Below are 55,057 nucleotides of genomic sequence, written 5' to 3'. Positions count from 1 at the left end.
GGGGGACTGTTCGGCCTTCCTCTGCTCCCTGCCCGGTCGACTGGGCGTCACGCTCGACAACCTGCCGCCGCCGGCGCCGCTTCGTGGGACTGCCGCCGCATCGCGGGGAGGCGTCGGGGTCGTCGTCCAGGGGCGACCGAGCCAGGCCAACGATCGCAACCGCTCAATGACCCCGGCCGCCGCGGCCCGATTGCGCGCGCTGGGCCGCGACCTGTCGCCCGAGGCCACCGGCGCGCGCGACTTCCAGGAGACGGCGGACATCATCGCCGGCCTGGACCTGGTGATCTCCGTCGACACGGCCATCGCCCACCTCGCCGCCAGCCTCGGCAAACCCACCTGGATCCTGCTGGCCCAGGTCGGCACCGACTGGCGCTATGAGCGCGGCCGCGACGGATGCCGCTGGTATCCGTCCGCCCGGCTGTTCCGGCAGCCGATGGCGGAAGACTGGGACAGCGTGCTGAGCGCGGTCGAAGCGGCGCTCGCGGCTCGCTAGAACTCCAGGACGATCTTCCCGAAGTGCTCGCCCGCGGCCATTGCCGAGAAGGCGGCCTTGGCGTCGGTCCAAGCGAACACCTTGTCGACCACGGGCCGGATCTGGTGCAGCTCGATCGCCCGGCACATGGCCTCGAACATGTCGCGGGAGCCGACAAACACGCCCTGCAGCTTGGCCGCGTTGCCGATCAGGCCGGCCGGGTTGAAGGGTTCGCCGGCGCCGGCGACCACACCGATGATCGAGATGTGCCCGCCGATCCGGATGGCCTTCATGCTCTCCTGGATCGTGCCGCCGCCGCCAACCTCCATGATGAAGTCAGCGCCCTTGCCTCCCGTGGCCGCCTTGACCGGCTTCGACCAGGCCGGCGTCGCCTTGTAGTTGACGACGTGATCGGCCCCGAGCGCCTTGGCCCGCTCGAGCTTCTCGTCCGAGGACGAGGTGATGAGGGTGCGGTACCCGGCGGCATGGGCGAACTGCAGGCCGAAGATCGACACCCCGCCGGTGCCCTGCAGCACGACGGTGTCGCCCGGCTGGAGGCTCGCGTCCTCGAACAGCGCGCGCCAGGCCGTCAGCGCGGCGCACGGCAGCGTGGCCACCTCCTGATCCGTCAGGAAGTCGGGGACCTTGGAGAGGCCCTCCTGGCTGAACGTCTGGAGTTCCGCGCCCGCGCCGGGAATCGGAAAGCCCAGCGACGTGACGGCCTTCTCCACGGTCGGCGGCCCGGAGATCCACCCCTGGAAGAACAGCGTCGCGACCCGGTCGCCCGGCTTGAAGCGGGTGACGCCCTCGCCGATCGCCTCCACCACGCCGCAGCCGTCGGAAAAGGGCGTGATCACGTCGGTGGTGGTGGCCGAGCTGCGGCCGTACATGCCGTTGACCATCAGCCAGTCGCGATAGTTCAGCGACGCGGCCTTCATCCGCACCAGCACCTCGCCCGGGCCGGGCTTGGGGTCGGGCAGTTCGACAATCTTGATGGCGTCCAGGCCCCACGGGGCGGCGACGTTCAGTGCGCGCATGATGATCCTCCCGCCGGGGATTTGGGGGCGGGGTCAGGTCGCCCGCAAGTCTGTCCCCACGTCAGGGTCGGACGCTGGGCAGCAGCGCCTTGTCGCCCCACTGGCCCGGATCGTGGCCATAGATCACCACCGTGTCGCGATCGCGACGCGCCAGCAGCGCGTCCAGGGCCTGGTTCATGGCGGCCTGGTCGGCGAAGGCCGGGAACGTGCGGTTCATAGCGGCTTCGGCGGTGTAACAGGCGTCGCCCACGAGGATGTGGTCGCCCTGGGCGCTTCGCACCCGCAGCGACTGATGCCCCGGCGTGTGGCCGTGACTCGGGAGACAGGTGACCGACCCGTCGCCGAACAGGTCGTGCTCGCCATCGACCAGCCGTACCTCATGGCCCAGGTCGAAGAATCGTTTCGGCAGGAAATAGCGCCGCGCCGTCTCGTCGTCCGCTCCGGCCGCCCACTCCCGCGACTGGACGACCAACGTGGCGTTCGGCAGCCGGTTGAGCCCGCCCGCGTGATCGAAGTGCAGGTGCGAAAGCACCACGTAGCGCACCTTCTCCGCGTCAATCTCCAGCCGCTCGAGGTGATGCGCCACGGTTTCCTCGGCCGTCAGCGACACGTCCATGCCCTGACGCCGGAGCTGTTGCCGATAGGGGTCCTCGGCGGCCTGCATGTCGTCGTGCAGGCCCGCGTCGAACAGCGCCACGCCATCCGGATGCTCGATGACGTAGAACGGGATCGGCACGGTGACCCGCTCGGCGGCGAGGCCCATGCCGGCTCCGGGACTGTGAAACTGGCCGCACACGCAGCCGAACAGGCGGGTCATCGGAGTTCCTCAGGCTGGATCCAGTCGGCGCACTCCATAGAGTCGAAGGGCCCCGATCAAGCCTGCAAGGCACATGGCCGACATGAGCAGATAGCCCTGGGCGCCGAACCTGTCGAACAGCGGCCCCGACGCCATCGTCGCCACCCCCATCAGGACCCCGCCGGAAAGCGCCGAGTTGATCGCCTGGGCCGCCGAGGCGTTCCGCGGGGTGGAGAGCCGCTCCACGAGCTGCAGCGAGGCCAGGAACGTCGCCGCGAAGCTCAGCACATGCAGTGGCTGCAGCAGCAGGATCAGCCAGAGCGGCGGGGCGAACGCCAGGGCGGTCCAGCGGACGATGGCGGCCACGGCCCCCAGCGCGAGCAGGTTGCGCGGCCCCACGCGCCTCCGCCATGGCTCCATGAACCACAGGAACATTACCTCGACGGCCACGGCGATGCCCCACAGGACGCCGGTCAGGCTTTCCGGGATGCCCTGCTGTTTCCAGGCCAAGGTCGAGAAGCTGTAGTAGAAGGCATGGCCCGACTGGATCAGGCCGGCGGATACGGCCGCGAGCATGAAGCCAGGGTCGCGCAGCAGGTCGCCGAGGCCCGCAAACCGGTCGGACGCCGTGGCGACGTGCCCCTCCTCATGTACCGGATCGGGCGGCAGCAGCACCCGCGCCGCTAGCGCCGTCAGCGCCACCGCCGCAACCATCCAGACGAGCACGAGGTCGGGCGAGCCCCAGGTGAGGATCGCGCCCATGGTGATGTTGGCGATGATGAAGGCCACCGAGCCGATGCCGCGCGGCCAGCCGTAGTTGAATCCGTCCCGCCGGGCCCTGTTCAGCACGATGACGTCGGTGAGCGGCGAGAGGGTCGAAAAGGTCGACGAGGCCACGAACCACACGACGGTCCAGCCGGCGAAACCCAGCGGCAGCGCCATCGCCGTATAGGCGGCGGTGACGGCGAGGCTCATGACGATCAGGGCCGTGCGCCGCAGTCTGAAGCTGTCGGCCCACACCGCGATCAGCGGCGCCGTGAACGCCCGGGCCAGCATCGGCAGCGACAGGATGAGGCCGATCTGGGCGCCGTTCAGCCCGTGATGGGCGAACCATACCGGCAGGTAGGGCGAGCTGACTCCGGCGCCGACGAAGATCGCCGAATAGAACAGGCCAAGGCGCACCGGCAGCGACATGCTCGGCGTTTACATGGAGTCGGCGCCGGCAGATGCAGTCCGGCGTATCAGCCGAAGTGCAGGTGCTCGCCGCTCGCGTCGTAGGCCGCGAACCGGCCCACCGCCCCCAGGCGCACCGCATCCACCATCGCCTGCAGCGCGGTCTCGATCTCGGCCTTGGAGGGTGGTCGGTCATCCACCCCCGAGAGGCTGGCCGCGAACACCATCTGCCAGGGCGGACCGGCCCGCCGGGACTCCGCAACCAGGGCCTCGAAGTCGGCGATCTCGTCCGGCGCCTTGTCCACGCACATCAGGGGCGCCACGGCGCCGCCGCGGCCCGCCAGGAACCGCTCCCGCTGCTGGACGGTGGCGTCGTCGGGCAGTTCGACCGTGGCGAACGTGAACAGCAGACGTTGAGGCTGCGGCTGAGCGGCGGCTGCGCTCAGCAACTGTTGGAAGTGAGAAGTCTCGACCATGATTTCCTATGCCCCGCCCCGGTGGTCACGGCCTTGAGACCCGTCAAACATCCGGCTGTGCAGGCGCGGGTTCGGCGATCTAAGCTCATGAACAACGATAAGGGAGGCGCGGGATGACGCAATCGAACAGCCGGGACCGCGAGCTGCGGGAGCGAGCGGCGGCCGTGATCCCGGGCGGGATGTACGGGCATCAGTCCGTGGGCCTTCTGCCTGACGACTACCCCCAGTTCTTCGAGCGTGGCGAAGGCGCCCACATCTGGGACGCGGACGGCAACCGCTACCTCGACTTCATGTGCGCCTACGGTCCGAACCTGTTCGGCTACGCCCACCCGGAAATCGACGCGGCCTTCGTGCGCCAACTCGGGCAGGGCGACACCCTGACCGGCCCCACCGGCCTGATGGTGGAGTTGGCCGAGACGCTGGTCCGCATGGTCAGCCACGCCGACTGGGCGATCTTCTGCAAGAACGGGACGGACGCCACGACCATGGCCCTGACGACGGCGCGCGCCCACACGAAGCGCCGCATCGTCGTCCGCGCCAAGGGCGCCTATCACGGCGCCCTGCCCTGGTGCACGCCAAGGCCGGCCGGTGTGATCGACAGCGACCGGGCCCACCAGATCTTCTGCGACTACAACGACGTCGCCAGCCTGGAGGCCGCCGTCGCGGAGGCCGGCGACGATCTGGCCGCCATATTCGCCGCCCCCTTCCGGCACGACGCCTTCATCGATCAGGCCGAGCCCGACGCGGCCTACGCCCGCAAGGCGCGCGAGCTCTGCGACCGCACCGGAGCGCTGCTGGTGGTCGATGAGGTGCGCGCCGGTTTCCGCCTGTCTCGCGACTGTTCCTGGAGCCGGCTGGGCGTCTCGCCCGACCTCTCCACCTGGGGCAAGTGCCTCGCCAACGGCCATCCGCTGTCGGTCATGCTGGGCAATGAGAAGGCACGCCGGGCGGCGGCCTCGGTCTATGTGACCGGCTCGTTCTGGTTCCAGGCGGCGACGATGGCCGCCGCGCTGGAGACCCTGCGGCTGGTGCGCGAGACCGACTACCTGGAACGGATCACCGCCCTCGGCGATCGCCTCCGGGCCGGCCTCGACGCCCGCGCCCGCGCCGCCGGCTTCGGCTTCCGGCAGACCGGGCCGGCGACCATGCCGCTCTTCCTGTTCGACGACGACCCGGACCTCAGGAAAGGCTTCTGCTTCTCGTCCGAGATGCTGAGCCGGGGCGTCTACGTCCACCCCTGGCACAACATGTTCCTGTGCGCCGCCATGACCGAGGCCGACATCGACCAGACGCTGGATGCGGCCGAGGCGGCCTTCGCCGTCCTCAAGCGCCAGGCGCCGGCGCTGGGTCCGGTCGAGAAGCTCGCCTTCCTGTCCGGAGCCCACTGATGGACGACTACGCCGAACACGACGGCCTCGGCCTCGCCGACCTGGTGCGCCGAGGACAGGTGAGCCCGGTCGAACTGGTGGATGCCGCGATCGCCCGGATCGAGCGCCACAACCCGACCCTCAACGCCGTGGTTTTCAGCGCCTTCGACGAGGCGCGGCGCCGGGCGGCGGGTGACCTGCCCGATGGGCCGTTCAAGGGCGTGCCTTTCCTGATCAAGGACCTGGGAATGCCGGTCGCGGGCTGGCCCAACAGCCATGGCAGCCGCTTTGCCCGCGAGGTGGTGGACGAGGCCGACGGCGGACTCACGACCCGATATCGCGCCGCAGGCGTGATCCCGCTCGGCAAGACCAACACGCCCGAATACGGCATCACCGGCACGACGGAGAGCGCCCATCTGGGGCCCTGCCGCAACCCCTGGAACCCCGGCCACATCGCCGGCGGATCGTCCGGGGGATCGGCCGCGGCGGTCGCCTCCGGCATGGTTCCGCTCGCGCACGCCTCGGACGGCCTGGGTTCGATCCGCATCCCGGCCGCGTGCTGTGGCCTCGTCGGCCTGAAGGTGACCCGCGACCGCAATCCGAACTTGCCCGACGGTTTCGACTACGCCCTGGGCAACGTCGTCGACCATGTGGTCAGCCGCACGGTCCGCGATTCCGCCGCCATGCTGGACGCCACCGGCTTTCCCGATCCGGCGGCGCCCTACCCGCCACCGCCCAAGTCCGGCCCCTATCTGGACGAGGTCGGCCGCAGCCCTGGTCGACTGCGAATCGCCTGGTCGTCCGAGACACCGTCCGGCCGCCCCATCGATCCAGAGATCCAGGCCGCGCTGGAGCGCGTCGCCGCCCTGCTGAAGGGCCTGGGCCACGAAGTGATCGAACGCGGGCTCGGCATCGACTACCGCGCCCTCTACGCCTCGCGCGGCGCGGCGGCCGCCTCCAACTTCGCCGCCGGCATGGCCCGCCTCATCGAGCGCGTCGGCCGCGAGCCGGAGGAGCATGAGCTTGAGCCTCTCACCTGGGCCACCCTGAAGGCCGGTCGCCGCCAGACCGGCGCCGACGCCCTCCGGTCGCTGCAGGAGACGCGCATGCTCAACAGGCAGACCCTCGCCTTCTTCGAGGACGTGGACGTCTACCTGACCCCCGTGCTGGGCACGCCGGTCCCCGAGATCGGCTTCATCGACCCGGTAAACCTGGAGCCGAAGGAAGTGAACCGCCGGCAGGGCCGCATTTTCCCGTTCACCCCGCCCTTCAACTTCTCGGGCCAGCCCTCGCTCAGCCTGCCGCTCGAAATGGATGCCAGCGGCCTGCCCATCGGCATGATGTTCACCGCCCGCTACGCCGACGAGGCGACGCTGTTCCGATTGGCCGGCCAGCTCGAGAAGGAAGCGCCATGGAAGGAGCGCAGGCCGCAGGTTTGGGGGTGACGCGAGGCTTTCCGCAGGCCCCAGACGACCCGTGCCCTGCGCGCGGCGGCTGCGAGGTTGAAACTGCGATAACCCTTCCTTACGAACCTCCTCCTTATCCGGAGTAACGGGTCGTCGCGGGTGCTCAGCCTGACGACGTGTGCGTGTGGGCGGCAGCCTTGAGGAGGTGCGATGAGCGGCGCGGATCGGATCAATGTCGCTGTGGTCGGCCTCGGCAAGATGGGCGTCTCCCACCTGGCCATCGCGAACGCGACGCAGGGGCTGAAGGTCACTGCGGTCTGCGACAGCTTCGCCATGCTCGGCAACATGGTCGAGAAGCACTGCGGCCTCACCTACGTGCCGGACTACGCCGAGGCGATCGCGCAGCCCGGCCTGCAGGCCGTGATCATCGCCACCCCCACGCGCTTCCACGACAGCATGATCCGCGAGGCGCTGGCCCGCGGGCTGCACGTGTTCTGCGAGAAGCCGCTGACACTTTCGGCGGCGGTCAGCGACGAGCTCGCCGGCGAAGGCGTTCGGCGCGGCCTCGTCTGCCAGGCGGGCTATCATAACCGGTTCGTCGGCACGTTCGCCGAAGCCAAACGGCTGCTGGCCTCGGGCGCCATCGGCAAGATCCGCCACGTCCATGCCGAGTCCTACGGACCGGTGGTGCTGAAGCCGGTCGGCAAGACCTGGCGCAGCCAATCGAGCGAAGGCGGCGGCTGCCTCTATGACTACGCCGCCCACCCGATCAACCTGATGAACTGGTACGTCGGCCGGCCCGTGGAATGCATCGGCGCCGACCTGACCAAGCAGTATTCGGCCGATGTCGAGGACGCGGTGTACGCCAATCTGCGCTTCCACGACGGCGTGACCGGCCAAGTGTCGGTCAACTGGTCCGACGAGACCATGCGCAAGATGACCACCCGGATCACGGTCTGGGGCGACGAAGGCAAGATCTCTGCCGACCGCCAGGAATTGCAGGTCTACCTCAAGGGTGACCCGCCCCCGGGCTACAACAAGGGTTGGACGGTCCGCTACATCACCGACCTGACGCCGCCGATCGGCTACTACCTGCGCGGCGAGGAGTACTCGGCGCAGATGGAGGGCTTTGCGGCCGCGGCGGCCGCCTCGAGCAGCGACTACGTCAACGACTTCCGCAGCGCGGCCGAGACGGATTACACGCTGGAACTGATCCGGGCCCGCGCGTTCGCCGAGCCGCCGGCCGCGGCGGCCATGGGCGCGCCCGCCCCGGCGCCGCGTCAACGCGGACTGCTGGCTCGCGTGCTGGGTCGCTGACCGGATGAGCCCACGCAAGCCCCGGCTCCTGGCGCTCGCGTCCGGCGGCGGACACTGGGTGCAGCTGCAGCGGCTGCGCCCGGCGTTCGAGTCGTTCGACACCGCCTATGTCTCGATGTTCGACAGCTACGCCGAACAGGTGGCCGGCAGCCGCTACTACGTGATTCCCGATGCGTCCCGGTTCGACCTGAAGTCGTTCCTGCCCGTGGCTTTCAAGGCCGTAGCGATCCTGCTGAAGGAGCGGCCCCGCGCGATCGTCACGACCGGTTCGGCGCCGATGCTGGCGTTCATCCTGCTGGGCCGCCTGATGGGCGCCCGGACACTGTGGGTGGACAGCATCGCCAACTCCGAACGCATGTCGACGTCGGGTCGCCTGGCGCGGAAGCTGGCGCATCGCGTCGTCTCCCAGTGGCCCGAAGTGGCCGCGCGGGAAGGCGTCGAGTGCTGGGGGGCGGTCGTATGATCTTCGCGTCCGTCGGCTCGATGCTGCCGTTCGACCGGTTCGTCCAGGCCGTGGACGAGTGGGCCGCCCAGAACCCGCAGGAAGAGGTCTTCATCCAGATTGGCGAAGGCGCCTACGAGCCGCGCCATGCGCCGTTCGTGCGGATGATGCCGCACCAGGAATATCGGCGCCGTCTGGAAGAGTGCACGCTCTTCGTCGCGCACGTCGGCATGGGATCGATCCTGCAGGGCCTCGAGATCCGCAAGCAGATGCTGCTGATGCCGCGTCGGGCGGAGCTCAAGGAACACACGACCGATCACCAGTTGCACACGGCCGACCGCTTCCGCCACACCCCGGGCCTGATGATCGTCGACGACGTACCGGCGCTGCACGCCGCCATGACGCGCCTGCTCGCTGAGCCGCTCGCGCCGTCCGAGGGCATCTCGCCCCACGCCCAACCCGCTCTCATCGCCAAGGTCGCGGACTTCCTCCGCACCGGCCGCACGATCAGGAACTAGAGACCGATGGATCGCATCTTCTTCGGCGACAATCAGTTCTTCGGCGTGAACCATATGTCCGAGGAAAAGGCGCGACAGCAGCTCATGCGCTTCCAGGACATCGATGCGATCATGCAGGTCCTGCACTACGCCCACAGCGCCGGGGTGCACGGCTTCATGTGCACCACCCATGAGCGGATGATCGAGGTCACCGAGATCGTGAAGCGCGAACCCGAGAAGTGGGCCGGCTTCAGCTTCTATCCGGGGATGCCGTACGCCCACAAATACGCCAACGCCATGACCGAGCTTGGCCCGTTCGAAGCGCTGAAGCAGTTCCTGCCCAGCGGCGGCCTGATCGACGCCATGATGCGCGGCAGCAAGGCGCTGTTCACCCAGGACGTGGAGAGCGTGGCCACTCTGCTCGTCGACGCCGAGATGAAGGCGTTCGAGGGCCTGAACACCCCGATCATCTTCCTGCAGAACGTCGTCACGGACCTGATCCTCGGCCTTGGCTACTATGACGCGTTCCGGATTTTCGCCGACCACGTGAAGAAGAAGTACGGCGCCGAGCCAGGCTTTTTCACGATGAACCTGCCTATGCTGCTGCCGGCGCTCGACAAGGTCGGGGTCAAGAACCCCATCGTCTGCGCCAACGTGAACAAGATCGCCTTCCGCATGTCGGGTGGCATCGACGCCTACCGCCGCGCCACCGACGAGTGGCCGGCCCGCGTGATCGCCATGTCGGTGCTGGCGTCCGGCGCGATCCCGGCCCGCGAGGCCATCGAGTGGGTCGTCAACGAGCCCTATGTCGAGTCGATCCTGTTCGGCGCTTCGAGCCGCGGCAACATCGAGAGCACCGTCTCGCTGATCCGCGAAGCCGACGCCAAACGGGCTGCGGTCGCCGCCTAGCCTCGAACCCAATCCCATGACGTTCTGGACCCGCCGCAACTGGATGACCCTGGCCGCGGTCGGCGGGTTCGTCGCCGTGGCCGTCGGCGCCTTCGCCGCCCATGGAGTGACCGACCCGAAGGCGCAGGAATGGCTGCGGACCGGTTCGACCTATGGCTTCATGCACACCATGGCCACGTTCGCCTCGGCGACCTTCATGAACATCGGCGCGCGGCGGGCGCGGCTGGCGCCGGCGTTCTTCCTGTCTGGCGTGGTGGTCTTCTCGGGCAGCCTCTATGCCATGGCGCTGGGGGCGCCGCGCTGGCTGGGGGCGATCACGCCGATCGGCGGCGTGCTGTTCCTGATCGGCTGGGGTGTGCTGGCCTGGGCCGCGCGAGGGGTCGATCCCCAGGACTAGCCACGCCTGGGCAGCGCCAGGGTGCGAAGGGCCAGGGCCGAGCCGGCCAGGGCGACCAGCATCGTGAACGCCATGGGCCGCGCGCTTGCATCCTGGAAGGCGCCCGAGACCGCCGCCGCCAACGCCCCCGCGGCGAAGGAGGCCGCGCCGAGGAGCGCTGAGGTCGAGCCGGCGCGATTGGGATCGACGCTGAGCGCTCCAGCCATGGTGTTGCCCTGCATGAAGCCGTAGCTGGAAAGCAGCAGGAACAGCAGCGGCAGCACCGTCCAGCGCTCGCCGATTCCGGTGGCGGCCGCGAGGGCCAGCAGGGTTGCGAAAGCCAGGGCCGCGAGGCTGGCGCGTTCAAGCACCTGATCTGGCGTCAGGCGACGAAGGACGAGCCGGTTGACCTGGCCCGCTCCGATGACCCCCAGGGCGTTGAACCCGAACAACCAGGGGAACACCTGCGTGGAGATTCCATACGTCCCCATCAGCAGGCCCGGCGAGCTCGAGATGTAGGTGAAGAGCGTCGCGCCGTTCAGGGCCCCCGCCAGAGCATAGCCGAGCAGGCGACGCTGACGCAGCAGCGCGAAATAGGCCTGAAACGGATTCTCCCGCGAGGCCTGCCGCGCCGTCGCCTCCGAGCGGGATTCCTTCAGGCGCAGGACAGCCGCCAAGCCCACCGCGACGCCGAACGCGGCCATGAACCAGAAGTTCAGCTCCCACCCGCCGAACGCAAGGAGCACCCCGCCGAGCAACGGCGCCAGGATCGGCGCGAGCCCCATGATCAGCATCATCAGGCTGAGCATGCGCGCCGTCTCGGTGTGGTCGAACTGATCCCGCACCACGGCTCGGGACACGACCGCACCGGCGCAGGCGCCCAACGCCTGGACGAACCGCGAGGCCAGCAGCCACTCCACCGACGGCGCCAAAGCGCAGGCGACAGAGGCGACGATGAAGATGGCCACGCCCACCAGCACGGGTCCGCGACGGCCCAGGCGATCGGAGGCCGGCCCGTAGAAGACCTGCCCGATCGCCATTCCGGCGAGGAACGCGGCCACGGTGGACTGCGTCGCGGCGCTGCTGGCCCTGAGGTCCGCCCCGATGGCGGGCAGGCTCGGCAGGTACATGTCGATCGCCAATGGCCCCATGGCCGTAAGCGAGCCCAGGAGGACGACCATGCCCCAGGGCGTCGACGGCGGTGTGGCGGGAGACTCTTTGGCGGACGTCACGGCGCCTATGCCCTACTGGTGGCGCCGGTGTGGGGGAACCCCAAAACGCGAGCCACCGGGCGACCGTAGCGAGGAGGGATGAATGTCGGCGCTGGAGACCATGATGCCGCCGGTCCGGCGGGCGAACGTGAACGGGATCGAGCTGGCCTGGTACGAGGCGGGTCCGCGCGAAGGCGTGCCGATCGTGCTGTGCCACGGCTTTCCCGAACTCGCGTTCTCCTGGCGTCATCAGATCAAGGCGCTTGGCGACGCCGGCCGATGGGTTATCGCGCCCGACCAGCGGGGCTATGGCCTGTCGTCCAAGCCCTCGAACGTCACCGACTACGACATCGACCATCTGACCGGCGATCTTGCCGCGCTGCTCGATCAACTCGGCGTCCACAAGGCGATCTTCGTCGGCCACGACTGGGGCGGCATCGTCGCCTGGCAGATGCCCCTGATACATCCGTCGCGCGTCGCCGGCGTCATCGGCCTCAACACGCCCTTCATCCCCCGCGCGCCCGCCGATCCCATAGCGATCATGCGCAATCGGTTTGGCCCCGACATGTACATCGTCTGGTTCCAGAACCCGGACGAGCCAGAGGCCGTGCTGGGCGAAGACACCGCCAAGACCATGCGCTTCTTCATGCGCCGACCGGCCGCCCCAGCGGCGACGGCGGGCGGCGGGCTGTCGGGCGAAGGCGGCGGCTCCACATTCGCCTTCCGCGACATGCTGCGGCTGTGGGACGGCAAGACGGGCGCCGAGCAACTGCTGGCGCCTGACGAGCTGGCGGTCTTCGCCGACGCCTTCCGAGAGGGCGGCTTCTTCGGACCGGTGAGCTGGTACCGCAATTTCACCCGCAACTGGCAGCGGGCCGAGACGCTCCCGACACGCATCGACAACCTGCCCTGCCTGATGATCACCGCCGAACTGGACGCCGTGCTCTCGCCCGAGATGGCCGAGCCGATGGTCCACTTCATCGGCGACCTGGAGACGCACATGGTCCGAGGGTCCGGCCACTGGACGCAGCAGGAAAAGCCGGATGACGTGAACCGCCTCATGCTGGACTGGCTGGACAGGCGCTTCCCGAAGTAGAAGGGCGCATGGAAAGAAACACCCCGCCGCCCGGCGTTTCCGGCTCCTCCCATCGGCGTGGCCTGTTCCCCGACAACGAGCCGTTCGCCAGCGGCTATCTGTCGACGGGGGGCCCGCATGAGATTTTCTACGAGGAATGCGGCAATCCGAACGGCAAGCCGTGCGTCATCCTGCACGGCGGCCCTGGCGGGGCGATCAACCCGACGATGCGTCGCTTCTTCGACCCGGCGAAGTGGCGAATGGCCCTGTTCGACCAGCGCGGATGCGGCAAGAGCCGCCCGAACGCCAGCCTGGACGACAACACCACCTGGTCGCTGATCGAGGACATCGAGCGCCTCCGCGAACACCTGGGCGTCGAGAAGTGGTGCGTGTTCGGCGGCTCCTGGGGCTCAACCCTCGCCCTCGCCTACGCCATCAAGCATCCCGAGCGGGTCGAGAGCCTCGTCCTGCGTGGCATCTTCCTGCTGACCGAGCGCGAGCTGCGATGGTTCTACCAGGACGGCGCGTCGATGCTGTTCCCGGACGCGTGGCAGCGCTTCTGCGCCCCGATCCCCGCGGAAGAGCGCGGTGACATGATGGCCGCCTACCACAAGCGGCTGGTCCATCCCGACCGGCGCGTCCAGGCCGAGGCGGCCGCCGCCTGGAGCCAGTGGGAGGGCGACACCATCTCCATCCGCGGCCCGGAGGCCCGACCGTCGAAGTTCAACGAGATCGACTTCGCCATCGCTTTCGCCCGGATCGAGTGCCACTTCTTCGTCAACGGCGGCTTCTTCCCGGAGCACGACTGGATCATCAAGAACGCCCACCGCCTGGCGAACATCCCGGGCTGGATCGTCCAGGGCCGGTTCGACGTGGTGACGCCCATGGAGAGCGCCTGGCGGCTCAAGTCGGCATGGCCTCAGGCACGCTTCGAGGTGGTCTGGGACGCAGGCCACGCCTCCACCGAGCCCGGCATCGTCGACGCACTGGTGCGGGCGACGGACCAGGCGCTGCGGATCTGATCCACGCCGCTCAACTTCGACAACAATCTCTTTCCGACTACCCGCTTGACGGGCATCGCGAACGCTCTAGCTCTCATTGCTAAGCTTTCGGGGAGTCTCATATGTACCGCCCATTCGTCATCGCACTCGCCGGCGCCGCGATCGCGGCGCCGGCCCATGGCGCGCCCCCAAAGGTCCAGGCGCTAAAGGATATCTACGCGGCCGGCTTCCAGGACTGCGCGGACGCCATGGGGGAGATCGTGAAGTTCGTTCACGAGGAGGAGGACTACGCCTACCTCGGCCTCTGGTCGGCGGCGAAACCGAACACCGAGATGGCCACCGCCATGACGTCCCAATCCTTCACAGACGGCCATGGCATCGCCACCGTCTCCGCCGTGAAGACGGTTGGCGGCGGCTTCAATGTCACCCTTACCCATGTCTTCATCGTCCCGAACCAGACCTGCGCGCAGCTTCGGGACACAACCTTCAAGGCCTGGAAATTCTATTCTGACTTTGGCGGGGCGAGTCTCTACGAAGATCCGACAACGGCTAACAGCAACGCGGCCCTCACCCCGATCGGCAAGACAGGCTGCCTGATCGTCAAGAATCTGCTGCGCCTGGAAGACTGAGACTCCTCAGACGAAGCTGCCCTTGCCGCTTGTCACCTCCGCGTAGCGGTGCACGCGGACGGACTGCACCAGGCCGAAGCCGATCATCACGGTGAGCATCACTGTGCCGCCGTAGCTCAGCATGGGCATGGGCACGCCGACGACCGGCGCGAGGCCCATCACCATGGCGCCGTTGATCAGCACGTAGAGCGTGAAGGTTGCGGTCGTCCCCGCGGCGGCCAGGCGGCCGAAGTGGCTGTGGCTGAGGTAGGCCGTGCGCAGGGCCATGAAGATCACCGCCGCGTAGAGGATCAGGACCGAGACGCAGCCCACGAAGCCGAACTCCTCGGCCAGGGTCGCGAAGATGAAGTCGGTCTGCTTTTCGGGCAGGAAGTTGAGCTGGCTCTGCGAGCCGAGCCCATAGCCCTTGCCGAGAAGCCCGCCCGAACCCAGGGCGATCATCGATTGCAGGATGTGGTAGCCCGAGCCGGAAGGATCGCTTTCGGGATCCAGGAAGGTGAGCACGCGCTGGCGCTGGTAGTCGTGCATCACGAACATCACGAACGGCGGCACGATCGCCAGGAACGCCGCCACGGCGGCGCCGATGATCTTCCAAGACAGTCCGGCGAGCACGACGATCGCCGCCCCGGTCATCAGGATCAGCATGGCCGTGCCGAGGTCCGGCTGGTGGGCCACGAGCAGCACCGGCAGGAAGATCATCAAGGCCGGAACCAGCAGCCACCATGAGAGCCGCGCCTTCTCGGCCGAGACGCCATGGTAGAGTCGCGCCAAAGCCAGCACGATCCCCAGTTTCATGATCTCGGAAGGCTGGAAGCTGAATCCGCCGATGGAGAGCCATCGCTGCGCGCCAAGCCGCGTATCGCCGACCAACTCGACCGCCACGAGCAGCAGCAGGCCAACGCCGTAGATCGGATAGGCCAGGGCGAACCAGACCCGCACGTCGATCATCGCGAGCCCGATCAGCATCAGGAGGCAGATCAGGAACCGGCTGACGTGATTGATCGCCCAGGGCGTCCACGACGACCCGGCGATGGAAAACAGCATCAGCCCGCCGGCGCCCGCGATCAGGCAGAGGGCCAGGATGAATACCCAGTCCAGTTCGGCCAGCTTGACGATCAGGCGATCGCGCTCACCGGGCCGCGTAAGGGCGGAGACGGTCAAGTCGGACCTCCATCGCGTCGGGGCGGCGCCGGGCCGGCCGTCGGCGTCGGCGTATTCTGCGGCGCCATCACGGGCGTGTCGGGCACGGTGTCCAACTCCAGGTCCGGCTCGATCTCCGGCATCGGCAGCGGCTTCTGGATCCGGGAGACGAGCTCCGGATCCTTGAGCAACGCCGTGCGCATGATCTCCCGCGCGCGGGGCGCGGCGGCTGTCGAACCGCCCATGCCGTGCTGGACGATCACCGCCAGCGCATAGCGTGGCGCGTCGAGCGGGGCGAAGGCCACGAACAGGCCATGGTCGCGCAGGGACCAGGTTCCCCCCTTACCCCGCGAGCCACCCTTGTCGTAGTTCCGCACCTGGGCTGTGCCGGTCTTGCCGGCCATCAGGATGTCACCCAAGCCGAGCTGGCTGGTGCGCCAGGCGGTGCCGCCCTGGGACTGGTCGGTCACCGCGGCCATGCCGGCGCGAACGCGGTCGACGTGCTCCCGCGGGAAAGGCAGGTCGGGCACATCGGAGCCACGCGGCCATTCCTTTCCGCCCACGGACTTGATCAACCGCGGGTTCAGGGCCTTGTAGTCAGCGTTCGCCAGCCGCGCGGTCATCACCGCGAGCTGCAGGCAGTTCACCTGCAGATAGCCCTGGCCGATGGCGTAGGAGAGGTTCTCGCCTGGCCACCACGGCTGCATCGCCTTGTTCTTGCTGAAGTAGCGCTTCTTCCAGGCCTGGTCCGGGACAGTCCCCTTCTTCTGGCCGGGAATGCCGATGTCGAAGGTCTGGCCGAGCCCGAAGGCGCGCGCCGCCTGCGCGATCCGGTCGGGACCGACGCGCAGCGACATGGCGTAGAAATAGGTGTCGCACGAGTTCTTGATCGCCTCGTGCAGGTTCTGCGATCCGTGTCCGCCGCGCTTATGACAGTGAAAGAAGCGGCCGCCGAACTGCATGCCGCCGCCGCAGCCGACCCGTTCCTCCGGGCTGATGCCAGCCGCCAGGATCGCCAGCGCGGTCATGGTCTTGAAGGTGGAGCCGGGCGGGTAGAGGCCCGAAAGACACTTGTCGAGCAGCGGCTTGCGCTCATAGCCGGCCAACGCCCGATACTCCGCGCCGGTCAGGCCGCGGACGAAGCGGTTGGCGTCGAACGACGGCGCAGAGGTCATGCACAGGATGTCGCCGGTCCGGCAGTCCATCATGACCGCCCCGCCGCTCTCCTCCCCAAACACCTCGAGGGCCCGGTTCTGGATGTCGACGTCGAGGGTGAGTTGCACCTCCTCGCCGGGAACGGGCGGAATGTCGCCGGCCTCGTCGTGACGCACTTCGCGCCCGTTGGCGTCGACCTCGACCTTCTTGGCTCCAGGGCGCCCGCGCAATTGAAGATCGAGCGCCTTCTCGACCCCCTGCTTGCCGATCCTGAAACCGGGATGGAGCATGATGGGCTCGGGATTGGGCGTCTTGTCGATGTCTTCCTTGTTGACCTTGGCCACGTACCCAATGACGTGCGCGAAGGCTCCGCCATGGGGGTAGACCCGGACCTCGCCCATGTCGGCGGTCACCCCCGGCAGTTCCGGCGAACGGACACTGATGGCCGAGAACTGTTCCCAGCTCATGTCCTCCATGACGGAGACCGGCGCGCGCTTCGGCGCGCTGTTGATGTCGCGCAGCAGCCGGCGCTGGCGCGCGTCGTCCAGCGGTACGTAGTTGGCCAGCGTCTTGAGGGTCGCCTCGGGATCGACGTCCTTGTCGCGCGCCACCATGAGACGGAAGTTCGGCCGGTTGGCGGCCAGGATCGCCCCGTTGCGATCGACGATCACGCCTCGCGGCGCCGGGGCCAGCTTGAAGTTGAACTGGTTGGACGTGGCGAGCTTCTCGTAGCGCTGGGTCTCCAGGAGCTGGAGATAGGCCAGGCGCGCGCCCAGCGCCCCGATACCCAACCCCGCAAAGGCTCCGAGCAGGATCGCCCGGCGGTGGAATACCCCCTGCCGTTCGTTGACCTCCTCGAAGAAGATGGCGGGTTGCGTCATGGGCGGCTCAGCGGAACCTCACGTCGGCGTCCTCGAACAGTTCGATCAGCCTGTCGGCGACAGGATACAGGACGACCGTCGCCAGAAACTGCCAGCCGATCGGAAACGGGCTCGGCGCGCCCTGCGTGTGGAGCATCGTGAAGAGGTAGCCTGCGCCCATGCTGAGTCCCGTGGCCGCGCCATACCAGAGCCACATCATCAGCCGGCTCTGCCCTGCCAGCATCGCGCGTCCGCCCAGGACCACGCCATAGGGCAAAAGGAGGCAGACGGCCCAGAGGCCGAAGGGCGTTCCCCAGAGGAGATCCAGGTAGAGTCCCAGGATCATCACGCAGATCGGCGCCAGCATGGACGGTCGGATCACCGCCCACGCGAACACGACCGGCATCGCGAACAGTGGTTCGGGCAGGCCCAGGCCCCAGAAGCGCAGGGGAATAGCGAACAGGAAGCTCGCCCCCATGACCAGCATCATCGGCGCGCCGAGCCAGCGCCAGGGCGAGAGTCCGCGCATGCCGCCTGCGGTCACGGCGCCGGCTCCGAGGGCCGCGGCGGGGCGGCCTTGGCGGGCGGCGTCGCCCGGGGAACCGCCGCCTTGGGCGCAGGCGTAGCCGCCGGCGGTCCCGGAACGGCGGCCGCCGCCTTCGGTCGGGGCGTGGCCGCGGCGGGGGGCTGAACCACCGGTTCGGGAACCGGCGGCGGCAAGGTCGAAGCGCCCGGCGTCGGCGATGGCGGGTTCATCTGGTCGAGCGCCGCGCGATTGGCGACCTGGGTGAAATCCTCGAACAGCAGGATCCGGACATAGTCCACGGGCGCCTTGTCGGCGGCGAGGACTACACGCCATCGACCGTCGAGCCCCTTCACAACCACGCCGACCGGCAGTCCGCGGGGGAAGACGCCACCGTCGCCGGACGTCAGCACCTTGTCCCCCGCCCGCACGGCGTTCTGGCCGCGCAGATAGTCCAGTCGAGGGTTCGGGCCGCCGTCGCCGGTCAGGATCGCGCGGGCATTGGTCCGGTCGATCATGACCGGGGTGCGCGAGGCGACGTCGGTCAGGACCAGCACCCGGCTGACGCCCTCGGTGACGCCGACGACGCGGCCGACCAGCCCGTTCTCGCTCATCACCGGATTCCCCGGCTTCACGCCGGCCTCGCGGCCTACGTTGGCGAGGCGGGAATGTGCGAAGGGCCCGCGGCTGTCGACGACGATCCGGGCCGCAGCCATCGGGATCGGGGGATCGGTCTTTAGGCCCAGGATGGCGCGGTAGCGTTCGTTGGTGTCGCGGAGGGCGACCGCCACGTCCCGCCACTGGCGCATGTTCTCCAGCTCGGCCTTGAGACGACGGTTCTCCGAGACGGCGAAGAAGTAGCCGCGAATACCCTCGACGCCCTCGCCCGTCAGCCGGCCCGGCGTCGAGAGCGCGTCGCCAACCGGCGCCATCACCCGATCCGATAGGGTGCGCGGATTGCCGTATTCGTCCGTATCGAACGCCTCGCGACGGTCGCCAAGCAGGATGCCAACCGAAACGATCAGCACGACCAGGAACACGATCCCCGCCGTCCAGGTCAGCGGGACCTTCAGTTCACCGAGCGGGTTGTCCCTCAAGGACATCGACGCGTTCCCGCCCCTTCCGGGCGCTCCTTAGGCCAGGGTGGATTCCAGGACGCCCTTCATCCACTTGGGATGCTCGAGCACCTTGCCGCATCCCAGGGCCACGCACGACAGCGGGTCGTCCGCCACGGTCACCGGCAGGCCCGTGTGGTCGCGGATCTCGGCGTCCAGGCCGCGCAGCAGCGCGCCGCCGCCGGTTAGCATGATGCCCTTGTCGGCGATGTCGGAGGCGAGTTCCGGCGGCGTGGCTTCCAGCGCCATCTTCACCGCGTCGACGATCTGGCCGACCGGCTCCGACAGGGCGTCCGACGCCTGCTTCTCACTGATCCGCACTTCCCGCGGCACGCCCTGCATCAGGTCGCGGCCCTTCACCTCGATGGAAAGGCCTTCGCCGTCGGCCGGCGCGCGGGCGGTGCCGATCTCCTTCTTGATGCGCTCGGCGGTGGTCTCGCCGATCAGGAGGTTATGGTTGCGGCGCATGTAGCTGATGATCGCCTCGTCCATCTTGTCGCCGCCGACGCGGACCGAGCGCGAATAGACGATGCCAGAGAGCGAAAGCACGGCCACCTCGGTGGTGCCGCCGCCGATATCGACCACCATCGAGCCGGTGGGCTCGTGGATCGGCAGGCCAGCCCCTATGGCGGCTGCCATCGGCTCGTCGATCAGGCCCACCCGGCGGCCGCCGGCGTTGAGGCAGGAATCGTTGATGGCGCGGCGTTCCACGGCGGTGGCGCCGGACGGCACGCACACGATCACCTTCGGGTTCACGAAGCCCTTCCGGTTGTGAACCTTGCGGATGAAGTACTTGATCATCTCCTCGGCGACTTCGAAGTCGGCGATGACCCCGTCCCGCATCGGGCGGATGGCTTCCATGTGGCCCGGCGTCCGGCCCAGCATCTGTTTGGCCTCTATGCCGACGGCGTGGACCACCTTGCGGCCGCCGACGTTGCGCAGGGCGACCACCGAGGGCTCATTCAGGACGATGCCCTTGCCCTTCATGTAGATCAGCGTGTTGGCGGTGCCGAGGTCGATGGCGATATCGTTCGAGATGGCGCCGAAGAGGGAAGAGATCATGCAGGGCCCTGAGGGGATTGGGGCTGAAGACGCGTACCGCAGAGTCCAAAACGGCTCGGCTGACGCGAGAGCATGCGTCGAGTCGCTACGCTTTGTCCGGGCGGCCTTGACCGTCCCTCTGCCCTGACGAATTTGTCATTTCAAGGCTTAAAGAGCGGTGTGCGCTTTCGCGTCGCGCGCGAGCCGCAAGGAGGCGGATCGCCGCGGAATCGCCAGATTCTTCGCGCAGCGCGGGAAAACCGCCTTTCAGCCGTCGTCCCCGAGGAGCAGGCGGCGCATATCCGCGTCGGCCAGCAGCTCGTCCGCACGGGCGTGCCGGACGATGCAGCCGCGATCCAGCACCGCCACCTCATCAGCCAGGCGCACGACCTCCTCGATGTCGTGGCTGACCAGCACCACCGGGATGTCGAGCGACTGGCGCAACTCCGCAAGTTGCCGGTGCAGCGAGGCCCTGGTCCGCCTATCCACGGCCGAGAAGGGCTCGTCGAGCAGCAGCACGGCCGGGTCTCGCGCTAGCGCACGCGCGATCGCCACGCGCTGACGCTGGCCGCCGGACAGTGCGGAAGGGCGACGCTGTTCGAGACCCGCCAGGTGCACCCGCGCGAGAAGCCGCGCGGCTTCTTCCCGCCGGGCGCGGGCCGGAAGACGCTTCAGGGCCAGAGCCACATTGTCCAGCGCGGTCAGGTGGGGAAACAGGGCATGCTCCTGGAAGACCAGCCCGACGGCGCGCCGGTGTGGCGGTCTCCAGACACCGGACACGCTGTCGAACCAGGTCTCTCCGGCCACCCGGATGGATCCCTCGTCCGCCCGACCCAGGCCGGCGATGAACCGCAGCAGGGTCGTCTTCCCCGCGCCGGACGGCCCCACCACCCCCAGCACCCGACCCGAAGCGCACGCGAGCTCCAAGTCGAGGTCGACCGGCCGGCGTTGCCGCAGGCGCACCACGAGGCCGTCAGTCATCGACGGGATTCCGGCGCCCGGAGAAGCCGTACACCACGGCGATCGCGGCGATCGAGACGAGAAGCAGCACTGCGCTCATCGTCCCTGCGGCGTCGAAGTCAAACGCATGCACGCGGTCGTAGATGGCCAGCGACAGGGTCCGCGTCTCGCCGGGAATAGCGCCGCCGACCATCAGCACGACGCCGAACTCCCCGACGGTGTGGGCGAAGGTCAGCGCCAGCGCCGAGGCGATGCCGGGCCAGGCAAGCGGCAGTTCGACCCGCCAGAACGTCTCCCACGGATCCAGGCCGCTGACCCACGCCGCCTCGCGGACATCCGGCGGCAACGCTTCGAACGCCCGCTGCATGGGCTGCACGGCGAATGGGAGGTTGAAGATGAGCGAGGCGATCAGCAGCCCCTCGAAGCTGAACGCCAGCGGATGGCCGAACAGCCCCGACCAGAGGCCGCCCAGCACCGAGTTCGCCCCCAGGAGATTGAGCAGGTAGAAGCCCAGGACCGTGGGCGGCAGAACCAGCGGTGCGGCGATCAGGGCCTCGATCCAGGGCTTGCCACGCAAGGAGCTGAAAGCCAGCACCCGCGCGAGCCACAGGCCCGCGGGCAGCAGCAGGACCGACGTCCAGGCCGCCAGGCGAACCGATACCCCGAGCGCCTGCCAATCCATCATGGGGCCGGAAGCCTGAAACCGTGGCGCGCCAGGATTCGGCGGGCTTCCGCCCCCTGCAGGAAGTCGAAAAAGCCGCGCGCCCCAGCGCCTGCGCCCCGCAGCACAACGGCCCGCTGGCGCAGCGGGCTGTGCCAGCCCTCAGGCACAAGCGCGAACCGCCCAGCCTGGGCTACCGTCGGCGCAGCGGCCAGCGACAGCGGGATGATTCCGGCCTGAGCCGAGCCGGACACGGCGAACTGGGTCGCCTGCGAGGCATTGTCGCCCAGCACCAGCTTGGGCTGGACGGCCGCCCAGAGCCCGCGCCGGGTCAGCGCCACGCGCGCGGCCCGGCCGTAGGGCGCATGCGCCGGGTTGGCGATGGCCAGCTTGCGGAGCCGGCCGTCCCTCAGCGCCGCGGCGAGGTCATCCATTCGTTCGTCCGCACGCACGGGGGAACGGCGCGGCGTGAAGATGCCGATGCGGCCCACGGCATAGAGCCGGCCATCGTCCGCGGTGTGGCCTGCGGCACGAAGGTTGTCGACATAGGCCTCATCGGCCGAAAGGAAGACCTCGAAGGGGGCGCCGCTCCGGATCTGCTGCACGAAGCTGCCCGACGAGCCGAATACGAGCCGGACCTCGGTCCCCGTCCGACGTCGGAACGCCGAGGCGACTTCCGGCAGGGCGAACTGGAGGTCCGAGGCGGCCGCCACGAGGGGCGGGACAGACGACGCCCAGGCGGCCGGGGCCAGCGCGGTCGCCGCCGCTCCCAGCACGACAGCCCGCCGTCCGCCGTCGCATGTCCGATCCATTGTTCCTCCGCCGGGGTTTCGTTATGTAGCGCGACTGCATAACGGAGCAAAGCATGCTGAGCGCCACCGTCATGCTGGAGCGGCCGGGGTTGCCTCGGGTGGCGCTGGCTCGCATGGCCTTGCTCGAAGCCATCGACGAACTGGGTTCGATCAGCGCGGCCGCGCGCCGCGTGGATCTCTCGTACAAGGGAGCCTGGGATGCAGTGCAGGCGCTCAACAACCTCTTCGACAGTCCGCTGGTCGAGGCCGCGCCCGGCGGCCGCGCGGGAGGCGCCGCCCGGCTGACGAGCCGGGGCCGGGCCGCCGTGGCCGCCTTTCGCCGCGTGCAGGCGGAGATGGACGCCGCCCTCTCCAAACTGGACCAGGGGCTGGGGTCGGACGTCTTCTGGAGTCTCGGGATGAAGACCAGCGCGCGCAACGCGCTTCGCGGCCGGATCATCCGCGTCGCGACAGGCTCGGTGAACACCGAGGTGACGCTGCGCCTCGCCGACGGACTCGACATCGTGGCCGTGGTCACCGCCCGGAGTGTGGAAGACCTGGGGCTTGCGGAGGGCGCGGCGGCGATCGCCCTCATCAAGTCCAGCTTCGTCGTCCTGGCCAAGGGAGAGGGCCTGCGCACCTCGGCGCGCAACCAGATCGAGGGCGTCGTTCAGAGCCGTGAGGACGGCGCCGTGATGAGCGAGGTCCGTCTGGACATCGGCGGCGGCAAGACTCTCGCCGCCTCCATCACGCTCGAGAGCGCCGAGACTCTGGAGCTCGCGCCGGGCGACCGCGTCACGGCGCTCGTGAAGGCGCCGCACGTCATCCTGGCCGTGGAATAACCTTGGCCGCGCGGGTTTCGGGGCTTATGGCAGCCGCCAAACTTGCCTCGGAGAGCAATATGAGCGGCGACGAATTCGTCTTTGACGAGGCCAGCGGCGAATGGATCAGCGCGGCCGAGGCCGCGGAGCGCGCCGCGGCCGCGGGTCAGGTCGAGGTGCGCGACTCCGTCGGCAACCTGCTGGCCGACGGCGACGCGGTGGTGCTCGTGAAGGACCTGAAGGTGAAGGGCGCCGGCCAGACCCTCAAGCGCGGCACGATGATCCGCTCGATCCGCCTCACCGGCGATCCGCAGGAGATCGACTGCCGCCACGAGAGCATCAAGGGCCTCGTCCTGCGCGCCGAGTTCGTGAAGAAGGCCTGAGGCACGGCGGCGCGTGACACAGCTTTAACGTGCGCGGCGCCGAGTTTCGCCGCAACGTGCGGGCTGGAGGATCCCATGCTCACGATACTGGCCGCGATCGCCGCGATCGCGGCGGCTCCCCCGCCCACCCAGCCGACCGAAGTGCCCCCGCCGAAGCCGCCTGGCGCTGAACAGGGGGCCAAGTCCAGGCCCGATGGCAAGCCCGCGTCGGTCTGCACGGTCAAGAAGGTCGGGAAGATTCTCGGCCACGAGGTCACGCACAAGAAATGCGTCGACCCCAAGCCGGCGCAGCCGTCCTCAACCTAGCGCGGTCAGCACCACGCCGGCGGCGGTCAACAGGCCACCGATCCACTGGCGCGATGTCACCCGCTCCCGGAACAGCCGCCGACCCACGGCCGCGGCGATCGGCGTCTCGATGACCCCGACCGCACGCACGGGACCTGCCGGAGCCAGCGCCAGGGCGCCGAACCAGCAGGCCGAGGCCGCCGCGCCGCAGAAGCCCGCGCCCAGTGAGGCGCGCCAGGAAGCCGCGACCGCCCTCAACGCCTGCGGCCGGGTCAGGGCCAGCGCGCCGCCCAGCAGGACCGTCTGGAAGGCCTGGGCGGTGACCACGCCGGCCAGGGCCGCGTAGATCGGATGCTCGGGCTCGAGCGCGAGCCCCGATTGCCGGTAGCCGTTGAGCGCCACGGCGAACGCCGCGCCCGACGCCAGGCCGAGGAGCGCGCCGGCGCCCGCGCCCTTCACGTCTTCCGCCCTCGGCCAGGACAGCACCGCAAGGCCTGCCGTCGCGACGGCGATCCCCAGCCAGGCTGCGCCGGAGAGCACGTCTCCCAGCGCCGCCCAACCCAGCAGCGCGCCCAGCGGCAGAGAAGACTGCTGCATCATGGTCGCCACCGCGAAGCCCGAGCGTCGCATCGCGAGCAGCAGCGCGCCGGTCGCCGCAACCTGCGCCGTCGCGCCCGAGAGCACGCCGATCCAGAAGCGGAGCGTCGGCGTCGGGTGGGCGTCCGGCGTCAGGACCGCGACCACCGCGAACATGGCGATGGAGAACGGCAGGCCGAACAGGAAGCGCACCAGGGTCGCGCCCCACGGACCCGCGTCGCCAACCAGCCCGCGCTGCAGCGCATTGCGCGCCACCTGCAGCGGCGCCGCCGCTGCGGTGAGGATGATCCAGAGCATGCCGTATACTTCCGCTCATCCCCGCGCAGGCGGGGATCCAGGCCCGAGGCCGCCGAGATTCCGCTCGGGTCCCCGTCTTCGCGGGGATGAGCGGCGTCTGGTCAGAACCCGCTGGCGACCTTGGCCGACGGCGCGCTCTTCTCCTTGCGGGCGAAGAGGTTGTTGAGGGCGTTCACATAGGCCTTGGCGGACGCCGTCAGGGTGTCGGTGTCGGCGGCCGAGCCGGTGGCGATCCGGCCATCTTCCTCCAGCCGCACCGAGACCTGGGCCTGGGCGTCGGTGCCCTCGGTGACCGCGTGCACCTGGAACAGGCGCAGGATCGCCTCGTGCGGCACCACGGCGTGGATGGCGTTGAACACCGCGTCGACCGGACCGTCGCCAGTGGCGTTGGCGCTCTTCTCCTCGCCGTCGATGGTGACGGTCAGGAAGGCCTCCTGCGGCCCCTCGGTGCCGGCGATGACGCGCAGGTGCTTGACCTGGACCTTGTCGGCCGAGCTGGCCAGGGCGTCGTCGACCAGGGCGATGATGTCATCGTCGAAGACGTGCTTCTTCTTGTCGGCCAGGTCCTTGAAGCGCTGGAACGCCTCGTTCAGGGCGTTCTGGCCCAGCTCGTAGCCCAGGTCCTTCAGCTTCTCGCGGAAGGCGTGGCGGCCCGAGTGCTTGCCCATGACCAGGTTGGACTCGATCTGGCCCACGTCCTCGGGCTTCATGATCTCGTAGGTCTCGGCGTTCTTCAGCATCCCGTCCTGGTGGATGCCGCTCTCGTGCGCGAAGGCGTTCTTGCCGACGATCGCCTTGTTGAACTGGACCGGGAAGCCCGTGATCGCCGAGACGTAGCGGCTGGCGCGGGTGATGTGCTGGGTCTCGACGCCGGTCATGAACGGCAGCCGGTCGCCACGGACCTTCAGCGCCATGACGATCTCTTCCAGCGCCGCGTTGCCGGCCCGCTCGCCGATGCCGTTGATCGCGCACTCGATCTGGCGGGCGCCGCCCTGGACGCCGGCGATGGAGTTGGCGACCGCCAGCCCCAGGTCGTTGTGGCAGTGGGTGGAGAAGATCACCTTGTCCGCGCCCGGCACATTGGCGATCACGTCGCGGAACAGGTCGGCGTATTCCGACGGATAGGTGTAGCCCACCGTGTCGGGCAGGTTGATCGTGGTGGCGCCGGCCTTGATGGCCGCCTCCACGCACCGCAGCAGGAAGTCGCGCTCGGTGCGGGTGGCGTCCTCGGCCGACCATTCCACGTCGTCGGTGAAGTTGCGGGCATGGCCGACCGAGCGGGTCACCATCTCCAACACCTGCTCGGGCTCCATCTGCAGCTTCCACTTCATGTGGACCGGGCTGGTGGAGATGAAGGTGTGGATGCGGCCGCGCTTGGCCGGCTTGATCGCCTCGGCGCAGCGTTCGATGTCGGCGGCGCCGGCGCGGGCCAGGCCGCACACCACGCTCTCGGTGACGATCTGCGAGATGGCGCGGACGGCCTCGAAGTCGCCGTTCGAGGCGATCGGGAAGCCCGCCTCGATCACGTCGACCTTCATGTCCTCGAGGATCTTGGCCAGCTCCAGCTTCTCTTCGTGCGACATCGAGGCGCCGGGCGACTGCTCGCCGTCGCGCATGGTGGTGTCGAAGATGATGACGCGGTCGCGCTCGGAAGCGGCGTTGGATACGGAAACAGTCATTTTTTCAGTCTCTTCGCGGGATTTCAGTCTGCGGGCGGAGGTCGAGAAGCCCCCTGAACGCCCGGCCGCGAACGTGCGCGTGCCTAGAGAGGCGCCCAGGGGCGGCTAAGCCCCAGCGAGAGAAGAAGCAGGCTGTCGAGCCGCGTGCGCATGGCGGCGTCTGTATCGAAATGGCTCCCGCGCCGCAAGTATCTTGCGTCAGGCGTGGCGTTGCGCCGCTTCGGCGGCAAGAACCTTGCGCACGGCGTCGCGGCCTCGGACCAGCTCGAAGTGGGCATGGAGTTTCGGGAACCGCTTGATGTCGACGCCGTCGCCCTCCAGCCAGCCAGCGACCGTGAAGAGGTAGCCGTCACAGACCGAGAACCGGTCTCCCAGCACCCACGGCCCCTTCAGCATCTCGTCCTCGATGAGCCGGGCGCAGGCGGCCATCGTCTCCGGCACCTTACGGCGCATGTCGGCGAACGAAGCGTCGTCGTCGGCCCAGCGAGACCCGCGCCGGCCATGCGCGTGAGCCACGTGCACTGTCGATGCGAGGTAGCTGTTGAACGACTGGGCCTGGGCAAACTCCCAGGGGTCGGTCGGCGCCAGACCCGTCTCGGGGAATACCTGGGCGATCCAGGCCAGGATCGCTGGCGTCTCGGTCAGCACGCCGCGGTCGGTGACCAGGGCCGGCACCCTGCCCTTCGGATTGACGGCCAGGTACTCAGGCTTGCGCTGATCACCCCTGGCGGTGTCGACACGGACCGCTTCGTAGGTGGCCCCCGCCTCCTCCAGCGCGATGTGCGAGGCGCGCGAGCACGAGCCCGGCGAATAGAATAGCTTGATCATCCCTCGCTCCTTCCCCGTTCGGTGCGGGACCGCAGCCAGCCGCGCGCAAACCAGCCGAGGCCCAGCCAGATCGCGGCCACTATGGCGATCGCGAGCCCGTGCCGGCCGATCTCGCCCCGCATCATCTGCACGATGGACGCGCCCGCGAAAGCGGTGAGCGCGATCTTCGGCACGATGCCGATGGCGGTGCCAGCCACGAAGTCCCGGGCCCGCATCGGCGTGACGCCCGCCGCCATGTTGACCACGATGAACGGCGCGGACGGCACCAACCGCACGATCAGGCTGGCCAGGAACCCGTTCTCGCCCACGTGCTGCATGAAACGCCGCACGCCCTCGCCCGAGAACCGCTCCAGGGCGCTAGCTCCGGCGGTGCGTCCGAGCCAGAAGCCGACCAGGGCCGAAACCATGGTCCCGATCCAGCTGTAGGTCGCGCCCCACATCGGCCCGAAGGCCACCACCGCCGCCGCAATTAGCACGATCTGCGGCGTGCCCACGAACGCCAGGGCCGCGAAGGCCGCCACCGCCACCGGCAGTGACCACGGCCCTCGGGCCGCACCCAGCCAGCTTTCCAGAGTCCGCTCGCCGTCGAAGCCGAGAAGCTGGGCCCCGAAGAAGAAGACCAGACCGACCCCGCCGAACAACACGAACGAGACGCCCAGCGTCCGCCACGCCTGGGCGTCCATGTTGGAGAGGAAGTCGAACAGCCGGCGCATCGTCGGCGCAGGGGTCGCCCGCCAATGCGGCCGGGTCAAGGCGCGGGCGCCGACCGCCAAGCTGTCGTTTTTGTAAGTTGCGTTTTTACGCAACATGACGGATGAGATGGCGAAGCTGAAACATTCCGGAGACGCGGCGTGCCCGCCTACGCGTTCGATACGATCACCGCCGAGCAGGCCCTGGCCATCCAGGCGGGCGACACCCTGACCTTCAATGGCGGCTCCGGCCGGACAGTCAGCGTGACCTATCAGTCATACGACCCGCTGGCCCTTTCGCCCGAGCTGCCGCGGATCTTCGTGACCTACGAGGGCCGGACGGTCGCCTTCTCCACCAACCTGACACAGCTCTCCTCCACCGGCTCGCTGGTGATGGCCGACGGCTCGAAGCTCTACATTGGCGACACCAGCGGCGAGCGGATCACCTTCGGCGCCGGCGACGACGGGATGTACGCAGGCCCAGGCGACGACACCATGAACGGCGGCGAAGGGCGCGACCTCATCCAGGGCAACAGCGGCGACGATGTGCTGGTGGGCGGGCTTGGCGCCGACAGCCTCTACGGTGGCCAGGGCGACGACGTCATCTACGCCAGCCGCGACACCGGCGGCACGGCGGGAGAGGCCGGAGACTGGGTCCACGGCAACCTCGGCGACGACCAGATCGCTGGCGGCGCGGGGAACGACACCCTCCTCGGCGGCCAGGGCAACGACTTCATCGGCGGCGGCGAGGGCTCGGACTGGCTGTCGGGCGACCTCGGCGACGACGACCTGATCGGCGGCCTGGGGAACGACACGATCAACGGCGGCGCGGGGGCCGACCAGCTTCAGGCCGGCTTCGGGGCCGACGTGCTGAACGGCGGCGCGGGCGACGACACCATGATCAGCCAGGGCCCGGACGCCTCGACCCTGTCGGGCGGGGACGGCTCGGACCTCATCGTCTCGGGCGGCGCGGGCCGCGACGTGGTCTTCGGCGGCGAGGGCCGCGACCGGTTCGAGTTCGTGGCCAAGGCGGCGCCCAGCGTCGGCCTCGAAGCCGAGATCCGCGACTGGGAGAGCGGCGACACCCTCTCCTTCCCGGGCGTGAGCATCCTGTCGACGGCCAGTTCGATCCTGCCGCGCAGCTATTCCGAGTTCGTCGCCGGCAGCTACGCCGAGGCGCTCTCGATCGCCGACGAGCACATCTCAGCGACCGGCGCGGTGTACGTGGCGGCCCAGGTCGGTTCGGACGTCTACGTCTTCGCCGACACCGGCGACCCGGCCGACGGCGCCGACATCGCCATCGTCCTGGTGGGCCGCACCCTGGCCGACATCAGCCTGAGCAACTTCGCCTAGCCCCCGCGGCCGGCCCTTACGTCACCAAGCTACTGGAGAGCGGCTCCCGGCGGGTTTGAATGCGGCGCAGCATGGGGTACACCCGCCGCCGGTCTTCAAACTCTGCCGGGAGCCTAGTTCCGCCATGTCCCTGGAATCCGCCGCGCTCGCCCGCGTGAAGCCGTCCGCGACCCTCGCGGCCGACGCGAAAGCCCGCGAGCTGAAAGCCCAGGGCAAGGACGTGATCGGGCTGGCCGCCGGCGAGCCGGACTTCGACACGCCGGACAACATCAAGGAAGCCGCCATCAAGGCGATCCGCGACGGCAAGACGAAGTACACCAACGTCGACGGCATCCCCGAGCTGAAGGAAGCCATCGTCGCCAAGTTCCAGCGCGAGAACGGCCTCACCTACAAGACCACCCAGGTGAACGTCTCGCCGGGCGGCAAGCCGGTGATCTGGAACGCCATGATCGCCACTCTGAACCCGGGCGACGAGGTGGTGATCCCGACCCCGTACTGGGTCAGCTACTGGGACATCGTGCTGCTCGCCGGCGGCACGCCGGTGGCCGCGCCGACCAGCGCGGCGACGGGCTTCAAGCTGCAGGCCGCCGACCTGGAGAAGGCGATCACGCCCAAGACCAAGTGGCTGTTCCTGAACTCGCCGTCCAACCCGTCGGGCGCCGCCTACACGCGCGCCGAGCTGAAGGCGCTGGCCGAGGTGCTGCTGCGTCACCCGCACGTGTGGATCCTGACGGACGACATGTACGAGCACCTGGTGTTCGGGGACTTCGAGTTCTCGACCATCGCCCAGGTGGAGCCGGCGCTCTACGACCGCACCCTGACCATGAACGGCGTGAGCAAGGCCTACGCCATGACGGGCTGGCGGATCGGTTACGCCGCCGGCCCCGAGCCGCTGATCAAGGCCATGGCCAAGGTGATGAGCCAGACGACCTCGAACCCCTCGTCCATCTCGCAGTGGGCGGCGGTCGAGGCGCTGAACGGCACCCAGGCGTTCATCAAGCCGAACGCCAAGCTGTTCGAGCAGCGCCGCGACCTGGTGGTCTCGATGCTGAACCAGGCCAAGGGCATCAAGTGCCCGACGCCCGAGGGCGCCTTCTACGTCTATCCGTCGTGCGAGGAGCTGATCGGCAAGACCGCGCGGTCGGGCAAGGTGATCGGCTCGGACGCCGACTTCGCCACTGAACTGCTGGAAGCCGAGGGCGTGGCGGTGGTGTTCGGCGCCGCCTTCGGCCTCTCGCCATTCTTCCGCATCAGCTACGCCACCTCGAACGCGGTGCTGGAAGACGCCTGCACGCGCATCCAGCGCTTCTGCGCGGCGGTGAAATAGGCGTCCGGCGCATGGCCGAGGTCGTCAACCTCAACAAGGCCCGCAAGGCCAAGGCCCGCGCGGAAGACAAGACCAGGGCGGCTCAGAACCGGGTCCGGTTCGGCCGCCCGAAGGCCGAGACCGCCACCTCCAAGCTCGAGGCCGAGCGCGCCCGCCGCGATCTCGACGGCAAGAAGCGCGAAGACTAGGCAGCCTTGGGCACCGCCTCGTCGCGCACGTTCGCCGGGATGGCGTCGTAGATGGTCGGCGGCGTGATCCCGAGGCGCTTGCGCGCGGCATCAAGCGGCTCGGCCATCAGGCGTTCGTAGTCCTCGCCCAGCAGCCACTTGGCCGCCTTGCCACGCTGGTAGCCCTGCCAGATCGCCTTCACGTAGGGCTGGCTCCTGTCCTTGCGGGCTCGGCTGGCGGCGCCCAGGGCGATCAAGGCCCAGCCGAGGCCCCGGGTCTGGGCGTAGGAGGAGGCCACGAGGCAGGCTTCGCCCAGGCCGTCGCGGTGATAGCCTGACAGAATGTGCCAGATGTCGTGCACGTCGCGGGTCCGGCGGCCGAACCAGGCGTAGGGGTGCTTCTGGTCGACGTCCTCCATGCCGTCGCGGCTGACCATCGCCAGCCCCTCGGCCGACAGGTTCTCGGCGCGGATGAAGTCGCGATAGGCGGCGCCCACGGTGCCCGGCGCGAAGCTGTCCAGCCAGGCGTCGTCCATCAGCCTCTGCGCGAACTCCTGACGCTCATAGGCCATCCGGCCGCCCTCCTCGGTGGCGAGCAGGCGCTGGTAGCCCTTCGCCGTCGAGGCGCCGTTCAGCGCGCGCATGATCTCGAAGACCTGCCGGGTGTCCTCCTTGTCGGCCAGGAGGCGTTTCAGCGACTTCAGCGCGTGCGCCCAGTCCAGCTTGGTGGAGACCGGCCGGGGACGGAAATCGGCGGCGTCGGCAGTCATGGCCATCGGCGGAGGAACCCTATGTAAACAGCGTATAGATTAAATGACGCATGCGTCACCTTTTGACAAGGGTCTAGCGCGCCAGCCTCACCGCACCGTAAACACGCGCGCAGATGGCTCTCCTGAAGAAGCGCTCCGTCCTCCTGTCGGGCCACGCGACCTCGATCGCGCTGGAGCCGGAGTTCTGGGCCGTGCTCGATGGGATGGCGGCCGAGCGCGGGACCAGCCTGGCGCAGCTCATCGTGAGCATCGACCGCGCCCGCGGCGAACGCCCCCTCGCCTCGGCCTGCCGCGTGGCGGCGCTGAAGCACGCTCAGGGCTGAATCGCCGCACGCGGAACGCAGCGCGAACATCGGACTACCTCGGGCGGCGTCACATGCTAAAAGAACCCCGATGTCCTTCGAATCCGACAGCTCCCTGCCCGCCCCGCGCATTTCGGACCTGGCCCGCGCCGACGCGCGGCCGGCCGACTACCTCGAGGGGCTGAATCCCGAGCAGCGCGCGGCGGTCGAGGCGATCGAAGGCCCGGTGCTGGTGCTGGCGGGCGCGGGCACGGGCAAGACGCGGGTGCTGACCACGCGGCTGGCGCACATCCTGGCCAGCGGCCGGGCGCGGCCGTGGGAGCTGCTGGCGGTCACCTTCACCAACAAGGCCGCGCGCGAGATGCGCGAGCGGATCACCCACATCATCGGCCCGTCCGCTGAGGGCCTGCGCTGGCTGGGGACCTTCCACTCCATCGCCGCCCAGATCCTGCGCCGCCACGCCGAACTGGTGGGGCTGAAGTCGAACTACACGATCCTCGACACCGACGATCAGGAGCGCCTGCTCAAACAGATCCTCGAGGCCGAGAACATCGATTCCAAGCGCTGGCCGGCGAAGATGCTGGCCGGGCTGATCGACCACTGGAAGAACCGCGGCTGGCGTCCCGACCAGCTGCTGCCGGCCGAGAACGGCGCCTTCGCCAACGGCAAGGGCCAGGCGCTGTACCGCCTCTATCAGGAGCGGCTGCGCATCCTGAACGCCTGCGACTTCGGCGACCTGTTGCTGCACAACATCACGATCTTCACCAGCCAGCCCGACGTCCTGGCCGAGTACCACAACCGGTTCCGCTACCTGCTGGTGGACGAGTACCAGGACACCAACGTCGCCCAGTACCTGTGGCTGCGCCTGCTGGCGCAGAAGAGCCAGAACCTCTGCTGCGTGGGCGACGACGACCAGTCGATCTATGGCTGGCGCGGCGCGGAGGTGGACAACATCCTGCGCTTCGAGCGTGATTTCCCGGGCGCCAAGGTGGTGCGGCTGGAACGCAACTACCGTTCCACCAGCCACATCCTGGCGGCCGCGGCGGGCCTGATCGCCACCAACAAGAGCCGCCTGGGCAAGACCCTGTGGACCGAGGCCGAGGGGGGCGAGAAGGTCATCGTCCGCGGCGTCTGGGACGGCGAGGCCGAGAGCCGGCTGATCGCCGACGAGGTGGAGCGCGCCAAGCGAGCGGGCCGCGCCTATCGCGACATCGCCATCCTGGTGCGGGCCTCGTTCCAGATGCGGGCGTTCGAGGAGCGGTTCGTCCTGCTCCAGATCCCGTACGTGGTCATCGGCGGCCCGCGCTTCTTCGAACGGGCCGAGATCCGCGACGCGATCGCCTACCTGCGCCTGATCCAGTCCGAGGACGACGACCTGGCCTTCGAGCGCATCGTCAACACGCCCAAGCGCGGCATCGGCGACACCACGGTGCAGAAGCTGCTGCAGATCGCCCGGCTGAACGGCGTGCCCGCCAGCCATGCGGCGCGGCAGATCGTGCTGACCGACGAGCTGCCGGCCCGCACCCGCACGGCGCTGGCCAACTTCCTGCGCGACCTCGATCGCTGGCGCGGCCAGGCCGAGCACATCCACCACGCCCGCTTGATGGAGACTGTGCTGGAGGAGAGCGGCTACACCGACGCCCTCAAGCTCGACAAATCGCCCCAGGCGCAGGGCCGGCTGGAGAACCTGAAGGAACTCGTCCAGTCGATGGGCGGCTACGACGACCTGCAGGCCTATCTGGAGCACGTCTCGCTGGTCATGGACCTGGAGCGCGGGCCGCAGGCAGACTCGGTGCAGATCATGACCCTGCACCAGGCCAAGGGCCTGGAGTTCCCGCTGGTCTTCCTGCCCGGCTGGGAGGAAGGCGTCTTCCCGTCCCAGCGCAGCATGGACGAGAAGGGCGAGAAGGGCCTGGAGGAGGAACGCCGCCTCGCCTACGTGGGCATCACCCGCGCCCGGCAGGAGGCTCGGATCAGCTTCGCCGCCAACCGCCAGGTCTATGGTCGCTGGACCAGCCAGCTCCCCAGCCGCTTCGTCGACGAACTGCCGCCGGCCAACGTCGAGGCCAGCTCCGAGACGGGCTACTACGGCGGCGGGCCGGGGATGCAGCAGCACGGCAGCCGGTGGGACAACGATCCGGACTTCGGCGGCGGCTACTCCTCGCCCGGCTGGCGGCGGGCCCAGGCCAACCAGTACCGCGGCACCCATCCGGGGCGGCAGGCGGTGATCGAGGGCGACGGCCGGCTGGTGGCCGTGTCGGAATCCTCCGCCGCCAGCGCCTACAAGCGCGGCGACCGGGTCTTCCACCTGAAGTTCGGCTACGGGTCGGTGAAGGGCGTCGAAGGCAACAAGCTCACCGTCAGCTTCGACAAGGCGGGCGAGAAGAAGGTGATCGACAGCTTCGTCGAGAAGGCCTGACCCCGCCGGCTGAAACCAACTTCCGCGCCGCGCGCTTTGGCGGCGATGGAAAGTCCCTTCAAGTCGCACGACGCGAGGATCGTCCTGCCTGGCGCCGCCATCGCCGCGGTGGCTGGCCTGCTGATGGGCGCCGGCCTGCGGCCGAACCTGCACGATCCTGAGATCCTCGGCCCGCAGCAGCTCGTGGCCGGCGGCGGTCCGAGACCGACGCAGGCCATCGCAGATCCGGGCCTGGGCCGCTACGCGGGCCGGACACCGGACTACGTGATCGGAACCGACTACATCCGGGCGGCGGAACCACGGATCATGGCGGCCGCGGACGAACCCTCGCCCGCGCCAGAGTCGAATGTCGCCGTCTACACTTCGCCGGCGCAGCTTCCCGCCCGAGTGACCCATGCGGCCTGGCGCGACGAGCCGCACGCGCCGCCCCGCTACCCCTCCGACGCCGGCGGCGTGGTCTACGAGTCCGATCTGCCGCCGCCGCCCGACGCACCGGAAGACAGCGACCTCGGCTGATCGCCCTCGCCTTTCGCGCGCCGCCCCGCTAGAGGCTGCGCCCCATGAGCGACGAAGCCGTCCAGATCATCGCCCGCGGTCCCCGCACCGTCGCCGAGGCCGCCGCCGAGGCGATCGAGAACAACCTCGCGACCGAGGCCGTCACCTTCTCGATCCTGGAGGAGGACGAGGAGCGCGACGTCTGGCGCATCGACGCCTTTCCGAACGACCCCGACGAACGGGCCGCAGCCGTCGAGATCCTGAAGGGCTATCCCGAGCTCCGGACCGTCGTGGAAAAACTGGCCGACGCCGACTGGCTGGCCATGGCGCTGTCGGGCCTGCCGCCGGTGCGCGCGGGCCGCTTCTTCGTGTACGGGGCGCACGACAAGGGGCTCGCACCCGCCAGCACGGTGAACCTGCGGATCGAGGCCGGCGCGGCCTTCGGCACCGGCCACCACGGCACCACCGTCGGCTGCCTGCAGGCGTTCCACGACCTGCTCAAGGCCCAGCGGTTCGAGCGTGTGCTGGACGTCGGCTGCGGCACGGGCGTGCTGGCCATCGCCGCCGCCCGGACGGGCTCGCGCATCGCCGTCGGCACCGACATCGACGCCCCCTCCGTCCGCATCGCCAACGAGAACGCGGCGCTGAACCAGTGCGACGCCCGCTTCGTCCACGCCAGCGGCCTGAACGACCAGAAGGTGCGCGCCGAGGGGCCCTACGACCTGGTCTTCGCCAACATCCTGGCGCCGCCTCTGGTCGCGCTATCGCAGGACATCAAGCTCGCCCTGAAGCCGGGCGGGATCGCGATCCTTTCGGGCTTGCTCCGGACGCAGGAGCGCCGCGTGCTGGCGGCCTACATGTCGAAGGGCTTCCGTCTCGTCCGCCGCCTGCACCGCGACGCCTGGGCGACCCTGGTGCTGAAGCGGGCCTAGCCGGCGACCTTCCGCGCGCCCAGCGCGTCCAGCCAGTGGCGCTCGCGGGTCTTCACCAGGTCGGCGATGCCCAGGGGCGTCATCTCCTCGGTGTCCAGGGTCTCCAGCACCCGGAAGCTGAACCCCGCCTCGCCGTGCGCGATCCAGGCCGCCTGCATCTCGCGGTTCATGTGCCCGCCGTTCCGCAGGCCGAACAGGTGCCGGTTCTGCTGCCCCGAGAGGTTGCGCGCGCCGCCGACCCAGACCTGGCCCGTGGTCGAGCACTCCAGCGCATAGACGCCCGCGTTAGGGGCTTTTTCCTTGTAGTCGCGCGCGACGTTTCGGCGGGCCTGCTTGTCCATGCCGCTACATAGCGTCAGCGACGGGCCTGGTCAATTTTGCCCGGGTATAATTGCGTATCCCCGGCCCCTTTGCCCCGCTCGCCGGAAGGGCTTACATGCCGCCCATGCGTCAGACCTTCGATGAGACCACCGAGCGCGCCTTCGGGCCGCGACACGTGCCGCTGATCCGCCAGGCCATGGCCGAGCAGGGCCTGGACGGCTTCCTCGTGCCGCACGAGGACGAGCACCAGAACGAATACCTGCCCGCCGCCAACGACCGCCTCGCCTGGGCCACCGGCTTCACCGGCTCGGCCGGCGCCGCCGTGATCCTGAAGGACAAGGCCGCCGTCTTCGTGGACGGCCGCTACACCCTGCAGGTCCGCGACCAGGTGGACAGCCAGATGTTCGAGATCCGCGACCTCGTGGAGGGCGGCGTGCCAGCCTATCTCGAAGCGGCCGCAGGGCGTGGACAAAGGATCGGCTACGACCCGCGGCTGCACAGCCCCGACGCCCTGGCCCGCCTGAAGGAAGCCGCCGCGAAGGCGGGCGCCGAACTCCTGCCGGTGAACGACAACCCGCTGGACCGCGCCTGGGGCAAGGCGCGGCCGCCGCAACCGACGGCGCCGGTCGTTCCCCATCCCGCCGAATACTCGGGTGAAGATTCGGCCGCGAAGCGCGCGCGGGTGGGCGCGGCCGTGGGGGAGAAGGGCGCGGACGCCGCCGTGCTGACGGCGCCGTCGTCCATCGCCTGGCTATTCAACATCCGCGGCGGCGACGTCATCCGCTCGCCCCTGCCGCTGGCGCAGGCGATCCTGGCCAGGGACGGGACGGCTCGGCTGTTCATCGACCCGGTGAAGGTGACGCCCGAGTTGCCCGCCTGGCTAGGCAACCAGGTGCGGCTGGAGACGCCCGACGACCTGCCTCAGGCCCTGGCCGAGCTGAAGGGCAAGGCGGTGCTGGTCGACCCGGCCCAGTCGTCGGCCTGGTACTTCGATACGCTGCAGGCCGAGGGCGCCAAGGTGATCCGCGGCGACGACCCCTGCGCCCTGCCCCGCGCCTGCAAGAACGCCGTGGAGATCGAGGGCAGCCGCAAGGCCCACGCCCGCGATGGCGCCGCGGTGACCCGGTTCCTGCACTGGCTGGCGACCGAAGGGCAGACGAACCCGCCGGACGAAATCACCGCCGTATCCAGGCTGGAAGCGTTCCGCGAAGCCACCGGCGCGCTGAAGGACCTGTCGTTCGACACCATCGCCGGCGCGGCGTCGAACGGCGCCATCGTCCACTATCGGCCGACCGAACGCCTCAACAAGCGGGCGGAACAAGGCTCGCTCCTGCTGGTCGACTCCGGGGCCCAGTACCTGGACGGCACCACCGACATCACGCGCACGGTCGCCATTGGCGAGCCGAGCCAGGAGATGCGCGAGCGCTTCACCCTGGTGCTCAAGGGCAACCTCGCCCTGGCCGCGATCCGCTTCCCGGCCGGCACGACCGGTTCGGCGATCGACGTCCTGGCGCGCGCGGCGCTGTGGATGCGCGGGCTGGACTACGACCACGGCACCGGTCACGGCGTCGGCAGCTACCTTGGCGTCCACGAGGGTCCGCAACGGATCTCGAAGGCGCCGAACAGCGTGGCGCTGAAGCCGGGCATGATCCTGTCGAACGAGCCCGGCTACTACAAGGAAGGCGGCTACGGCATCCGCATCGAGAACCTGCAGGTGGTCACCGAGGCGACGCCGATCCCGGGCGGCGAGCGGCCCATGCACGGCTTCGAGACCCTGACCCTCGCGCCGATCGACCGACGCCTGATCGTCGCCGAGATGCTGACCGCCGACGAGCGGGCGCAGCTCGACGCCTACCACGCCCGCGTGCGCGAGGTGATCGGGCCGCAGGTGGAGCCCGAGGTGCGCGCCTGGCTGAACGATGTGACGAGGCCGATCTGATGAGCGAGGCTCCCAACGCCGCCCAGGCGACCTATTGGAATGAGCAAGCCGGACCCACGTGGGTCGAGTTCCAGACGCCACTCGACCGCCAGCTCGAACCGCTGGGCCGGCGCGTGATGAGCGAGTTGGCCCTGGACGGCGCCCGGGTCCTCGACGTGGGCTGCGGCGCCGGCGCGACGTCGCTGGCGCTTGCCGACGCCGTCGGCCCGCGGGGGTCAGTTCTCGGCGTCGACGTCTCGCAGCCGCTGCTGGACGCCGCGCGGCGGCGGGCGGAGGGGCGCGCCAACCTGCGCTTCGAACAGGCCGACGCCCAGACCTTCTCCTTCGAGCCGGGCGCTTTCGACGCAGTGTTCTCGCGTTTCGGGGTGATGTTCTTCGCCGACCCGGTTGCGGCGTTCACAAACCTTCGCCGTGCGCTGAAGCCGGGTGGGCGACTGGCCTTCGTGTGCTGGCAGGCGCCGAGCGAGAACCCGATCATGGTCCTGCCGATGCAGGCCGCCCTGCCCCTGGTCGGCACGCCCCCGGCTCCGCCGGAACCGGGCGCGCCCGGCCCCTTCGCGTTCGCAGACGCCGAGCGGGTTCGCGGAATCCTCGCCGCAGCCGGGTTCGACGACATCGCGATCGCGCCCCACAACGAGAAGATCGGTGGGGGCGGACTGCAGGACGCTCTGAACGTCGCGCTCAAGGTCGGCCCCCTCGGCGCGCTCCTGCGTGAGAACCCGGACCAGCGCGATGCGGTGGTCTCGGCCGTCCGTGATGCGCTCGCCGCCCACGAAGGTCCCGACGGCGTTAAGCTGGACTCGGCGACCTGGATCGTCACGGCGCGGGCGCCGGCTTGAACGAGGGCGGACGCGCCTGGCTGACCGGCGCGGCCGCGGCCCTGGTCGCCGGCGCAGCGCTCGGCCTGCTCGGTCCGTTCGGCACCTACGGCGACCTGACGCCAATGGAGCGCTACGGCTACTGGATCGGCCTGACGGTCCTGATGTGGCTCCAGGCCGCCGCCGTATTCGCGGCGCTGCGGCGTAGTCCGGCCTTCCTGCGCATCCCGCTGTGGCTCCAGTCGAGCCTCGCGGCGCTGGCCGCCGCCGTCCCGACGACCTTCGAGGTCGCCTATGTGGAGGGGCTGCTCCGCGTCGGCGGGGTGCTGACGCCGCGATCGCTGATGGAAACCTACGGCAGTGTGGCCGTGATCGCGCTCGGCTTCTTCGTTCCGTTGATCCTGCTGCAGCATCGCCGCCGCAGGCCGACCCCAGCGCCCGTGGAGATCGTCAGCTTCGCCCGCAGCCTGCCGCCGGCGCTTACCGGCCCGATCATCGCGCTCAGCGCCGAAGACCACTACCTGCGCGTCCACACGGCGAGTGGCGACGCCCTGATCCATCACCGCTTCTCGGACGCCGTACGCGAACTCGGCGACGCCGGCGTCCAGACCCATCGGTCATGGTGGGTGGCGAAGGACGCGGTCGAGCGGGTCGAGCGTGACGGGGATCGCCATGTTCTCGTTCTTCGCGCCGACCTTCGCGTCCCGGTCAGCCGGACCTATGCCCTGGCCGTCCGTGAGGCCGGCCTGATCGCCTGATTTCCGCGAACGCCGTTCGCGAAGCGACTCGGGACGTCGCGAAAGCGCCTTTGCGTGGAGCCCCTCGCTCGCGTCATCAGCCCGCCGCCGGCGACCGCGCCGACGTCATGGAGACAGATGATGCGACTTCCCCTGCTTGCCGCCCTGACCTGGATGGCGACCGCCACGGCCGCGCTCGCCGCGCCGCCCTCCCCCGCGGACGACGTCGCCTTACGCCAGCTCGGCGCTGCGGCGGACGCGGCCTGGGACGCCAAGGATGCGGCCCGCATGGCTACCTACTACGCGACCGACGCGAGCCTGTGGGTCGGCGGCGCCGGCGGCGAGCAGCAAGGGCGCGAGAGCGTGCAGGCCTACTTCCAGCGGGCGTTCGCGGGCCGCGTCGGCGACCTGCGCCATGTGAGCGAGATCCGCAGCCTGCAACTCATCTCCCCCGACACCGCCTTCACGGACGTCCTGGTCCGAGTGGAGGCGCGCCAGGCCGACGGGACCTGGAAGGTCGTTCGCCGCTTCAACAACGTCTCGCTGGCCGCGCGGGAGGCCGGCGCCTGGAAGCTGCGCGTCGTCCGCGCCTATCCGATCGGATAGACCGTGGCGCGCAGACCGTGTCTCCTGGCCCCAGCAGGAGGCACGCGATGCGGCGATTCATTCTGGGCGCGGCGCTGGCGTTGGGCTGCGCAATGCCCGCGGTGGCGGCGGACGCGGAGGATGCCGCCATCGTGGCGCAAATCGAGCGCTTCTTCGGCGCGATGCGCGCCCAGGACACGGCGACCTTGAAGGCGATCCTGGTGGACGATGCCGCCCTGACTGCTCAGAGGGTTCGGCCTGAAGGCGTACAGTTGCGGCGCTACGTCGGCAGGGAATGGGCCGACAGCGTCGGTGGCCAGCCGGGTCTGGATGAGCGAGTATGGGATCCCCTGGTCATGCGCCGGGGCCCGATGGCCGTGGTCTGGGCGCCCTATGAGTTCCGCCTGAACGGCAAGACGACACACTGCGGCATCGACGTCTTCGACATGGTCAAGATCGAGGGCGCCTGGCGCATCGCCCACCTGATGTGGACCCAGGAGCCGGATGGCTGCGCCGAGCTGAAGGCGCCGCCGAAAAAGCGCTAGCCGCGCTTCGTCATCCAGAACGACGCGCCGTATAGGTCGACACCGTCCAGGGCGCCACGGCAGAGCGCCTGGCGCGCCTGGGCGCCCAGTTCAGCGTCCTGGCCCACGTACCAGCATGGGAACAGGACCTCGAACGCATCGCTGAACAGCAGGGCCGTGGCGAGCAGGTACTGCTCGTTCCAGAGCTGGCGAAGATGGCCGCTGATGTAGTCGTCCGGCAGGTAGATGTCGTGGACATGCACGATCACGCCCGGCCTCAGGCGCGGCAGGATCTCCAGGAAGAAGACCGTGACGTCCGAGCCCTGGAACGCCCGATGCGAGCTGTCCAGGAAGAAGACGTCGCCCGGCTGCAGTGCGTCGAACATCGCGGGATCGCACTGTTCCAGCGGCCGGCGGATCACCTCGTCGCAGAGGGTGTCCACGGCGTTCCGCGGCTCCGGGTCGATGGACGCCAGGCGCGTCCTGAGGCCGTACTTCGCGACCGCGCGGCGGGCGAACTTCGTCGAGACACCCGACCCGACCTCCACGAACCGCGCCGGGTCGTGCCGGCGAAGCATCTGGGTAAGCGCCATCCCGTCCAGGGCGGGAAACCAGACGTTGAACCAGAACGGCTCGAGGCTTTCGTAGGCCCCGCCCACGGGGATTTCGGCGAAATCGCCCTGGATCTGGGCCATCTCGCCGATGAACGCCGCATAGCGACCGCGCCCCTCGTCGAGCTTGGCCGCCAGCCCCGGGTGCGCCGGCCGGCCGGCGCCCCATCGGCTCCGCGCCGTGTAGTCGTAGTCCACCAGCTTGAAGGGGTGCAGGGCCCGCTCGGTGGAAAAGGTCAGGTCCGCCAGCGGGGCCACCGGCAAGGCGCGCACGTCCCGCAGACGCACGGCCGAGGCATGGGCTTCGGCGGCCTCGCCCGCCAGCCCGGCTTCGCGCAGCGCGACCGCCAGGTCGTTCCAGACCACCTCCAGCCCTGGCGCCTGCCGCGCCGCCGCCCGCAGATGCTCCAGCGCCTCCACGCTACGGCCCAGTTTCCAGCGCGTGATCCCCAGGAGACGCAAGGCGATCGCGTTCGCGGGCGCTTCGGCCAGCACGTCGAGGAAGATCAGTTCGGCGAGGTTCAGCAGGTGGCAGCGCAGCCGGTCGTAGCCGATCTGCAGCCGGGCCTCGATCGACGCGCCCGCCTGCGGCCCGCTCATGCGCCGCCGACCAGCGCCAGCCACTCATCCTCGGTCAGCACCTGGATGCCGAGTTCGGCCGCGGTCTTCAGCTTCGAGCCCGCGCCCGGGCCGGCGACCACCAGGTCGGTCTTCTTCGACACCGAGCCCGAGACCTTAGCCCCCAGCCGTTCGGCCTGCGCCTTGGCCTCGTCGCGGGTCATGCGCTCCAGGCTGCCGGTGAAGACCACCGTCTTGCCCGCCACGGCGGTGTCGGTCTTGGGCTTCGCGGCGTCCTGGATCGTAAGCTGGTCCTTCAGATCCTGGACCATCGCCCGATTGTGGTCCTCGGCGAAGAAGGCGGCCGCCGCCTCGATCACCGCGTCCCCGATCTGGTCCATGGCGTCGAGTTCCTCGACCGCCTCGGGATCGCGGGTCGCGACCTTGTCCATGGCCGCGAGGAAGGCGTCCGCCGAGCCGTAGCCGCGGGCCATCACGGTGGCGGTGGTCTCGCCGATGTGACGGATCCCGAGCCCATAGATGAATCGATCCAGCGCGATCGCCCTCCGCGCCTCGATGCCGGCGAGCAGATTGCCGACGCTGGTCTCGCCCATCCGCTCCATGGCCAGCAGATCGTCGCGCTTCTCGTGCAGGCGGAATATGTCAGCCGGCGACCTTAGCCACCCGCGCTCGGAAAAGGCGGTGAGCTGCTTTTCGCCCAGGCCCTCGATGTCGAACGCCCGGCGGGAGACGAAATGTCGAAGATGCGCCAGCTTCTGGAACGGGCAGGCGAACTCCCCCGAGCAGCGCCGCACCACGGTCTCCGCGCCCGAGGCCGTGGTTTCACGGACTACCTCGGTCTCCAGCGGGCAAGGGCAGCGGTGGGGAAACGCGTAGGGCGCGGGTTCGGGCTGCGGCCGTTCCTCAGGGACCACCCGCAGGATCTGCGGGATCACATCGCCGGCCCGTTGCAGGACGACGGTGTCGCCGATCCGCACGTCCAGGCGAGCGATCTCGTCGGCGTTGTGCAGGGTCGCGTTGGTGACCACGACGCCGCCCACCGTGACCGGCCTCAGCCGCGCCACCGGCGTCAGGGCGCCCGTCCTGCCCACCTGGATGTCGATGGCCTCCAGCACCGTGCGCGCCTGCTCGGCCGGGAACTTGCGCGCGATCCCCCAACGCGGCGCGCGCGAGACGAAGCCCAGGCGCTGCTGCCAGTCCAGCCGATCGACCTTGTAGACCACCCCGTCGATATCGAAGCCCAGGTGCGGCCGGGCCTGCTCCATGCGGGCGTAGACAGCGAGCAGCCCCTCGGGTCCGACCACCCGCTCGGACTGCGGCGTCACCGGGAAGCCCCAGGTGCGAAGGCGCTCCAGCGCGCCCCACTGGGTCTCGGCGAATGGCGCGCTGATGTAGCCCCAGGCGTAGGCGAAGAAGCGCAGCGGGCGCTGGGCCGTGACCTTCGGATCGATCTGGCGAAGCGAGCCGGCGGCGGCGTTGCGCGGATTGGCGTAGGTCTTCTGCCCCGCGGCCTCTGCGGCCGCGTTCAGGGCCGCGAACTCCGCATGTCCAAGATAGATCTCGCCCCGGATCTCGATCACGTCCGGATGGCCATCCCCCTTCAGGCGCTTTGGGATCTCCGGGATCGTCGAGACATTGGCGGTCACGTCCTCCCCCACCCGACCGTCGCCGCGCGTGGCGGCCCGGACCAGGACGCCGCGCTCGTAGCGGATCGAGCACGAGAGACCGTCGATCTTCGGCTCGGCCGTATAGGCGACCGCCTCGTCGAGCTTCAGGAATCGGCGAACGCGGGCGTCGAACTCGATCGCGTCCTCGTCCGAGAACGCATTGTCGAGCGACAGCATCGGCACGCCGTGCTCGACCGGCGCGAATTGCTCGGACCGCGCCGCCCCTACGCGCAGGCTGGGAGAATTGTCCCGCACCAGATGCGGAAACATCTCCTCGATCTCGGTATTCCGGCGCTTGAGACGATCGTATTCCGCGTCCGAGATCGAGGGCTCGTCCTGCTGGTAGTAGCGGATGTCATGCGCCGCGAGCTCGTCGGCGAGCCACGTCAGCTCCTCCAGCGCCTCGGCTTCGGTGAGCGTCGGGACGGGCTTGGACGAGCGGGAATCCATCCGAACGAAGCTAGCCGATATCGCGTCGCGTCTCGACCCACGTGCGCAGCGCCGCGGCGGGAACATCGGCGGGATCCGCGGTCAGCCGCCGCTCGGCCCACAGCTCCAGCGCCTCCAGGATCGCGCGACGCTCCTCCTCGGGCCAGGCCTCGAAACGGGCATGGTCGAGCTTGGGCAGGATCACGAACGCGTCCGACACCGCGCCGGCGCCAAAGGCCGGTTCGAGCAGCATCACCGCAAGGAACCGCGACAGGGCGAACTTGAAGGTGGGGGTCCCGCCGACGGTGCTGATCGCGCGATAGACCAGCATGTCGAGATCCGCCGGCGAGAGCCGATCCATGCCCGCCGCGAGCAGGCCCTCGATCCACTCGCGGCGATCGGGCGCCACATTCACCCGACCATGGAGCCGCAGGTCGTGGGGCTGGTCTCCGAACGCAGCGCCCAGGCGCGCCAGGACGACTTCCGGCTCCTGCACCTCAGGCGCCGATCAGGGCGCGGGCGGCCGCGCGGGCGGCGTCGGTGATCTGCGCGCCGGCGAGCATGCGCGCGATCTCTTCCTCGCGGTCGGCCGGGCTCAGCACCTCGACCGCGGTCCGGATGCGTTCGGAATCGCCCGCCTTGGTGATGCGCCAGTGAGCCTCCGCACGGGCGGCCACCTGGGGACTGTGGGTCACCACCAGCACCTGGGCGCCCATACGCCCGTCCCTGGGCGCGGCGAGGCGCTTCAGGCGCAAGCCCACGGCGTCCGCCACGGCGCCGCCGACGCCCTGGTCCACCTCGTCAAAGATCATCAGCGGCTGGGGTCCAGAGCCGCGGCCGGCCAGGGCCGCCTTCAGCGCCAGGGCGAAACGCGCCAGCTCGCCCCCCGAGGCGATGGCGCCCAGATCGCCGAACGGCGCGCCGGGGTTGGTGGCGATCTCGAACGCCACACGATCGAGCCCTGAAGAGCCGGCGCGGTCTTCGCCCAGGGGCTCGACGGCGACGCGGAAGCGCGCCTTCTCCAGCTTGAGCGGGGCGAGCTCCGCCATCACCGCGGTCGCCAGGCGCTCGCCAGCCGCGCGTCGGGCTTCGGTCAGGGCGGCGGCGGCGGCCAGGTAGCCGGCGCGCGCCGAAGTCACCTCAGCCTCGGCGGCCTTCAACGAGTCCTCGGCGGACTCCACGGCGCGAAGCCGCTCGGCGAAGCGGACACGAAGGACGGGAAGCTCTTCCACGGCGACGTTCAGCTTGCGGGCGAGGCCGCGAAGGTCGAACAGCCGTTCCTCGGTCTTCTCCAGCCGGTCGGGCTCGAAGTCGAAAGCCGAGGCGGCGGAATCGACGGCGGCCTCGGCCTCCCCGGCCTCGACAAGCACGCGGTCCAGCGCTTCGGAAGCCGCCGCCAGGCGGGTCACGGCGGCGCCATCGGCCGCGGCGCCTGCCGTCACCGCCCGCTCGCGGGCGCGTTCGAGCGCGCGGATCGCCGAGGCTACGCGGGCGCCAAGGCCGTCGAACACGTCCCGCGCGCTGGCGATATCGGCGAGGGCCTTCTCGGCCGCCCCCAGGATCGCCCGTTGCTCCGCCAGCTCGGTCTCCTCGCCCTCGCGCGGATCGAGACGGTCGAGTTCGGACAAGCGGAACGTGAGCTCCTCGATCTCCGCGGCGGAACGCGCAGCCTCGGCCCGCAGGGCGTCCGCCCGTTCCCGCGCCTGCCGCCAGGCCCTCCAGGCCTCCGCCACCACGCCCGACTGGCGCGCCAGATCGCCATAGGCGTCGAGGAGCGGACGGTGGGTGCGCGCGTCGAGCAGTCCGACCGTCTCATGCTGGCCGTGCACTTCCAGCAGCGCCTCGCCCAGCTCCTTCAGGACACCGACGCCGGTCGCCTGGTCGTTCACGAAGGCCCGGCTGCGACCGTCGGCGCTGAGCGTGCGACGGAGCACAAGATCCTCGTCGCGGGCGTAGGCGAGCCCCTTCTCTTCCAGGAGATCCCACACGGAATGGTCGGGGGACGGCGCGAAGACCGCCGTGGCCATGGCCTGGGCGGCGCCCCGGCGCACCAGGCCCGCATCGCCGCGCGCCCCGGTCGCCAAGCCAAGGGCGTCAAGGATGATCGACTTGCCGGCCCCGGTCTCGCCGGTGAGCGCGGTAAGGCCCGGCCCGATGGACAGGTCCAGGGCCTCGATCAGCACAATGTCCCGGATCTGCAGGCCGATCAGCATCGTCTTGGAAGATCGTACGGAATCGGCTGCGGTTGAAGGGGCGCGGACAGGGTTTGTTCCGCCCGCCCCTACTTCGGCTCGGGAACGGTGGCGCTGGCGTCGGACGCCGGCGTCGGGTCCTTGCCGCCGCCCATGGGCCAGCTGAACAGCTTGCGCTTCTTCGTGCGCTTGCTGGCCGCAACCGCCGCGTTGGGATCCTCGGCCTGCGGCGGCTCAAGGGTGCGCTGCTTGTCGCGCGTGAACGGCAGTCGCAGGATTCCGCGCCCGCCGTCGGCCTTCGGCTCCACGGCCGGCCGCAGCCCCTTCGAGGTCAGCAGCCTGTAGGCATCGGCATACCAGGGATCGCCCGGATAGTTGTAGCCGAGCACTGCGCCGTTGCGCTTGGCCTCCTCGACCAGGCCGAGGGTCAGGTAGCCCTCCACCAGGCGGTGCAACGCCTCCGGCGTGTGGCTGGTCGTCTGATAGCGGTCGATGACCGTCTTGAACCGGCCGACCGCGGCCAGCGTGTCGCCGTTTCGCAGATACCAGCGGCCGATGGTCATTTCCTTGCCGGCCAGCTGGTCGTTGACCATGTCGATCTTCAGGCGCGCGTCAGCGGCGTATTCCGTCCGCGGGTAGCGCTGGACCACGTCACGCAGGGCCGCCAGCGCCTGGCCGGTGGCGGCCTGGTCGCGGTTCACGTCGACGATCTGTTCGAAGTAGCAGATGGCCTTGATGTAGTGGGCGTAGGCGGCCGTCGGATTGCCGGGATACAGCGAAATGAAGCGGTCCGCATCGCCGATCGCCTCGGCGTAGTCGTTGCCCTGGTAGTGGGCGTAGGCCTGCATCAGGATCGCGCGGCGCGACCACTCCGAATAGGGGTGCTGGCGCTCCACTTCCTGGAAGTAGTTCACCGCCTGGTTCCACTGGCGCCGGTCCAGCCGGTCCGCGCCGGTGGCGTACAGCAGCTCCACCGGCCGTTCCTCGTAGGCGAGGCGCGGCTTGTCCTTCTTGTTGCTGGCGCAGGCGGACAGGGCGAGAGCGCAGGTGGTGGCGACAAGGACCACCCGGGTAGCAGTTCGGACCGAAGACACCTTCACCTCAAGACCAACGCGCGCGCCCCCACGCGGGAGAGTCGCTTCTACACCACCGACTGTGGCGAGCAAACGGCAGGCGGCGAAAGCTAGAGCGTCTCCCTCAGGCCCTCGACCTCCTCGGCGTGGGTCTTGGCGCGCAAGGCGACGCCGATCTGATCAGCCACCATTTCCGTCAATGTCGGCAGCTCGGACCGGTCGACGCGGTGGCTGTCGCCCCAGAGGTCGGCCCGCATCAGCGCCTTGGGGCAGTGCAGATAGGCCTCTCGGACCGTGATCCGCAGCAGCGACTTCGGGACCTTGCCGAACTCCGCGAAGGTGGCCGCCAGCGCGTCGTCGACCACGAGCTCGGCCGGCCCGTTCACCCGATAGATGTCGTCGACGCCGGGGATCATGAACATCAGCCCGACCTCTCCCGACCCGTCGGCGATGTTACGCAGCGAATCCAGGCGGTTGTTGCCCGGCCGGTCCGGCATCAGCAGGCTCTTCCCGTCTTCCGAGACGCGGATGAAGCCCGGCCCCCCGCCCCGCGGCGAGACGTCGACAGTCCCGTTCGACCCGACGGTCGCCAGGGCCGCGAAGGGCGAGAGCGCGATGAAGCGACGACCGTGCGGGTCCACGTGGTCCAGGCACTTGGCCACCGTCACCGGGTGCGGCGGCGTGTAGAGCGTATCCAGTTGGGCGGCGGCGTCAGTGGGCATCAGCAGGTCTCCCTGCCGCGCATTAGCTCATTCTTGCAAACGACTCGCAAGAACTTAGACGGCCTCGCGCAGGTCCTCGGCGAGGGTGACCACACGCCAGGCGTCCGGCCGGGCCAGGAGGGCGCGGACCAGGGCGTTGTTCAGGCCGTGGCCGGCCAGCACGCCCTCGAAGCGGCCCAGGATCGGAGCGCCGAGCACGTAGAGGTCGCCGATGGCGTCCAGGGCCTTGTGGCGCACGAACTCGTCCGGACGGCGCAGGCCTTCCGGGTTCAGCACCCGGTCGCCGTCGATGACGACGCAGTTCTCCATCGACCCGCCGCGGGCGAGCCCCATGGCGCGCAGGGCTTCGACCTCGCGGAGGAAGCCGAAGGTCCGGCAATCGGCGAGCTCGTCACGGAACGCCTGCTCGTCCATCGCCATGTCGATGGCCTGGCGGCCGATCGCGGCGGTGTCGAAGCGGATCTCGAACGCGACCTCGAACCCATCGGCCGGCTTCAGCGCCGCGCGCTTGTCGCCCTCGACGACCTCGACGGTCTTCAGGATCTCGATGAAGCGGCGGGGCGCCTCCTGCGGCCGCAGTCCGGCACGGTCCAGCAGCCGCACGAAGGCCACCGACGACCCGTCCATGATCGGCATCTCGGGCCCGTCGAGCTCGACCACCGCGTTGTCGACGCCCAGCATGGCGAAGGCGGCCATCAGGTGTTCGATCGTGGAGACCGTGACGCCGTCGGCGTTGCCGATGACGGTGCCGAGCTGGGTCTTGCAGACCGCCTCGCCGGTCACCCGAATCTGATTGTCGCGATCGCGGACATCGGTGCGCACGAAGGTGATCCCCGCATCCGCGCCCGCCGGGCGCACGGAGACGCGGGTGTATTCCCCCGTGTGGACGCCGACGCCGGCGAACAGCGCCGGAGATCTGACGGTGTGTTGGAACCCGGCCAAAGGTAGACCTTCCTGCGATACGCGGCGCGTTGCCGACCCTCGCCCCCAACGCGCTGGCTAAGCCGCTTGATGCAACGCAGCAAAGCACTTCGTGTTTCGCAATGTTTCGGTTCACCCTGCGTTAACAGAACGCGCCGGATCGCCTTTGATTTTCCGTGCTTTTCCAGTGTGGCGCCAACGGCTCACACGGCGGGATAAAGCTGGTCTCCGGCGAGATTCCGAGCGCGGTCCAGGACACGGACACGAACGGTGCGGCCAAGGCCAGCGAGGCAGTTGGCCAGCCGCCTCGCCTGGGCTTCGGCGCGGGCGCCTGAGCGAAACACCAAGGGCTCGAAACCCGCGCAGAACACGGCCCAGCCGTCGGCCAATGGCGAGACCCAGATGATGCGCTGACCACTCATGGAAAACCTCCCGGAGATGGCTCCGGGAGGATTCCTAGCAGGTGACGCCCGCCGTCAGGGTGACGATTTCGCGACGATTAGTTGGCGAGGCGTCGCAGGAACGACGGGATCTCCAGATCCTCGTTCTGGTCGGCCTCGTCCGCCGGGAGTTGGGCCTCCAGCGGCTGGGCGCCGCCACGGACCGGCGCGGCCGTGGCGCGTGCGACGGGCTGGGGAGCGGGCGCGGCGGCCGGCGTCGAGTCGTAGCGCGGCCGGCCTCCGAAGATGCTGAGGAACCCGCCCCGCGGCTTGCGCGGCTCGAAGGCCGGCTCGGCGAACAGGGGCGCGTCGCCTTCCTCGGCGACTTCAGGGTCGACGATCCGCGCCACAGGCGCGACCGGCGCGGCTTCTGCAACGACGGGTTCCGGCGCGGGGGCCGAGAAGATGTCCGGCTGTTCCTCCTCGCGCGCCAAGGCCTCGGGCTCCGCCGCCTCGGCGGCCACGGGCTCGGCGACCGGCTGCGCGGCGGCTTCGGCGGCGCGCGGCGTCACCGCGGCGCGCAGCGGTTCCACCTGGAGCGACCGGCGCTCCAGTTTCGGCTCGATGGCGGCGATCGAGGCGCCGTCCATGCCGGTGGCGACGACCGACACCCGGACCTTGCCGTCCAGCGTGGGATCGAAGGCGGCGCCGAAGATGATGTTGGCTTCCGGGTCGACCTGCTCGGCGATGGCGTTGGCCGCCTCGTCGACTTCCAGCAGGGTCATGTCCAGGCCGCCGGTCACATTGACCAGCACGGCCTTGGCGCCCTTCAGCGAGACTTCGTCCAGCAGCGGGTTCTGGATCGCGTTCTGGGCGGCCATCAGCGCACGGTCGTCGCCGGCCGCCTCGCCCGTGCCCATCATCGCCTTGCCCATCTCGGTCATGACCGTGCGGACGTCGGCGAAGTCGAGGTTGATCAGGCCCGGCAGCACCATCAGGTCGGTGATCGAGCGCACGCCCGAGTGCAGGACCTGGTCGGCCATGCCGAAGGCTTCGGCGAAGGTGGTCCGCTCGTTGGCGACGCGGAACAGATTCTGGTTCGGGATGACGATCAGGGTGTCGACGTAGCGCTGCAGCTCGCTGATGCCCGAGTCCGCCAGGCGCATCCGGTGACGGCCTTCGAAGTGGAACGGCTTGGTCACCACACCCACGGTCAGGATGCCGCGTTCGCGGGCGCACTTGGCGATGATCGGGGCCGCGCCGGTGCCGGTGCCGCCGCCCATGCCGGCGGTGATGAAGACCATGTGGGCGCCGTCGAGGTGCTCGCCGATCTCCGGGATGCTTTCCTCGGCCGCGCTCATGCCGACCTCGGGATGGGCGCCGGCGCCGAGGCCCTGCGTCACCTGTACGCCGAGCTGGATGCGGCGATCGGTCTTGGCGAACTGGAGCTGCTGGGCGTCGGTGTTGCCGACGACGAACTCAACGCCCTCCAGGCCGGCCTCGATCATGTTGTTGACCGCGTTGCCGCCGGCCCCGCCGATGCCGAACACAACGATGCGAGGCTTGAGTTCGGTAGCGCGAGGCGCCGACAAAGAGATGGCCATTGGACGTCCTGTCCTTCCCGGATTTGCGGTCTGTCGCCCCTGGCGTCCCCTTGCCCGAAGCGCCCGAGTAACGATGCGTTAAGTACGCGCCCACACCGTTAATCGAGGGTTAACCGCATACTGTGAGTCGGGACGGGTTCGAGCTTCGCCGGACAAGTTTTTCGAGACTGTCCCCAAGGAAAGCGAAGCGAATCGACAGTAACGCTGCGGCATCGGGACTCACGCTCCGGCCAGCCGGTCGTCAACCCCCGCCGCTCATAGACCCAGGGCGCGACGGACCTCCCGCCAGTCCACCAGCTTGAAGTTCTGGCGCGCGCCGGCCGGTCCCTCGTCCACGTCGTCCTGCATGACGACCAGACCCTCGGGGAAGCCGCCGACCACGCCGCCGAGCGCGGCGACGCCGTCGGTGCCCGTGACCGCGTCGACCCCATTGGCGGCGATCACGCTGAAGCGGCCGCGATAGAGGGGCTCCGCGCCATCGACCTTCCACACCGCGAAGGCCGAATCACCCTGGCTGGACGCGATGAGCCAGGCGCCGGCCGCGTCCTCGATGAGCGCCAGTCCTTCGACGTCGGGCGTCAGCATCGCGCTCGGAGCCTTCGCGAACAGCTCACCCTTCGCCGGGCCCGCGCCCAGGTCGAACCGCCAGACTCCGGCGCCCTCCTCGCCCAGGTAGAGACGGCCCCGCGCCTCGTCGGCGACACAGCCTTCGGGCTGGGTCGGCACGGCGAACCGGCGCTCCTCCGCGACCGCCGGCTTTCCATCCGGCCCCATGGCGACGCGGAGCTGCCGCACCTGCCCGTCGGTCCCGTTCACGATCACCAGAAAGTCGTCGCCCCGGCGCGCCATGCACAGGCCATAGGGCTCGGCCAGAGCCACCGGGATCGCGGCCCAGAACTCCAGCTTCAGCGTGGCCGGGTCGAGCAGGAACAGCGCCGCCCCCGCGCCGGGCCGTCCACGGTCGGACGCCGCCACCAGGACGCGTGCGCCCTGCGGCGTCGCGAAGCCTTCGCGAAGGTCCACGTTGTTGGGCAGACCGCCGGGCAGATACTGCGTCTGCCGACCGGCGAGGTCATAGACGTAGAGGCCGGACTTCTTGTCGGTGCCGATGATGACGCCGCGGGTCCGGTCGGCGGGATCGGTCCAGATGGCCGGGTCATCGGCGGCGTCGGCCGCAGTGGTCCCCACGGGCGGGGTTTCGGCGGCGGCGACGACCGGCGTTCCCGCGCCGACCGCCATCTTCGGCGAGTCTGAAACTGCCTCGAATGAAGCACAGGAACTTAGAAGTAACGCGGCGCTAGCGAGCGTCACAAAACTGTCGCTTAACTGCCTACGAAACATCACTGGCTCCCGAAGTGCTCTGAAACTAATCCGCAGTCCCGAATAGGCGTGGCCGAGTTCTCTCGTCAATCGGCCCAACTCGGGGATAGATCATGAAAAAGACGGCGCTCTTCGCCGTGGCGTCCATGGCGACGCTGCTGGCCGCTGCTCAGGCCCGGGCCGCGGATGCGGTCGCCGACGCCGAGGCCGACCGCACCAAGACGGTCGAGGAACTGGTGGTCACCGGCGAGATCACGTTCCGTAACCGCACGGACGAGGCGGCGCCGACGCTCTCGTACGACCTGGAATACTTCCAGCGCTTCGAACCGCTGACCGCGGGCGACGCCATGAAGCGCGTTCCCAGCGTGGCGTTCCTGTCGGACGTCCTGGAGTCGGACGGCGCTCGTCTGCGCGGCCTCGACCCCGGCTACACCCAGATCCTGATCAACGGCGAGCGGGTGCCGGGCGCCGGTGTCGACCGATCGTTCTTCGTCGACCGCATCCCCGCCGAGCTGATCGAGCGGGTCGAGGTGGTCCGCTCATCCTCGGCCAATCGCAGCGGCGACGCCATGGCGGGCGCGCTCAACATCGTCCTGCGCGACGGCTACACCTTTGACGGCGGCTACGTCCGGGCCGGCGCCCTCATGTTCAGCGACGACCGCGTCCGCGAAACTGTCGGTGGCGTCTTCTCCGCTCCTGTCGGGCCTGGCCGCATGGTGATCGGGGCCAACTACCAGGGACGCCGCAACCCGAAACAGAAGTTCAGCCAACGCTTCGACGAGCCGGGCGGCACGCTCGATAACATCGAGATCCAGTCGGACAAGCGCAACGGCGAGGACTACTCGCTGAACGCCAGCTACGACGTGCAGATGGAGGACTCGACGCTCAAGCTGTCGGGCTACTTCGTCCGCACCGACCGCCTGGAGGATGAGGATTCCTACGAGTACCGCGGCGGGCGCGTCGGCGACGCTGACTTCCTCACCTACAACGACAACAACGTCGACATCCAGACCGACAACTGGGCGCTTCAGGCCAAGTACGAACGGAACATGGCGGGCGGCAAGACCCGGTTCAAGCTGGGCTACGCCGAGCTGAGCGATGACCAGGACGAGATCGAGGAGGAGTACGAATACCTCCGCGACACCCGCCCCTTCCCTGACGACGACCGCTTCACGGGCGACCTCACCCGCACGCGGTTGAAGGACAAGGAGGTTTCCGGGGAGCTGTCGCACAAGCGGGACATCGGCGCCGCGAAGCTGGAGTTCGGCGTCCAGGCTTCGGAAAAGAACCGCGACACCGACATCTCAGCGGTTCGCAACCGGGTCACCATCCCGAACCCGCCTGCTACCCGGCCCGCGCTTGGCGCCTACGGCCCGCTGGTCGCCGTCGTCGGTGGCCTGAACGCCATCGAGGAGCGCCGGATCGACCCGTTCGTCATGGTGTCAGGCGGCGACGGCCCGATGGTCTGGGAGGCCGGCCTGCGCTGGGAAAACACCGACACCACCATCGAGGACGCCACGGCCCCCGCCGCCTCGCGAAAGGTCGACAACGACTACAGCTTCCTGCTGCCCTCGGCGCACCTGCGCTGGAACCTGAGCGCCGACGACCGGGTCAAGGTGTCGGTGGCGCGCACCGTCCGTCGGCCGAACTTCGACTTCCTGTCTCCCGCCCTGCTCGAGGCCGAGCTGGGCGACAACGACCTGCTCGGCAATCCGAACCTGAAGCCCGAGACGGCCTGGGGCATCGACGTGGGCTTCGAGCGCCGCCTCGGCTCGCGCGGCGTCGCGGGCGTCAACGTCTTCTACCGGGACGTGAAGGACCTCATCGAAGTCGCCAGCACCGGCCAGGTGGGCAGCGAGGGCGCCGGCACGTTCGTGCTCCAGCCGCGCAACACCGGTGACGGCTCGGTCTGGGGTGTCGAGTTCGACCTCTCCACCTCGCTGTCGGCCTTCGGGTTGGACGACACCGGCGTGTTCCTGAACTACTCGTGGCTGGACAGCGACGTGGACGACGAGTTCGGTTCGCGGCGGTTCAACGACCAGGCCAAGTACGTCTTCAACGTCGGCTTCATCCAGGACCTGCCGGACTGGGCCGCCGCCTTCGGCGCCACCTACCGCAAGCAGGGCAAGGCCTTCGGCCGCGTGGTCGGCGAGGAGGTCACCACCACCTACGGCGCCGACCTGGAGATCTTCGTCGAGAAGCGGTTCGGCGAGCGCTACGTCGTCCGCCTGACGGGCACGAACCTGCTCGACAGCAAGAAGAAGGAAACCTTCAACAAGTTCACGACCATCGCCGACCAGCGCTCGCGCGACTTCGACGAGTACGAGCTCGAGCGGGAAGAGGCCGGGCCGGTCTTCCAGCTCGTCGCTAGGGCGACGTTCTGAGTCGGCCTGCGACGGGGGCCGAGCGTCGCCACGGCCCCCCGTCGCCAGGTCTGACCGCTACAGATTGTCCCGCAGCCAGGCGGCCGCCTTGGCGACCGGGTTGGCGCGCGGGTCGAGCGGCTCGCGGCGCAGCTTCGACGAGGCGAGCTGCTTGGGCGAGACGGCTTCGCGCGGGCCGAAGGCGGCACGGTGCAGGATGCCAGCCGCGGCCGTGAAGGCCGGGCCCGAGGCGGCGTCGGCCAGGTGCGGCACGCGGCGCGGACGGCCCAGGCGCACCGGACGGTCGAACACCCGCACCGCCACTTCGCGGACGCCGGCGAGCTGGCTCGCGCCGCCGGTCAGGACCAGGCCCGCGCCCGGCTCGATGGGCGCGCCGGCCGACTTCAGCCGATCGCGCAGCAGTTCCAGCGTCTCTTCCACGCGGGGGGCGATGATCCCCTTCAGCAGGCTGCGGGGCGCCACGACCGGACCGGCGCC

At 69.3% G+C, this 55,057-nt stretch carries 56 protein-coding genes and 1 pseudogene (2 of these 57 only partly in view); 27 read left to right on the top strand and 30 right to left on the bottom strand.

Annotation, left to right across the window (positions count from 1 at the left end):
• A protein-coding gene (locus DJ019_RS09695; protein WP_111275812.1) for a glycosyltransferase family 9 protein crosses the window boundary here: on the top strand, nucleotides 1-493 show its final stretch. The gene continues 539 nt to the left of window position 1, outside the view; only the last 493 of its 1,032 coding nucleotides appear in the window; the start codon falls outside the window, past its left edge; the stop codon is at nucleotides 491-493.
• On the opposite strand, the gene DJ019_RS09690 is transcribed toward DJ019_RS09695, so the two are convergent.
• The 4 genes from DJ019_RS09690 to DJ019_RS09675 form a co-directional block, all read right to left on the bottom strand.
• Entirely contained in the window at nucleotides 490-1,509 is a 1,020-nt protein-coding gene (locus DJ019_RS09690; RefSeq protein ID WP_111275811.1) for a zinc-dependent alcohol dehydrogenase family protein, read from the bottom strand. The genes DJ019_RS09695 and DJ019_RS09690 overlap by 4 nt on opposite strands.
• Nucleotides 1,510-1,570: 61 nt before the next feature.
• Nucleotides 1,571-2,326, bottom strand: a complete 756-nt coding sequence (locus DJ019_RS09685; protein WP_111275810.1) for an N-acyl homoserine lactonase family protein — start codon at nucleotides 2,324-2,326, stop codon at nucleotides 1,571-1,573.
• Nucleotides 2,327-2,335: 9 nt separating this feature from the next.
• The gene (locus DJ019_RS09680; RefSeq protein WP_111275809.1) at nucleotides 2,336-3,499 is read right to left on the bottom strand and encodes an MFS transporter; all 1,164 of its coding nucleotides are present in this window, start codon (nucleotides 3,497-3,499) and stop codon (nucleotides 2,336-2,338) included.
• A gap of 47 nt (nucleotides 3,500-3,546) precedes the next feature.
• On the bottom strand, nucleotides 3,547-3,954 hold the full coding sequence (locus DJ019_RS09675; protein WP_111275808.1) for a ribonucleotide reductase subunit alpha: 408 nt from the start codon (nucleotides 3,952-3,954) through the stop codon (nucleotides 3,547-3,549).
• A gap of 113 nt (nucleotides 3,955-4,067) precedes the next feature.
• Here DJ019_RS09675 and DJ019_RS09670 point away from each other — a divergent pair, with 113 nt between their 5' ends.
• The 7 genes from DJ019_RS09670 (at nucleotide 4,068) to DJ019_RS09640 (ending at nucleotide 10,289) form a co-directional block, all read left to right on the top strand.
• Entirely contained in the window at nucleotides 4,068-5,342 is a 1,275-nt protein-coding gene (locus tag DJ019_RS09670) for an aminotransferase class III-fold pyridoxal phosphate-dependent enzyme (RefSeq protein ID WP_111275807.1), read from the top strand.
• A complete protein-coding gene (locus DJ019_RS09665; RefSeq protein ID WP_111275806.1) occupies nucleotides 5,342-6,766 on the top strand; it encodes an amidase in 1,425 nt (474 codons plus the stop codon). Before DJ019_RS09670 ends, DJ019_RS09665 begins: the two co-directional genes overlap by 1 nt.
• 171 nt (nucleotides 6,767-6,937) lie before the next feature.
• On the top strand, nucleotides 6,938-8,044 hold the full coding sequence (locus DJ019_RS09660; RefSeq protein ID WP_111275805.1) for a Gfo/Idh/MocA family protein: 1,107 nt from the start codon (nucleotides 6,938-6,940) through the stop codon (nucleotides 8,042-8,044).
• 4 nt (nucleotides 8,045-8,048) lie between these two features.
• Nucleotides 8,049-8,507 carry a glycosyltransferase family protein gene (locus DJ019_RS09655; protein WP_111275804.1) on the top strand — a complete coding sequence of 153 codons (459 nt, stop codon included), beginning with the start codon at nucleotides 8,049-8,051 and terminating at the stop codon, nucleotides 8,505-8,507.
• A complete protein-coding gene (locus DJ019_RS09650; RefSeq protein WP_111275803.1) occupies nucleotides 8,504-9,004 on the top strand; it encodes a glycosyltransferase in 501 nt (166 codons plus the stop codon). The genes DJ019_RS09655 and DJ019_RS09650 overlap by 4 nt, the downstream gene beginning before the upstream one ends.
• A 6-nt stretch (nucleotides 9,005-9,010) precedes the next feature.
• A complete protein-coding gene (locus DJ019_RS09645) occupies nucleotides 9,011-9,892 on the top strand; it encodes a hypothetical protein (protein ID WP_111275802.1) in 882 nt (293 codons plus the stop codon).
• A gap of 16 nt (nucleotides 9,893-9,908) precedes the next feature.
• Nucleotides 9,909-10,289 carry a DUF423 domain-containing protein gene (locus DJ019_RS09640; protein ID WP_111275801.1) on the top strand — a complete coding sequence of 127 codons (381 nt, stop codon included), beginning with the start codon at nucleotides 9,909-9,911 and terminating at the stop codon, nucleotides 10,287-10,289.
• Here the strand turns inward: DJ019_RS09640 and DJ019_RS09635 are convergent.
• A complete protein-coding gene (locus DJ019_RS09635) occupies nucleotides 10,286-11,500 on the bottom strand; it encodes a multidrug effflux MFS transporter (RefSeq protein ID WP_420849857.1) in 1,215 nt (404 codons plus the stop codon). The genes DJ019_RS09640 and DJ019_RS09635 overlap by 4 nt on opposite strands.
• A gap of 82 nt (nucleotides 11,501-11,582) precedes the next feature.
• On the opposite strand from DJ019_RS09635, the gene DJ019_RS09630 reads away from it, so the two are divergent.
• The 3 genes from DJ019_RS09630 to DJ019_RS09620 all read left to right on the top strand — a co-directional run bounded on the left by DJ019_RS09630 (nucleotide 11,583) and on the right by DJ019_RS09620 (nucleotide 14,184).
• The gene (locus tag DJ019_RS09630) at nucleotides 11,583-12,575 is read left to right on the top strand and encodes an alpha/beta fold hydrolase (RefSeq protein WP_111275799.1); all 993 of its coding nucleotides are present in this window, start codon (nucleotides 11,583-11,585) and stop codon (nucleotides 12,573-12,575) included.
• Nucleotides 12,576-12,583: 8 nt separating this feature from the next.
• The gene (pip, locus tag DJ019_RS09625) at nucleotides 12,584-13,576 is read left to right on the top strand and encodes a prolyl aminopeptidase (protein ID WP_111275798.1); all 993 of its coding nucleotides are present in this window, start codon (nucleotides 12,584-12,586) and stop codon (nucleotides 13,574-13,576) included.
• A 101-nt stretch (nucleotides 13,577-13,677) separates the two neighbouring features.
• Nucleotides 13,678-14,184, top strand: coding sequence for a hypothetical protein (locus DJ019_RS09620; RefSeq protein ID WP_111275797.1), 507 nt, complete (start codon nucleotides 13,678-13,680; stop codon nucleotides 14,182-14,184).
• Nucleotides 14,185-14,190: 6 nt separating this feature from the next.
• On the opposite strand, the gene rodA is transcribed toward DJ019_RS09620, so the two are convergent.
• From rodA to modA, 8 genes are all read right to left on the bottom strand, one after another.
• Nucleotides 14,191-15,345: a rod shape-determining protein RodA gene (gene rodA, locus DJ019_RS09615; protein WP_111275796.1), complete on the bottom strand. Its 1,155-nt coding sequence runs from the start codon at nucleotides 15,343-15,345 to the stop codon at nucleotides 14,191-14,193.
• Nucleotides 15,342-17,360: a penicillin-binding protein 2 gene (gene mrdA / locus DJ019_RS09610; RefSeq protein ID WP_111275795.1), complete on the bottom strand. Its 2,019-nt coding sequence runs from the start codon at nucleotides 17,358-17,360 to the stop codon at nucleotides 15,342-15,344. Before mrdA ends, rodA begins: the two co-directional genes overlap by 4 nt.
• 7 nt (nucleotides 17,361-17,367) lie before the next feature.
• Nucleotides 17,368-17,883: a hypothetical protein gene (locus DJ019_RS09605; protein ID WP_165843961.1), complete on the bottom strand. Its 516-nt coding sequence runs from the start codon at nucleotides 17,881-17,883 to the stop codon at nucleotides 17,368-17,370.
• Nucleotides 17,880-18,965: a rod shape-determining protein MreC gene (gene mreC, locus DJ019_RS09600; RefSeq protein ID WP_111275794.1), complete on the bottom strand. Its 1,086-nt coding sequence runs from the start codon at nucleotides 18,963-18,965 to the stop codon at nucleotides 17,880-17,882. The genes DJ019_RS09605 and mreC overlap by 4 nt, the downstream gene beginning before the upstream one ends.
• A gap of 30 nt (nucleotides 18,966-18,995) precedes the next feature.
• Nucleotides 18,996-20,039, bottom strand: coding sequence for a rod shape-determining protein (locus DJ019_RS09595; RefSeq protein ID WP_012522835.1), 1,044 nt, complete (start codon nucleotides 20,037-20,039; stop codon nucleotides 18,996-18,998).
• Nucleotides 20,040-20,285: 246 nt separating this feature from the next.
• The gene (locus DJ019_RS09590; RefSeq protein ID WP_111275793.1) at nucleotides 20,286-20,999 is read right to left on the bottom strand and encodes an ATP-binding cassette domain-containing protein; all 714 of its coding nucleotides are present in this window, start codon (nucleotides 20,997-20,999) and stop codon (nucleotides 20,286-20,288) included.
• Nucleotides 20,992-21,663 carry a molybdate ABC transporter permease subunit gene (gene modB / locus DJ019_RS09585; RefSeq protein WP_205854133.1) on the bottom strand — a complete coding sequence of 224 codons (672 nt, stop codon included), beginning with the start codon at nucleotides 21,661-21,663 and terminating at the stop codon, nucleotides 20,992-20,994. Before modB ends, DJ019_RS09590 begins: the two co-directional genes overlap by 8 nt.
• Entirely contained in the window at nucleotides 21,660-22,451 is a 792-nt protein-coding gene (gene modA, locus DJ019_RS09580) for a molybdate ABC transporter substrate-binding protein (protein WP_111275791.1), read from the bottom strand. Before modA ends, modB begins: the two co-directional genes overlap by 4 nt.
• Before the next feature lie 53 nt (nucleotides 22,452-22,504).
• On the opposite strand from modA, the gene DJ019_RS09575 reads away from it, so the two are divergent.
• From DJ019_RS09575 to DJ019_RS09565, 3 genes are all read left to right on the top strand, one after another.
• Nucleotides 22,505-23,272, top strand: coding sequence for a TOBE domain-containing protein (locus tag DJ019_RS09575; RefSeq protein ID WP_111275790.1), 768 nt, complete (start codon nucleotides 22,505-22,507; stop codon nucleotides 23,270-23,272).
• A gap of 155 nt (nucleotides 23,273-23,427) precedes the next feature.
• Entirely contained in the window at nucleotides 23,428-23,634 is a 207-nt protein-coding gene (locus tag DJ019_RS09570; RefSeq protein ID WP_420849860.1) for an alkylphosphonate utilization protein, read from the top strand.
• 75 nt (nucleotides 23,635-23,709) lie between these two features.
• Nucleotides 23,710-23,940, top strand: coding sequence for a hypothetical protein (locus DJ019_RS09565; RefSeq protein WP_111275788.1), 231 nt, complete (start codon nucleotides 23,710-23,712; stop codon nucleotides 23,938-23,940).
• Here DJ019_RS09565 and DJ019_RS09560 read toward each other — a convergent pair.
• From DJ019_RS09560 to DJ019_RS09545, 4 genes are all read right to left on the bottom strand, one after another.
• Complete coding sequence (locus tag DJ019_RS09560) at nucleotides 23,932-24,813, bottom strand: DMT family transporter (protein ID WP_111275787.1); 882 nt, start codon at nucleotides 24,811-24,813, stop codon at nucleotides 23,932-23,934. The genes DJ019_RS09565 and DJ019_RS09560 overlap by 9 nt on opposite strands.
• A gap of 101 nt (nucleotides 24,814-24,914) precedes the next feature.
• Nucleotides 24,915-26,492 (bottom strand): 2-isopropylmalate synthase, encoded by a 1,578-nt coding sequence (locus DJ019_RS09555; protein ID WP_111275786.1) that lies wholly within the window; start codon nucleotides 26,490-26,492, stop codon nucleotides 24,915-24,917.
• Between the two features lie 198 nt (nucleotides 26,493-26,690).
• Nucleotides 26,691-27,320, bottom strand: a complete 630-nt coding sequence (locus DJ019_RS09550; protein ID WP_111275785.1) for a glutathione S-transferase family protein — start codon at nucleotides 27,318-27,320, stop codon at nucleotides 26,691-26,693.
• A complete protein-coding gene (locus DJ019_RS09545) occupies nucleotides 27,317-28,033 on the bottom strand; it encodes a TVP38/TMEM64 family protein (RefSeq protein ID WP_111275784.1) in 717 nt (238 codons plus the stop codon). The genes DJ019_RS09550 and DJ019_RS09545 overlap by 4 nt, the downstream gene beginning before the upstream one ends.
• Nucleotides 28,034-28,171: 138 nt before the next feature.
• On the opposite strand from DJ019_RS09545, the gene DJ019_RS09540 reads away from it, so the two are divergent.
• From DJ019_RS09540 to DJ019_RS09530, 3 genes are all read left to right on the top strand, one after another.
• A complete protein-coding gene (locus DJ019_RS09540; protein WP_111275783.1) occupies nucleotides 28,172-29,362 on the top strand; it encodes a calcium-binding protein in 1,191 nt (396 codons plus the stop codon).
• 124 nt (nucleotides 29,363-29,486) lie between these two features.
• Nucleotides 29,487-30,689 carry a pyridoxal phosphate-dependent aminotransferase gene (locus tag DJ019_RS09535; RefSeq protein ID WP_111275782.1) on the top strand — a complete coding sequence of 401 codons (1,203 nt, stop codon included), beginning with the start codon at nucleotides 29,487-29,489 and terminating at the stop codon, nucleotides 30,687-30,689.
• A gap of 11 nt (nucleotides 30,690-30,700) precedes the next feature.
• On the top strand, nucleotides 30,701-30,877 hold the full coding sequence (locus DJ019_RS09530) for a DUF4169 family protein (protein WP_111275781.1): 177 nt from the start codon (nucleotides 30,701-30,703) through the stop codon (nucleotides 30,875-30,877).
• Here DJ019_RS09530 and DJ019_RS09525 read toward each other — a convergent pair.
• The gene (locus DJ019_RS09525) at nucleotides 30,874-31,632 is read right to left on the bottom strand and encodes a Coq4 family protein (RefSeq protein ID WP_111275780.1); all 759 of its coding nucleotides are present in this window, start codon (nucleotides 31,630-31,632) and stop codon (nucleotides 30,874-30,876) included. The two genes, DJ019_RS09530 and DJ019_RS09525, sit on opposite strands and share 4 nt — an antisense overlap.
• Nucleotides 31,633-31,739: 107 nt before the next feature.
• Here DJ019_RS09525 and DJ019_RS09520 point away from each other — a divergent pair, with 107 nt between their 5' ends.
• From DJ019_RS09520 to DJ019_RS09505, 4 genes are all read left to right on the top strand, one after another.
• A complete protein-coding gene (locus DJ019_RS09520) occupies nucleotides 31,740-31,949 on the top strand; it encodes a ribbon-helix-helix domain-containing protein (protein ID WP_111275779.1) in 210 nt (69 codons plus the stop codon).
• A 70-nt stretch (nucleotides 31,950-32,019) separates the two neighbouring features.
• A complete protein-coding gene (locus tag DJ019_RS09515) occupies nucleotides 32,020-34,347 on the top strand; it encodes a UvrD-helicase domain-containing protein (RefSeq protein ID WP_111275778.1) in 2,328 nt (775 codons plus the stop codon).
• A gap of 45 nt (nucleotides 34,348-34,392) precedes the next feature.
• Nucleotides 34,393-34,863: a hypothetical protein gene (locus DJ019_RS09510; protein ID WP_111275777.1), complete on the top strand. Its 471-nt coding sequence runs from the start codon at nucleotides 34,393-34,395 to the stop codon at nucleotides 34,861-34,863.
• 44 nt (nucleotides 34,864-34,907) lie between these two features.
• A complete protein-coding gene (locus DJ019_RS09505; RefSeq protein ID WP_111275776.1) occupies nucleotides 34,908-35,774 on the top strand; it encodes a 50S ribosomal protein L11 methyltransferase in 867 nt (288 codons plus the stop codon).
• On the opposite strand, the gene DJ019_RS09500 is transcribed toward DJ019_RS09505, so the two are convergent.
• Nucleotides 35,771-36,115 carry a GIY-YIG nuclease family protein gene (locus DJ019_RS09500; RefSeq protein ID WP_111275775.1) on the bottom strand — a complete coding sequence of 115 codons (345 nt, stop codon included), beginning with the start codon at nucleotides 36,113-36,115 and terminating at the stop codon, nucleotides 35,771-35,773. The genes DJ019_RS09505 and DJ019_RS09500 overlap by 4 nt on opposite strands.
• Nucleotides 36,116-36,219: 104 nt before the next feature.
• Between DJ019_RS09500 and DJ019_RS09495 the strand changes: the two genes are divergently transcribed.
• From DJ019_RS09495 to DJ019_RS09475, 5 genes are all read left to right on the top strand, one after another.
• Nucleotides 36,220-38,034, top strand: coding sequence for an aminopeptidase P family protein (locus DJ019_RS09495; protein WP_111275927.1), 1,815 nt, complete (start codon nucleotides 36,220-36,222; stop codon nucleotides 38,032-38,034).
• On the top strand, nucleotides 38,034-38,873 hold the full coding sequence (locus tag DJ019_RS09490) for a class I SAM-dependent methyltransferase (protein ID WP_111275774.1): 840 nt from the start codon (nucleotides 38,034-38,036) through the stop codon (nucleotides 38,871-38,873). The genes DJ019_RS09495 and DJ019_RS09490 overlap by 1 nt, the downstream gene beginning before the upstream one ends.
• Nucleotides 38,870-39,610: a LytTR family DNA-binding domain-containing protein gene (locus tag DJ019_RS09485; RefSeq protein ID WP_111275773.1), complete on the top strand. Its 741-nt coding sequence runs from the start codon at nucleotides 38,870-38,872 to the stop codon at nucleotides 39,608-39,610. Before DJ019_RS09490 ends, DJ019_RS09485 begins: the two co-directional genes overlap by 4 nt.
• A gap of 117 nt (nucleotides 39,611-39,727) precedes the next feature.
• Complete coding sequence (locus tag DJ019_RS09480) at nucleotides 39,728-40,195, top strand: SgcJ/EcaC family oxidoreductase (protein ID WP_111275772.1); 468 nt, start codon at nucleotides 39,728-39,730, stop codon at nucleotides 40,193-40,195.
• A gap of 47 nt (nucleotides 40,196-40,242) precedes the next feature.
• A complete protein-coding gene (locus DJ019_RS09475; RefSeq protein ID WP_111275771.1) occupies nucleotides 40,243-40,719 on the top strand; it encodes a hypothetical protein in 477 nt (158 codons plus the stop codon).
• On the opposite strand, the gene DJ019_RS09470 is transcribed toward DJ019_RS09475, so the two are convergent.
• From DJ019_RS09470 to DJ019_RS09425, 10 genes and pseudogenes are all read right to left on the bottom strand, one after another.
• Nucleotides 40,716-41,909, bottom strand: a complete 1,194-nt coding sequence (locus DJ019_RS09470) for a class I SAM-dependent methyltransferase (RefSeq protein WP_111275770.1) — start codon at nucleotides 41,907-41,909, stop codon at nucleotides 40,716-40,718. The genes DJ019_RS09475 and DJ019_RS09470 overlap by 4 nt on opposite strands.
• On the bottom strand, nucleotides 41,906-44,005 hold the full coding sequence (ligA, locus tag DJ019_RS09465; RefSeq protein WP_111275769.1) for an NAD-dependent DNA ligase LigA: 2,100 nt from the start codon (nucleotides 44,003-44,005) through the stop codon (nucleotides 41,906-41,908). Before ligA ends, DJ019_RS09470 begins: the two co-directional genes overlap by 4 nt.
• Nucleotides 44,006-44,015: 10 nt before the next feature.
• Nucleotides 44,016-44,480: a hypothetical protein gene (locus tag DJ019_RS09460; protein WP_111275768.1), complete on the bottom strand. Its 465-nt coding sequence runs from the start codon at nucleotides 44,478-44,480 to the stop codon at nucleotides 44,016-44,018.
• 1 nt (nucleotide 44,481) lies between these two features.
• Nucleotides 44,482-46,197, bottom strand: coding sequence for a DNA repair protein RecN (recN, locus tag DJ019_RS09455; RefSeq protein WP_111275767.1), 1,716 nt, complete (start codon nucleotides 46,195-46,197; stop codon nucleotides 44,482-44,484).
• A gap of 206 nt (nucleotides 46,198-46,403) precedes the next feature.
• A pseudogene (locus tag DJ019_RS09450) lies at nucleotides 46,404-47,243 on the bottom strand (outer membrane protein assembly factor BamD); the annotation flags it as partial.
• A gap of 116 nt (nucleotides 47,244-47,359) precedes the next feature.
• Complete coding sequence (locus tag DJ019_RS09445; RefSeq protein ID WP_111275765.1) at nucleotides 47,360-47,971, bottom strand: MSMEG_1061 family FMN-dependent PPOX-type flavoprotein; 612 nt, start codon at nucleotides 47,969-47,971, stop codon at nucleotides 47,360-47,362.
• Between the two features lie 54 nt (nucleotides 47,972-48,025).
• The gene (lpxC, locus tag DJ019_RS09440) at nucleotides 48,026-48,913 is read right to left on the bottom strand and encodes a UDP-3-O-acyl-N-acetylglucosamine deacetylase (RefSeq protein ID WP_111275764.1); all 888 of its coding nucleotides are present in this window, start codon (nucleotides 48,911-48,913) and stop codon (nucleotides 48,026-48,028) included.
• 182 nt (nucleotides 48,914-49,095) lie between these two features.
• Nucleotides 49,096-49,314, bottom strand: coding sequence for a hypothetical protein (locus DJ019_RS09435; RefSeq protein ID WP_111275763.1), 219 nt, complete (start codon nucleotides 49,312-49,314; stop codon nucleotides 49,096-49,098).
• Nucleotides 49,315-49,391: 77 nt separating this feature from the next.
• The gene (gene ftsZ / locus DJ019_RS09430; protein ID WP_111275762.1) at nucleotides 49,392-50,876 is read right to left on the bottom strand and encodes a cell division protein FtsZ; all 1,485 of its coding nucleotides are present in this window, start codon (nucleotides 50,874-50,876) and stop codon (nucleotides 49,392-49,394) included.
• A 255-nt stretch (nucleotides 50,877-51,131) separates the two neighbouring features.
• Complete coding sequence (locus DJ019_RS09425) at nucleotides 51,132-52,217, bottom strand: phytase (protein WP_111275761.1); 1,086 nt, start codon at nucleotides 52,215-52,217, stop codon at nucleotides 51,132-51,134.
• Nucleotides 52,218-52,309: 92 nt separating this feature from the next.
• Here DJ019_RS09425 and DJ019_RS09420 point away from each other — a divergent pair, with 92 nt between their 5' ends.
• Nucleotides 52,310-54,580 (top strand): TonB-dependent receptor plug domain-containing protein, encoded by a 2,271-nt coding sequence (locus DJ019_RS09420; protein ID WP_111275760.1) that lies wholly within the window; start codon nucleotides 52,310-52,312, stop codon nucleotides 54,578-54,580.
• Between the two features lie 57 nt (nucleotides 54,581-54,637).
• On the opposite strand, the gene ftsA is transcribed toward DJ019_RS09420, so the two are convergent.
• Nucleotides 54,638-55,057, bottom strand: partial view of a cell division protein FtsA gene (ftsA, locus tag DJ019_RS09415; protein WP_111275759.1) — the final stretch only. The gene runs 927 nt beyond the window's last position; only the last 420 of its 1,347 coding nucleotides appear in the window; its start codon lies off the right edge, out of view — the gene reads right to left on this strand; the stop codon is at nucleotides 54,638-54,640.

Origin of the sequence: Phenylobacterium kunshanense, assembly GCF_003254525.1 — a bacterium.
Classification (GTDB): domain Bacteria; phylum Pseudomonadota; class Alphaproteobacteria; order Caulobacterales; family Caulobacteraceae; genus Phenylobacterium; species Phenylobacterium kunshanense.
This window is presented reverse-complemented; position numbering and strand designations above follow the sequence as displayed.

Coding starts and splice junctions, on each gene's coding strand:
- DJ019_RS09435 (WP_111275763.1), bottom strand. CDS start 49,314: ATGAGTGGTCAGCGCATCATCTGGGTCTCGCCATTGGCCGACGGCTGG.
- DJ019_RS09510 (WP_111275777.1), top strand. CDS start 34,393: ATGGAAAGTCCCTTCAAGTCGCACGACGCGAGGATCGTCCTGCCTGGC.
- DJ019_RS09525 (WP_111275780.1), bottom strand. CDS start 31,632: ATGGCCATGACTGCCGACGCCGCCGATTTCCGTCCCCGGCCGGTCTCC.
- modA (WP_111275791.1), bottom strand. CDS start 22,451: ATGGATCGGACATGCGACGGCGGACGGCGGGCTGTCGTGCTGGGAGCG.
- DJ019_RS09645 (WP_111275802.1), top strand. CDS start 9,011: ATGGATCGCATCTTCTTCGGCGACAATCAGTTCTTCGGCGTGAACCAT.
- pip (WP_111275798.1), top strand. CDS start 12,584: ATGGAAAGAAACACCCCGCCGCCCGGCGTTTCCGGCTCCTCCCATCGG.
- DJ019_RS09535 (WP_111275782.1), top strand. CDS start 29,487: ATGTCCCTGGAATCCGCCGCGCTCGCCCGCGTGAAGCCGTCCGCGACC.
- DJ019_RS09545 (WP_111275784.1), bottom strand. CDS start 28,033: ATGCGCCGGCTGTTCGACTTCCTCTCCAACATGGACGCCCAGGCGTGG.
- DJ019_RS09490 (WP_111275774.1), top strand. CDS start 38,034: ATGAGCGAGGCTCCCAACGCCGCCCAGGCGACCTATTGGAATGAGCAA.
- DJ019_RS09425 (WP_111275761.1), bottom strand. CDS start 52,217: ATGTTTCGTAGGCAGTTAAGCGACAGTTTTGTGACGCTCGCTAGCGCC.
- DJ019_RS09690 (WP_111275811.1), bottom strand. CDS start 1,509: ATGCGCGCACTGAACGTCGCCGCCCCGTGGGGCCTGGACGCCATCAAG.
- DJ019_RS09655 (WP_111275804.1), top strand. CDS start 8,049: ATGAGCCCACGCAAGCCCCGGCTCCTGGCGCTCGCGTCCGGCGGCGGA.
- DJ019_RS09640 (WP_111275801.1), top strand. CDS start 9,909: ATGACGTTCTGGACCCGCCGCAACTGGATGACCCTGGCCGCGGTCGGC.
- DJ019_RS09685 (WP_111275810.1), bottom strand. CDS start 2,326: ATGACCCGCCTGTTCGGCTGCGTGTGCGGCCAGTTTCACAGTCCCGGA.
- DJ019_RS09550 (WP_111275785.1), bottom strand. CDS start 27,320: ATGATCAAGCTATTCTATTCGCCGGGCTCGTGCTCGCGCGCCTCGCAC.
- DJ019_RS09565 (WP_111275788.1), top strand. CDS start 23,710: ATGCTCACGATACTGGCCGCGATCGCCGCGATCGCGGCGGCTCCCCCG.
- DJ019_RS09590 (WP_111275793.1), bottom strand. CDS start 20,999: ATGACTGACGGCCTCGTGGTGCGCCTGCGGCAACGCCGGCCGGTCGAC.
- DJ019_RS09660 (WP_111275805.1), top strand. CDS start 6,938: ATGAGCGGCGCGGATCGGATCAATGTCGCTGTGGTCGGCCTCGGCAAG.
- DJ019_RS09515 (WP_111275778.1), top strand. CDS start 32,020: ATGTCCTTCGAATCCGACAGCTCCCTGCCCGCCCCGCGCATTTCGGAC.
- DJ019_RS09680 (WP_111275809.1), bottom strand. CDS start 3,499: ATGTCGCTGCCGGTGCGCCTTGGCCTGTTCTATTCGGCGATCTTCGTC.
- DJ019_RS09445 (WP_111275765.1), bottom strand. CDS start 47,971: ATGCCCACTGACGCCGCCGCCCAACTGGATACGCTCTACACGCCGCCG.
- DJ019_RS09420 (WP_111275760.1), top strand. CDS start 52,310: ATGAAAAAGACGGCGCTCTTCGCCGTGGCGTCCATGGCGACGCTGCTG.
- DJ019_RS09470 (WP_111275770.1), bottom strand. CDS start 41,909: ATGAGCGGGCCGCAGGCGGGCGCGTCGATCGAGGCCCGGCTGCAGATC.
- DJ019_RS09650 (WP_111275803.1), top strand. CDS start 8,504: ATGATCTTCGCGTCCGTCGGCTCGATGCTGCCGTTCGACCGGTTCGTC.
- DJ019_RS09480 (WP_111275772.1), top strand. CDS start 39,728: ATGATGCGACTTCCCCTGCTTGCCGCCCTGACCTGGATGGCGACCGCC.
- DJ019_RS09665 (WP_111275806.1), top strand. CDS start 5,342: ATGGACGACTACGCCGAACACGACGGCCTCGGCCTCGCCGACCTGGTG.
- DJ019_RS09560 (WP_111275787.1), bottom strand. CDS start 24,813: ATGCTCTGGATCATCCTCACCGCAGCGGCGGCGCCGCTGCAGGTGGCG.
- DJ019_RS09555 (WP_111275786.1), bottom strand. CDS start 26,492: ATGACTGTTTCCGTATCCAACGCCGCTTCCGAGCGCGACCGCGTCATC.
- DJ019_RS09620 (WP_111275797.1), top strand. CDS start 13,678: ATGTACCGCCCATTCGTCATCGCACTCGCCGGCGCCGCGATCGCGGCG.
- DJ019_RS09505 (WP_111275776.1), top strand. CDS start 34,908: ATGAGCGACGAAGCCGTCCAGATCATCGCCCGCGGTCCCCGCACCGTC.
- DJ019_RS09530 (WP_111275781.1), top strand. CDS start 30,701: ATGGCCGAGGTCGTCAACCTCAACAAGGCCCGCAAGGCCAAGGCCCGC.
- DJ019_RS09675 (WP_111275808.1), bottom strand. CDS start 3,954: ATGGTCGAGACTTCTCACTTCCAACAGTTGCTGAGCGCAGCCGCCGCT.
- recN (WP_111275767.1), bottom strand. CDS start 46,197: ATGCTGATCGGCCTGCAGATCCGGGACATTGTGCTGATCGAGGCCCTG.
- DJ019_RS09500 (WP_111275775.1), bottom strand. CDS start 36,115: ATGGACAAGCAGGCCCGCCGAAACGTCGCGCGCGACTACAAGGAAAAA.
- ftsZ (WP_111275762.1), bottom strand. CDS start 50,876: ATGGCCATCTCTTTGTCGGCGCCTCGCGCTACCGAACTCAAGCCTCGC.
- DJ019_RS09670 (WP_111275807.1), top strand. CDS start 4,068: ATGACGCAATCGAACAGCCGGGACCGCGAGCTGCGGGAGCGAGCGGCG.
- DJ019_RS09475 (WP_111275771.1), top strand. CDS start 40,243: ATGCGGCGATTCATTCTGGGCGCGGCGCTGGCGTTGGGCTGCGCAATG.
- DJ019_RS09520 (WP_111275779.1), top strand. CDS start 31,740: ATGGCTCTCCTGAAGAAGCGCTCCGTCCTCCTGTCGGGCCACGCGACC.
- ligA (WP_111275769.1), bottom strand. CDS start 44,005: ATGGATTCCCGCTCGTCCAAGCCCGTCCCGACGCTCACCGAAGCCGAG.
- mreC (WP_111275794.1), bottom strand. CDS start 18,965: ATGTCCTTGAGGGACAACCCGCTCGGTGAACTGAAGGTCCCGCTGACC.
- modB (WP_205854133.1), bottom strand. CDS start 21,663: ATGATGGATTGGCAGGCGCTCGGGGTATCGGTTCGCCTGGCGGCCTGG.
- DJ019_RS09630 (WP_111275799.1), top strand. CDS start 11,583: ATGTCGGCGCTGGAGACCATGATGCCGCCGGTCCGGCGGGCGAACGTG.
- DJ019_RS09495 (WP_111275927.1), top strand. CDS start 36,220: ATGCGTCAGACCTTCGATGAGACCACCGAGCGCGCCTTCGGGCCGCGA.
- DJ019_RS09575 (WP_111275790.1), top strand. CDS start 22,505: ATGCTGAGCGCCACCGTCATGCTGGAGCGGCCGGGGTTGCCTCGGGTG.
- mrdA (WP_111275795.1), bottom strand. CDS start 17,360: ATGACGCAACCCGCCATCTTCTTCGAGGAGGTCAACGAACGGCAGGGG.
- DJ019_RS09595 (WP_012522835.1), bottom strand. CDS start 20,039: ATGATCTCTTCCCTCTTCGGCGCCATCTCGAACGATATCGCCATCGAC.